The sequence below is a fragment of the Phyllobacterium sp. SB3 genome, from assembly GCF_040009165.1.
GTDB lineage: Bacteria > Pseudomonadota > Alphaproteobacteria > Rhizobiales > Rhizobiaceae > Phyllobacterium.
The window spans coordinates 1-57,671 of the sequence record NZ_JBDYKI010000014.1; the positions used below are offsets into that span (position 1 = coordinate 1).

The 57,671-nt window shown below is 52.7% G+C and carries 46 protein-coding genes (1 of these 46 running past the window's edge); 10 read left to right on the forward strand and 36 right to left on the reverse strand.

Annotation, left to right across the window (positions count from 1 at the left end):
- Positions 1 to 714 precede the first annotated feature (714 nt).
- Positions 715 to 3,048 (forward strand): AAA family ATPase, encoded by a 2,334-nt coding sequence (locus tag ABKW30_RS28195; protein ID WP_348602285.1) that lies wholly within the window; start codon positions 715 to 717, stop codon positions 3,046 to 3,048.
- Positions 3,049 to 3,387: 339 nt separating this feature from the next.
- Here ABKW30_RS28195 and ABKW30_RS28200 read toward each other — a convergent pair whose 3' ends face one another.
- From ABKW30_RS28200 to ABKW30_RS28210, 3 genes are read right to left on the reverse strand one after another with little or no spacing between them, the layout of a single operon-like run.
- Positions 3,388 to 3,789 carry a DUF6527 family protein gene (locus ABKW30_RS28200; RefSeq protein ID WP_348602286.1) on the reverse strand — a complete coding sequence of 134 codons (402 nt, stop codon included), beginning with the start codon at positions 3,787 to 3,789 and terminating at the stop codon, positions 3,388 to 3,390.
- A 3-nt stretch (positions 3,790 to 3,792) separates the two neighbouring features.
- Complete coding sequence (locus ABKW30_RS28205) at positions 3,793 to 4,980, reverse strand: ThiF family adenylyltransferase (RefSeq protein WP_348602287.1); 1,188 nt, start codon at positions 4,978 to 4,980, stop codon at positions 3,793 to 3,795.
- Positions 4,955 to 5,614 carry a multiubiquitin domain-containing protein gene (locus tag ABKW30_RS28210; protein WP_348602288.1) on the reverse strand — a complete coding sequence of 220 codons (660 nt, stop codon included), beginning with the start codon at positions 5,612 to 5,614 and terminating at the stop codon, positions 4,955 to 4,957. The genes ABKW30_RS28205 and ABKW30_RS28210 overlap by 26 nt, the downstream gene beginning before the upstream one ends.
- Before the next feature lie 142 nt (positions 5,615 to 5,756).
- Between ABKW30_RS28210 and ABKW30_RS28215 the strand changes: the two genes are divergently transcribed.
- Positions 5,757 to 6,146, forward strand: a complete 390-nt coding sequence (locus ABKW30_RS28215) for an MbcA/ParS/Xre antitoxin family protein (protein WP_348602289.1) — start codon at positions 5,757 to 5,759, stop codon at positions 6,144 to 6,146.
- The gene (locus tag ABKW30_RS28220; RefSeq protein ID WP_348602290.1) at positions 6,109 to 6,846 is read left to right on the forward strand and encodes an RES family NAD+ phosphorylase; all 738 of its coding nucleotides are present in this window, start codon (positions 6,109 to 6,111) and stop codon (positions 6,844 to 6,846) included. The genes ABKW30_RS28215 and ABKW30_RS28220 overlap by 38 nt, the downstream gene beginning before the upstream one ends.
- Before the next feature lie 103 nt (positions 6,847 to 6,949).
- Here the strand turns inward: ABKW30_RS28220 and ABKW30_RS28225 are convergent, their stop codons facing one another.
- The 4 genes from ABKW30_RS28225 to ABKW30_RS28240 form a co-directional block, all read right to left on the reverse strand.
- Positions 6,950 to 7,984 (reverse strand): macro domain-containing protein, encoded by a 1,035-nt coding sequence (locus tag ABKW30_RS28225; protein ID WP_348602291.1) that lies wholly within the window; start codon positions 7,982 to 7,984, stop codon positions 6,950 to 6,952.
- A complete protein-coding gene (locus ABKW30_RS28230) occupies positions 7,984 to 8,751 on the reverse strand; it encodes a DarT ssDNA thymidine ADP-ribosyltransferase family protein (protein WP_348602292.1) in 768 nt (255 codons plus the stop codon). Before ABKW30_RS28230 ends, ABKW30_RS28225 begins: the two co-directional genes overlap by 1 nt.
- Before the next feature lie 255 nt (positions 8,752 to 9,006).
- On the reverse strand, positions 9,007 to 12,411 hold the full coding sequence (locus ABKW30_RS28235; RefSeq protein ID WP_348602293.1) for an AAA family ATPase: 3,405 nt from the start codon (positions 12,409 to 12,411) through the stop codon (positions 9,007 to 9,009).
- Positions 12,408 to 13,586 carry a DNA repair exonuclease gene (locus tag ABKW30_RS28240; protein ID WP_348602294.1) on the reverse strand — a complete coding sequence of 393 codons (1,179 nt, stop codon included), beginning with the start codon at positions 13,584 to 13,586 and terminating at the stop codon, positions 12,408 to 12,410. Before ABKW30_RS28240 ends, ABKW30_RS28235 begins: the two co-directional genes overlap by 4 nt.
- A gap of 398 nt (positions 13,587 to 13,984) precedes the next feature.
- On the opposite strand from ABKW30_RS28240, the gene ABKW30_RS28245 reads away from it, so the two are divergent.
- From ABKW30_RS28245 to ABKW30_RS28260, 4 genes are all read left to right on the forward strand, one after another.
- The gene (locus ABKW30_RS28245) at positions 13,985 to 14,347 is read left to right on the forward strand and encodes a hypothetical protein (RefSeq protein WP_348602295.1); all 363 of its coding nucleotides are present in this window, start codon (positions 13,985 to 13,987) and stop codon (positions 14,345 to 14,347) included.
- Between the two features lie 254 nt (positions 14,348 to 14,601).
- A complete protein-coding gene (locus ABKW30_RS28250) occupies positions 14,602 to 15,678 on the forward strand; it encodes a nucleoside 2-deoxyribosyltransferase (RefSeq protein WP_348602296.1) in 1,077 nt (358 codons plus the stop codon).
- Positions 15,675 to 16,316, forward strand: coding sequence for a 7-cyano-7-deazaguanine synthase (locus ABKW30_RS28255; RefSeq protein WP_348602297.1), 642 nt, complete (start codon positions 15,675 to 15,677; stop codon positions 16,314 to 16,316). Before ABKW30_RS28250 ends, ABKW30_RS28255 begins: the two co-directional genes overlap by 4 nt.
- A gap of 1 nt (position 16,317) precedes the next feature.
- Positions 16,318 to 16,968, forward strand: a complete 651-nt coding sequence (locus ABKW30_RS28260; protein ID WP_348602298.1) for a hypothetical protein — start codon at positions 16,318 to 16,320, stop codon at positions 16,966 to 16,968.
- Positions 16,969 to 17,101: 133 nt separating this feature from the next.
- On the opposite strand, the gene ABKW30_RS28265 is transcribed toward ABKW30_RS28260, so the two are convergent.
- The 3 genes from ABKW30_RS28265 to ABKW30_RS28275 form a co-directional block, all read right to left on the reverse strand.
- Positions 17,102 to 18,511, reverse strand: a complete 1,410-nt coding sequence (locus tag ABKW30_RS28265; protein ID WP_348602299.1) for an anti-phage deoxyguanosine triphosphatase — start codon at positions 18,509 to 18,511, stop codon at positions 17,102 to 17,104.
- An 11-nt stretch (positions 18,512 to 18,522) separates the two neighbouring features.
- A complete protein-coding gene (locus ABKW30_RS28270) occupies positions 18,523 to 18,681 on the reverse strand; it encodes a hypothetical protein (protein ID WP_348602300.1) in 159 nt (52 codons plus the stop codon).
- Between the two features lie 82 nt (positions 18,682 to 18,763).
- Positions 18,764 to 20,161, reverse strand: coding sequence for a hypothetical protein (locus tag ABKW30_RS28275; RefSeq protein WP_348602301.1), 1,398 nt, complete (start codon positions 20,159 to 20,161; stop codon positions 18,764 to 18,766).
- 954 nt (positions 20,162 to 21,115) lie between these two features.
- Here ABKW30_RS28275 and ABKW30_RS28280 point away from each other — a divergent pair.
- The 3 genes from ABKW30_RS28280 to ABKW30_RS28290 all read left to right on the forward strand — a co-directional run bounded on the left by ABKW30_RS28280 (position 21,116) and on the right by ABKW30_RS28290 (position 23,527).
- Entirely contained in the window at positions 21,116 to 22,222 is a 1,107-nt protein-coding gene (locus tag ABKW30_RS28280) for a Fic family protein (RefSeq protein ID WP_348602302.1), read from the forward strand.
- Positions 22,219 to 23,121, forward strand: a complete 903-nt coding sequence (locus ABKW30_RS28285) for a recombinase family protein (protein ID WP_348602303.1) — start codon at positions 22,219 to 22,221, stop codon at positions 23,119 to 23,121. Before ABKW30_RS28280 ends, ABKW30_RS28285 begins: the two co-directional genes overlap by 4 nt.
- 79 nt (positions 23,122 to 23,200) lie before the next feature.
- Positions 23,201 to 23,527 carry a hypothetical protein gene (locus ABKW30_RS28290; RefSeq protein ID WP_348602304.1) on the forward strand — a complete coding sequence of 109 codons (327 nt, stop codon included), beginning with the start codon at positions 23,201 to 23,203 and terminating at the stop codon, positions 23,525 to 23,527.
- 24 nt (positions 23,528 to 23,551) lie between these two features.
- On the opposite strand, the gene ligD is transcribed toward ABKW30_RS28290, so the two are convergent.
- The 26 genes from ligD to ABKW30_RS28420 all read right to left on the reverse strand — a co-directional run.
- The gene (ligD, locus tag ABKW30_RS28295) at positions 23,552 to 24,595 is read right to left on the reverse strand and encodes a non-homologous end-joining DNA ligase (protein WP_348602305.1); all 1,044 of its coding nucleotides are present in this window, start codon (positions 24,593 to 24,595) and stop codon (positions 23,552 to 23,554) included.
- 64 nt (positions 24,596 to 24,659) lie between these two features.
- A complete protein-coding gene (gene repC, locus ABKW30_RS28300) occupies positions 24,660 to 25,880 on the reverse strand; it encodes a plasmid replication protein RepC (protein WP_348602306.1) in 1,221 nt (406 codons plus the stop codon).
- A 153-nt stretch (positions 25,881 to 26,033) separates the two neighbouring features.
- Positions 26,034 to 26,999 (reverse strand): plasmid partitioning protein RepB, encoded by a 966-nt coding sequence (gene repB / locus ABKW30_RS28305; RefSeq protein ID WP_348602307.1) that lies wholly within the window; start codon positions 26,997 to 26,999, stop codon positions 26,034 to 26,036.
- Positions 27,000 to 27,072: 73 nt separating this feature from the next.
- The gene (gene repA, locus ABKW30_RS28310) at positions 27,073 to 28,272 is read right to left on the reverse strand and encodes a plasmid partitioning protein RepA (protein ID WP_348602308.1); all 1,200 of its coding nucleotides are present in this window, start codon (positions 28,270 to 28,272) and stop codon (positions 27,073 to 27,075) included.
- 243 nt (positions 28,273 to 28,515) lie between these two features.
- Positions 28,516 to 28,641 carry a cytochrome bd-I oxidase subunit CydX gene (gene cydX / locus ABKW30_RS28315; protein WP_348602309.1) on the reverse strand — a complete coding sequence of 42 codons (126 nt, stop codon included), beginning with the start codon at positions 28,639 to 28,641 and terminating at the stop codon, positions 28,516 to 28,518.
- 15 nt (positions 28,642 to 28,656) lie between these two features.
- Entirely contained in the window at positions 28,657 to 29,811 is a 1,155-nt protein-coding gene (gene cydB / locus ABKW30_RS28320; RefSeq protein WP_348602310.1) for a cytochrome d ubiquinol oxidase subunit II, read from the reverse strand.
- 6 nt (positions 29,812 to 29,817) lie between these two features.
- The gene (locus ABKW30_RS28325) at positions 29,818 to 31,395 is read right to left on the reverse strand and encodes a cytochrome ubiquinol oxidase subunit I (RefSeq protein WP_348602311.1); all 1,578 of its coding nucleotides are present in this window, start codon (positions 31,393 to 31,395) and stop codon (positions 29,818 to 29,820) included.
- Positions 31,396 to 31,461: 66 nt separating this feature from the next.
- Positions 31,462 to 33,150 (reverse strand): amino acid ABC transporter ATP-binding/permease protein, encoded by a 1,689-nt coding sequence (locus ABKW30_RS28330; protein WP_348602312.1) that lies wholly within the window; start codon positions 33,148 to 33,150, stop codon positions 31,462 to 31,464.
- A complete protein-coding gene (gene cydD / locus ABKW30_RS28335) occupies positions 33,147 to 34,904 on the reverse strand; it encodes a thiol reductant ABC exporter subunit CydD (RefSeq protein ID WP_348602313.1) in 1,758 nt (585 codons plus the stop codon). The genes ABKW30_RS28330 and cydD overlap by 4 nt, the downstream gene beginning before the upstream one ends.
- 4 nt (positions 34,905 to 34,908) lie before the next feature.
- Positions 34,909 to 35,481: a GbsR/MarR family transcriptional regulator gene (locus ABKW30_RS28340; RefSeq protein WP_348602314.1), complete on the reverse strand. Its 573-nt coding sequence runs from the start codon at positions 35,479 to 35,481 to the stop codon at positions 34,909 to 34,911.
- 179 nt (positions 35,482 to 35,660) lie between these two features.
- Complete coding sequence (gene efeO / locus ABKW30_RS28345) at positions 35,661 to 36,488, reverse strand: iron uptake system protein EfeO (RefSeq protein ID WP_348602315.1); 828 nt, start codon at positions 36,486 to 36,488, stop codon at positions 35,661 to 35,663.
- A 13-nt stretch (positions 36,489 to 36,501) separates the two neighbouring features.
- Positions 36,502 to 37,797, reverse strand: a complete 1,296-nt coding sequence (gene efeB, locus ABKW30_RS28350) for an iron uptake transporter deferrochelatase/peroxidase subunit (RefSeq protein ID WP_348602316.1) — start codon at positions 37,795 to 37,797, stop codon at positions 36,502 to 36,504.
- Positions 37,798 to 37,801: 4 nt separating this feature from the next.
- Positions 37,802 to 38,989: an iron uptake system protein EfeO gene (efeO, locus tag ABKW30_RS28355; protein WP_348602318.1), complete on the reverse strand. Its 1,188-nt coding sequence runs from the start codon at positions 38,987 to 38,989 to the stop codon at positions 37,802 to 37,804.
- 16 nt (positions 38,990 to 39,005) lie between these two features.
- Entirely contained in the window at positions 39,006 to 39,845 is an 840-nt protein-coding gene (gene efeU / locus ABKW30_RS28360) for an iron uptake transporter permease EfeU (RefSeq protein WP_348602319.1), read from the reverse strand.
- A 755-nt stretch (positions 39,846 to 40,600) separates the two neighbouring features.
- Positions 40,601 to 42,355, reverse strand: coding sequence for a tetratricopeptide repeat protein (locus ABKW30_RS28365; protein WP_348602320.1), 1,755 nt, complete (start codon positions 42,353 to 42,355; stop codon positions 40,601 to 40,603).
- The gene (locus ABKW30_RS28370) at positions 42,352 to 43,191 is read right to left on the reverse strand and encodes a glycoside hydrolase family 16 protein (protein WP_348602321.1); all 840 of its coding nucleotides are present in this window, start codon (positions 43,189 to 43,191) and stop codon (positions 42,352 to 42,354) included. Before ABKW30_RS28370 ends, ABKW30_RS28365 begins: the two co-directional genes overlap by 4 nt.
- Positions 43,188 to 44,534 carry a polysaccharide pyruvyl transferase family protein gene (locus ABKW30_RS28375; RefSeq protein WP_348602323.1) on the reverse strand — a complete coding sequence of 449 codons (1,347 nt, stop codon included), beginning with the start codon at positions 44,532 to 44,534 and terminating at the stop codon, positions 43,188 to 43,190. The genes ABKW30_RS28370 and ABKW30_RS28375 overlap by 4 nt, the downstream gene beginning before the upstream one ends.
- A 2-nt stretch (positions 44,535 to 44,536) precedes the next feature.
- A complete protein-coding gene (locus tag ABKW30_RS28380) occupies positions 44,537 to 47,401 on the reverse strand; it encodes a glycosyltransferase (RefSeq protein WP_348602324.1) in 2,865 nt (954 codons plus the stop codon).
- Between the two features lie 5 nt (positions 47,402 to 47,406).
- Entirely contained in the window at positions 47,407 to 48,933 is a 1,527-nt protein-coding gene (locus ABKW30_RS28385; RefSeq protein WP_348602325.1) for a DUF6212 domain-containing protein, read from the reverse strand.
- Between the two features lie 285 nt (positions 48,934 to 49,218).
- A complete protein-coding gene (gene galE / locus ABKW30_RS28390; RefSeq protein ID WP_348602326.1) occupies positions 49,219 to 50,232 on the reverse strand; it encodes a UDP-glucose 4-epimerase GalE in 1,014 nt (337 codons plus the stop codon).
- A 70-nt stretch (positions 50,233 to 50,302) separates the two neighbouring features.
- Positions 50,303 to 51,490: a polysaccharide pyruvyl transferase family protein gene (locus ABKW30_RS28395; RefSeq protein WP_348602327.1), complete on the reverse strand. Its 1,188-nt coding sequence runs from the start codon at positions 51,488 to 51,490 to the stop codon at positions 50,303 to 50,305.
- Positions 51,491 to 51,520: 30 nt separating this feature from the next.
- A complete protein-coding gene (locus ABKW30_RS28400) occupies positions 51,521 to 52,849 on the reverse strand; it encodes a glycosyltransferase family 4 protein (protein ID WP_348602328.1) in 1,329 nt (442 codons plus the stop codon).
- Positions 52,846 to 55,086, reverse strand: coding sequence for a hypothetical protein (locus ABKW30_RS28405; RefSeq protein WP_348602329.1), 2,241 nt, complete (start codon positions 55,084 to 55,086; stop codon positions 52,846 to 52,848). The genes ABKW30_RS28400 and ABKW30_RS28405 overlap by 4 nt, the downstream gene beginning before the upstream one ends.
- A gap of 18 nt (positions 55,087 to 55,104) precedes the next feature.
- Positions 55,105 to 55,878 carry a hypothetical protein gene (locus ABKW30_RS28410; protein WP_348602330.1) on the reverse strand — a complete coding sequence of 258 codons (774 nt, stop codon included), beginning with the start codon at positions 55,876 to 55,878 and terminating at the stop codon, positions 55,105 to 55,107.
- Between the two features lie 10 nt (positions 55,879 to 55,888).
- Positions 55,889 to 57,142 (reverse strand): glycosyltransferase family 4 protein, encoded by a 1,254-nt coding sequence (locus ABKW30_RS28415; protein WP_348602331.1) that lies wholly within the window; start codon positions 57,140 to 57,142, stop codon positions 55,889 to 55,891.
- On the reverse strand, positions 57,139 to 57,671 hold the 3' portion of the coding sequence (locus ABKW30_RS28420) for a class I SAM-dependent methyltransferase (protein WP_348602332.1). Its footprint extends 313 nt past the window's final position; 533 of the gene's 846 nt are visible here — the last part of the coding sequence; its start codon lies beyond the right edge, outside the window; the stop codon is at positions 57,139 to 57,141. The genes ABKW30_RS28415 and ABKW30_RS28420 overlap by 4 nt, the downstream gene beginning before the upstream one ends.

A 57,671-nucleotide genomic window follows, 5' to 3' on the forward strand; every position in this document is an offset into this window, starting at 1 on the left:
GGCAGGCCCGATGTCGGCGAATTCGCATTGGCGCATGCGCGACCGTCGCGCGAGCAGCGCGACATATGGAAGTCGTCTCCCTATTGCACGTGCGGGTAGAGAACTCATTTCCAGATCGCTCCCGTCTTTATAGATTCGTCCTGTTCGGAGGGAACGTTCAATATAAGTCAGCCCAGGGATCGTTTCCACGATCGAAAAGATAACCTTGCCGACCCTAGCTCAGGATTTGGCATTTGTTCAATTGCAGAACCTGACAGGTTAACCTTCCTTTGAAAATGCCGATAATAGGCGATTTTCAGTCATTTTTAATTGTAGCCTAGGTATCTACAATCCCGATTAAGAGCCTGTTTTCTCAGGCCTATTCAAAATAGTACGTCTCGAACAGAGTGTAGACAGCAGACTCGTTAGCTATTCCCTCTCGTTCCGAATGAATACTTGATTTGGCAAAAACAGGAATGAAAGCGGCTTACGGACAACGACTGCTTCGCCCGCATTACGGCCGTTCGAACCACACCAGAGTGCGCCCGAAAGCAGAAATAAGGTTTGAGGAGCACGTGCGTCCGACTCCGGGATGGAAAGCCGTCGGTCGAACGGCCAGCCGACCACGAACCGATTAATCTTGAAACTCGGATCAGGGATGAGGGAATACCCAAAGTGCGGCCCCTTATACTTACCCCACTCTGATGCTAGTGTGGCCATCAGGGGGAACGCATCATGTCTACACTACCGAAGCCGCCTTTACAGTTGAAGGCGAATTGCCTTGGGCCAGTCGCAAAGCTCGATGCGCCGCTAAGCAAAAATGCTCGCAATATGATTTATGCGCGGAACGGGACAGGGAAATCGTTCATTACGCGGGCCCTGCGTTATCTAGACATGCACGGGCAACAATCAGATATTTCGGATGCTGCCTTCAGCCTCGTGTCTGAAGAGTCGGTAGATGGGCGAGGTAGTTTCTCCCTGACTCAAGGGACAACAGCCCTTGGGTCCTTGGCTCTCGACAATGGCAATTCAAGCGTCACGGCCACATGCACCGACCGGATTTTCCATGTCTTTTCAGATGACTTTGTTCATGCAGAGCTACGGCAAAACGACTATGATATGAACGGAAATATCGAAAGTGAGATCACCCTTGATCAGGATAATATCGACACTAAGGACGTAGAGAAGCAGCTCGAAACTAAGCAAAAGGATTCTGCTAAATCTCGCTTGCAACTCCAAAGCTTACTTGAGACGCAGAAGTTCGAAGAGTTGGTCGGTAAGGCGTCGATTAACCGCCAGCTTCGAGAATTCCGTGACGTTGGCGTTGATCGTCTCATCGCACTGGGCGAGCAACCATCCTTTCCAGAGCGTTCATTCAAGATGGTTTTAAGTGACATGGACGCCCTCAAGGCTATTCCTGCTGAGCCGCAGTACCCGTCAGAGCAGAGCGAAATAGCTGTCGATCCCGACAGCTTGCGTACGGTTGATGCCCTGTTGTCTCAAATCACATCTCCTTCGACTGTGTCTGAGCACATTAAGACGCTCCTAGAAAGTAACCCTAAATTTTTCGAGGCCGGACTGGACATGCTAGATCATGGTGGCGATGACAATTGTCCCTTCTGCAAACAGTCGGTCGCCCACCCCCCCGCGAAAGATCGCATAGAGCTTTATCTCGCGTACTTCGCTGACGCTGAGGGAAAGCATAAGGCGCAGCTGCGTGCCGCGTGGAGCAGCGTAAAAGCGCTAAGATCAACGGTAAGTGAGCGCGTCGCTTCGGTCACGAAGGAAGCTTTGAAATTTGAAGCACTCCGCAAGCTAGTGCCGTCGCAGAGGTCTGTTGTTCTCCCAGACATTAGCGGTCCTGCCAACTCCGTTGATGGATCGTTCGGAAGTTACCTCCAAGCCATTCAAACGAAAGGTACGTCCCCATCTTCAGATGTACCCCCTCCGGAACATGACATCTTCTCGCTTTTGGACCAGTTGAACCTTCACATTGTTGCGTACAATGTTGCCTTCGGAAAATTGTCGGCAGCCATACGGCAATCTGACGATGAGAGGAAAAGCCTTCACCGCGAAGCTTGCCTTACGTTTTCGGTGGAGTTTTCTCACTCAAATTGGGCAGATATCGCGGCTATACATCTGCTGGATCATGAAGTTGCGGCCGCAGAGGCCGAGCTAAAAGCTCTCAAAAAGTCTCAAGTCTCGACGAGTGTAAAGGAGCGAGTGGCACAGACTTTTGAGCTTCTCGTCTCCAGCTTCTTCGGCACGAAGTACTCCTTCGATCGCACCGCTTTCGTATTGAGAAGAGGAAACAAGAAAATGTCACGCGGCGCGAGCCGCACGTTGAGTGATGGTGAAAAGACCGCCATTGCATTCTGCTATTTCCTTGCATGTGCACACAAGAAAGTTAAGCAGACTTCGGATTATGCGAAGTTGTTCTTTGTTTTCGACGATCCGATCACGTCAATGTCTTATGACTTTGTGTTTTCAATCGCCCAGACGCTTAAAAATATGAGCATTAGCAACGCCGGAGTTTTTTCAATCAATCCCGCTGATATCGGCAGCGCACGAAGGCCAGAGCTGCTCGTCCTCACTCACAGTAGCTATTTTTACAATATCTGCATCACCAATCGCATCATCGAAAAAGAGGCGGCCTTCTTCCTGTATAAGGCCGGGAACGAGCACAAGCTTGCCAACCGTGCAAAATACGTTGCTCCTTTCGAGGAACACCTGAATGAAATCGTAGAAGTTCATGGGGGCCGCGAGGCGAACCACACAACTGGCAACGCCGTTCGCTGTGTCCTAGAAGCTATCGGGCGCTTTTGTCATCCGGACAAGTCGGAGTCTTTATCAGACTTCATCAAGTTCCTAGCAGGTGAGGAGAACTTCACCATCAAGAGCGTACTCATCAACAACTTGTCGCATGGCACTTACTACGACGAGACACCAAGTCCTGAGGAATTGCAGGAGGCGTGCAGTGAAGCGATCCTTATTGTTGAGCGTTATGCGCGGGGCCAATTGGAACTGGTACGCCTGATGTCCTCCGCGAATGCTAATATGGCCGCTTAGCGTAGTCGGCTAAGGGCCATGCTTGAGCAAAGAAGTTCGCCCTCGTGGGCTAGAGATTGCACGCGTTATCAATTTGTCGATTTCATGATGCCAATAGCTGACTGTCCGCTACTGCCCCAAAGCAGACGTTATGACCGCTTCGATGGGAAGCGAACTCATGTCCACTGCATTTGCAATACTAATCCTCTTAATGTTTTTGATAATTTCGCTTCCGTATAAGGACGACCACATTCAATATTTTTTTATAGCCCTCAGTGCCGTCATTGCGTTAGCGGCCTGGCTTTGTTAATCGCGCTAGCTCGGACCGAGCCGAATATTTCCGATCGGCCCAAAGGATGTTTAACCAGTGAACTTGATCCACAGGCGTTTGAACCATGCGATCACAGCCTTGATGCCCTTCGGCGGAACGCCACGCTTGAGCAAGCGATCATGCGCACGGCCGGCTTCGATCTGCGCACGAGACATCTTTCCGGCCCAACGAATGCGGCCACGTTCGATGATGTAATGTGAACCACAAGTAAAGTCGTGGTTGCCAATCGAGGGCCAGATTGAGGCACCCTCATCCTCCATAACGAGGGTATATTCTGTTGGAACGAGTGGCGATGACACCTCCTCTCCGCACCCGCAAGCACAATTATGAAGCGCAACATGACATTCGCGTGACACATAAAGAAAGCCGTCTTCCAGATGTTCCGGAATGTCGTCAACGAAAACGGTTATAAGACGATCCACCCGAGTCATCAATTATATCCTGCGGTTCGTGATGTTATTGCCCTCGATCATGAATGTCGCATTCCTTTCGTTGCGCTCGTCACGATAGAATGTCAGCCAACGCTTCCAACGCATAACCGCCATAATCGCATTAAGCGAATTGAGCTCCGCGACTTGAATGTCCGTTCCGTAGACATTGGCCTCTTCATCATCATCACCGAACGAGAGATGTGTCGTTACGTCCTTCCATGGTGTGCCAGGAGCAACGAACGTCGCGCGTGCACAACCATCGAGTATGTTCTCGTTAACCCCTAGACCAATCCCGGTGTCAATGAATGGAATGCCGAGGCGAACTAGACCTTCGGCAATTACACGCCGCGACGAGCCTTTGTCCACGCAGACAAATACGAAATCATAATCTGCAAATTCATCAATATTGTCATCCGTTACCCTCTTAGGGTGTGGCTTCACGCCATAATGCATGCGTGCGTAGAGCGTGGCGTAATAATCCACTTTGCGAGGAAAATCCTTTGCCAACTCCAGTTCGGGAGCACCAGGAGAACGAAAAAGATTGTGGTTTAGAAGTTGATCATCATCGTAGATATGAATCTCAGCCACCCGGGTCTTGGTTGCGAGATCGAGCAGGTAGGCGCCGGTGCCACCGAGGCCGATGATCGCAATGCAGCCGCTGAGCTTGCGATTGGCGGTGACAATTCCGTAGCGGGATGAAGCAGAATCGGGGATAGCGAAGGGGCTATCATCTTCCGTGCTGGCCAACATGATACCTGTACGGGCGTTCGCTGTCTTATCGTACGAGCGTGCGGCAGAGCCGAGGTGAGACTCGTAGGTGACTACTTTGTCGTAAATGTTGGCGTACTGTCCGGTACCTTCCGGTTTCGATGAGAAATAATGGCGGACCTTGATATCCGACCCAACGGTCGCTTCCGCGCTGTGATTGATGATATTGGTCATCGGCGAACCATCGCGATGGCAAGGCATCTCTCCCGTGAACCACATCGTGTGATCGGTTTGCGGTGTTGACGTCAGGCCCTCTGTATCCAGTGAGAGAGTGCAAACGAGCGTCCCCCGGCCGAGTAACATGTCGCCCGTAACATAGGGCACACTGTGGATGAGTAGAATGAGCTCGCGAATTTCGAGCTCAAACCCTTCTTCCTGCAACCGCTTCAGATACGGATCACGACTTATCAGATCGGCGGACATTGAAGACCATCCCTTTTTTGACTTCGATCTTCTCGCCTTCTACCAGATCACCTTCAGCACCATGAACACCTTTCAGGTACGTGATTGTGTACTTGAAGTTCTCGAAGTCGGCATCCGGGTATGCGAGTAGTGCGATCTCGCGATAGCTGTGCTTCCTCTTCGGCACCGTACGTGATCGGCCGTTTACCTTGATAATCACCGTCTTCGCCTCGCGGCTGCGAATGCGCTCGACGCCTTCATCACTAAGTTTCACCTCACCGTGAGCGGGAATAACCAGATCGCCGGCGCTGTCCAAAATTAACTCGAGGTCTTCGTCGATAGCGGCGTAGCGGTAGATGTCGTCAGCGGAGATCGTCGCTGCACCCCACTCCCAGCCGCGTTCGTTGACAGTAAAGGTGTAGATGCGGTCGCCCTGAGACGAGAGAAAAACGGCCTTCTCCTTGGGGTCGAAGGTCACTTCGTCTTCCAGCCCAATCGAATGGCCAGTGCCATCAATGATCTGGATAAGAATGAAGTCGCTCGCCGGCAGTAGGCCCGCAGCCTCGCGGATCTGGCTACCGTCCATGATCTTATCGATGGCCCCATAGGGAAGACCGTCGATAGCGAACTCAAATTTGCTGTGACCTTGGTCCATAAAAGCGCTCCATTTCTCAAGCGACTCTTGATCCCTCGCCCATCGTGGACTAAGGTGACAAGTGAGTCTCGATATAGACTTGTCTACATCAAGACCATGTGGCTATGCAAGTCTATTTTTGGACTATAGGGGAGAAGTGAGCGTGGCAAATAATGAACCTATCGCTCAGCCGGGCGACGGGCGATCTGCGATTCCACCAGTTATGGAAGCTTTCCAAGGACTGGCAGAATTGTGGCAGTTGTCCACTGAGGACCAATTACTGCTGCTCGGATCGCCTGGTCGATCGACGTTCTTTAAGTGGAAGAAGGAGGGCGGATCAATACCGAGAGATACCGTGGAACGAGTTTCCCACCTGCTGGCAATTCACAAAGCGTTGGAAATACTGCTGCCTGACACTCACGCAGCGGATGGTTGGGTGCGTCGGCCCAACAACTTCTTCAACGACCAGAGCGCACTTGACGTGATGCGCGGGGGCCAAGTCGTGGATATCTACCGTGTCCGTCAATATGTGGACGCCCAGCGTGGCGGTTAATGATTACACTTGGGTGGACGTTGACCAGACGTTCTATACATTAATTCCATCGCGGTTTCCCACGGTTGATGTGTTTGCGCGCGTCGCGAACGACCGCAGCAGCGAGCTGGCTGAGATCGAATCGCTCACCAACCCGCGACTGAAGGAGCGGGAGAGGTTGATGAATGGAACCCAAATCACCGATGGCAACGGGCCGCTTCTGCAAAACTGGAACCATGCTCCATTCACTTATATGAACCCCGAGGGTACTCGGTTTTTCGACGCGGACCGCCCTGCACTCGAGCTTTCGGCGGACATGCAGACTGCCCTAGTCATCTCGGTCAGGAAACGCGAGACGTTTCTCGTCAGGACAGCAGAGGCCCCGATCGGTTTGGAGATGCGCGAACTGTCTCGTCAGGTGAAAGGCCGATTCGCAAGCGTCCTAGATTGGGATCCCGGACTGGATCTTGTTGAGCGTCGCCGCCTCGGCCGTGAAATAGCCGAGGCCGGCTTCGACGGATTACTTTTTAGACCAGCGGAACGGCCATCGGGAATGTGTGTCAGTGTTCTCAAGGGTGAAGTGCTGCAGCGAGCAGTCCAGCGAAATCATTTCAAGTTCGTGTGGGACGGAAGTCGGGTCCGCGTGGTTTATTCATTTAGCTCGGGCGCTGAGTACTATCCAGAAGATCTAAGAGGGATGAAGCAAATTTTGGCGGCCTAACATCTGCAATGCCCGCTGTGCGTGCGTTCCTCAGCCTTCGTATCAAACGTCGGAAATCTTCGCGATCGACAAATCGATCTCCATCACGCCACCCGGTGGATGGTCAACCAATGAGACGGTCTTCCTTAAGTCGATTGTATGCGATCGCGATTGCTTCGGAGCTGAACTTCTCGCCCTTTTCAGGACTCCAAGTGCTAATCGCGTTTTCTATAGCGACGCTATCAGAGAGCTTTTCCCGCTGCGCCAAGAAGTGAACAGAAGAAAGTAGCTCCATCCCATAAGGGCTCTCATAACCCTCAATGAGCAGACTGGCACGCTTTATCACGGCTTCCGCGCGCGACCTGTCAACGCCGCCAAGGAAGCGTTCTGCTTCTTTGTAGGCGTCCCAAACTACGGTAGTTTCACGTTCTTCTGACGAGAAACCTGCAATTACGTGTCTGCGTTCCATTGACGCAAATACAGACTTCAGGTCCTCAGAATAAGGACCGAAATGGTTACGTTCGAACGACATACGATAATCAACGCCCATTTCCTGAAGGAAGTATACGATCTTTTGCATAACAATCCTGGTCAAGCCACCACCAAAGTAGTCGGACATATCACCGAATGCTTTAACTAGAACTGCGCGCTCGTAAGTCATTTCCATCTTATCATTCCGGCTCGTGTTCTCATCGCTTGGTGGGGCAAAGACGATGAAGTCAACGTCGTCTACAGGTGAAAGCTTCTCGATTAAGATTGGTTTCACCATATTCCAATCAAGCCCCCCATTTCCACAGCCTAAAGGGGGCAAAACCACGCTATTGATTGGCAGCTGTTTGATTTGTATGACAAAGTCATCTAGCCCATCTTCTATGTATGAGAGCTTCGATTTTTGCCGCCAATGATCTTTCGTTGGGAAATTCACAAGGAACCTCCACTCGTCTCGGCGCAAGATGCTATCGTTATTGTAAACAAATACCATGCCTGGTCGAAGAGACTTTGAGGCACAAAGGTTTTTGTATTTTTCATAGTTGCCTGGCCAGCGGTTTTTAAACTCGAGCGCGACACCTTTTCCCATCACACCTACGCAATTTACGGTGTTGACAATCGCATCTGCTCGCTCCGCGAACATATCACCTTGTTTGAAGATCACTGACATTAGAAATAGCACCCGCTTTTCACATAAACTGGCAATGAAATTTCCGTCGGAGCCATCATGCGTTCAACTTCGGATTTAATCCAGTCATTTTTCACAATGATACAATCGAACATGGTCAAAGGTATGGCGTCCCTCACTAAGAATTCGGCCATCCGTTTCCGGCTCCGGTTGGCATAACGCGGCGGGTCATCGCGGTCTGCGAAATACCGCGTAACCCCCTGATATCCGATCTCCGGAATATGTGCGCTGTAAGCGCCATCGTCAAACAAGCTCCATTCCAGGTGCTGTTCAATCTTAGTCACATCTGATCCAAAGACCGGCGGTGGGGCTAAGGAATTACAAGCGATATCGCTAAACCAAATGGGCATTGGCGCGGTCGTGAACCTTTCGATATTGCAAACAAAAAATACACGATCGTCCATCGTGGCTGTTCCCAGCGGCTGACCATCAGGAGCAACTAATGGGACATTTCCCTTGTGAATGGTGAAAGCCATTGCTGTTAACGGTGAGAAATAAAAGGCAACGTGATCGTTTATGGGACGGCCGCAAGGGGTCGTGATTTGCGTCCCGCGGCGACTAACAATCCCCGGGTACGACGTCTGATGACAAGGCTGCTCACCAGCGTGATTTTTGGACCTCAATTCACCATCCAAAAAAAACCGAGCACAATCAAGATAGTATGTCATTCGAAATATAAAACGCGGGGTCGGCATTGTTTGGCACTTCCACGATAAAACGGAAGATGAGGCGTTATCTGTAATATCCATGAAATACAAGGGCGATGAACACTTTGGCAGACCCACTACCCGTAAGTGCACTACTTAAGCTTGATTGACGTGAGCCAAAAAGCAGCCGTTCATAACGATATCATGCTGGTGAGATGGTCCGGTTTGGCAACGATAATCCTCCACTAAAGCGAGCGACTGGACATATTTTTCCGATCAGCCTTGGCTTTCATCTAAACCACCAATCGGCACGAGCATCAAAAACCGGAAATGAACTTGTAAACAATTTGATCCAGATCAGTCCGGCATTTCCACTACGGAGACACCTGGGATGCGCTCTTGGGCCAAGGCGACCAAATGCGCGTGATGCGTGAAGATAATTGCCTGCCCACTGCGCCCGATTTCGGCACATAGATTCAAGGCAGCAGCAGCGCGGGTGTCATCGAAGCTCTCCATGATGTCGTCGAGGATCATGGGTAGCGGGCCAGGATCGCGAGCAAAACTGCGATAGCCGGCAAGACGTAGCGCAAAATAAAGCTGACCCATGGTTCCGGTCGACATATTCTCAACTAGTACAGGTTTGCCTCCTGACTTGATGCCAACCAACTTTTCACCTTCCGATTGGCTCCAGACCTCAACTCTTTCCCATGCCCGCGAAGTCATGGTGACAAAAGCCTTCTCCACATCCAGGAGCATTGTACTACGTCGTTCCGCGGCCAGACGTCTCAATGCGCCCTGCGCCGCCAACACCCCTAGCCGAGCAACGACCGCTTGGCGGGCACCACTTCTCAGCTCTTCGAGGATCGTGGCGTGTTCTGTGACAAGATCGCTGTTGTCAGCGGCGTTGTAGGCCTCACTATAGAGGCGGTCCCTTTCAACGGATGCATCGCGAGATCGATCGCGTGCCTCTTGCGCATCATCAAGCTCCTGCAGCAACTCCGCAGCTCGCGTCGTGTCTGGCAAACGTGCCAACTCTTCGTCAAAGAGCGCTTTGTCCACCCCATCACGTATATCGTTTCGAAGCCCATCCGCATTGCTGCGCTCGGCACGCAATTCGTCACGTTCGACCAGAAGATCAGCGCGCTCTGTTGGCGCCAAATCAGCACCACCTTGCTCCTCAAACAGCTTGTTTAACTTAATCTGCGCGTCATCCAGGGTCTCCATGGCCCGCTTCCGACTTTGGATCTCTTCCTCAAGGCGTTGTTCTTCACTTCTTCTCAGACGGTCCGCTTCTGCCGCGTTTGAAGCACACCTTCTGGCACGATCGATAATGAGAAGAGGATTGTCTTCTGAAATGGCGGATGTCTTGAGAATATCAGCCAAACGTGTCGCGCATTGGGCTAGGGTTTCCAATGCGCGTTCGAGTGCTTCGACGCGTGCAGTCAGACTTTTACGCTCGACGTGAAGCTGTTGCAGTGTGCGCAGGTGCGGCAATGCCGCTTTGATACCGGATGCCGTGCGATCAGGGAGGGGCAGCGCGACGGTTGACACTTCCAGCTTGGCTATAGCAGCGTTCTTTTCCGCTTCGGCTTTTGAAACGGTCTTTTCGTGGTCTGATATGATTTGCTCATCTCCACGCCATTTCTCCCAGATTTGGCGCACAGTGTTCTGAAGGGCGAGAGCCTTGCCGACCAGTGCCGGGATATCCGCCTCTTCACCTTCGATATCTACCAGTCCTGCGGCAGCTGACAGACCGTCGAATGCCGCCTGGCGACATTTTGAGAGCTCTACTAGTGCCTTCTCGGAGTTCGCAACCTCAGCCGTGATCTCAGCTGCCGTCAAAAGGGTGGTAAGTCTCCCGGCAAACGACGCTGGGCCGGTATCGAGGGGGAAGCCCAGAACCCTAGCGATTGCGGCAATCCGCTTGGACAACATCTCGCGCTTCTTGGTTAGCTCTTCGAGTTTGGCCTTTGCGATATCACGTTTGGCTCCCGCAGTGTTTTCCTGCCTGCGGGAGTTAGCCAGTTGCTGCCTTGCCTCCGCACCCATCAGAAAATTCGTGCGAGCTCCATCGTCGGCGTACATGTCTTTCTCGAAACGGTAAGCCGTTTCGTCTGACAAAGTGGCGCGATGCAACACCCAAGCCGCATCTCTCTGGCGACGCGTCTCTTCGGTCGCAGTAACATCAAGCGAAGCGGGCTCGCCTTCGTCAGCCTCCCGCATTGCGCGAGCAGTTTTGTATTCTCCTTCGCGGATCTCCATATCCGCTGCGGCAGAGGCAATGTTCGAAGTAACGGTGTTCCATTCCTGCAATACATCCTCGAGCGATTCGCGCGCAGGAAGACCGATTTCGAGAAGCGTCGGCCAATTCGCGGGAAGACCGGAAACCACTTTCGCAAGTCGCGCGCGTTCCGTTTCAAGGATGTATTCGGACGTGGAAATATCTGGGACTTTCTGCCAGGCATCATACTTCACCTGCAGCTGTGACAAATCCTGCGGCTCGGGCGGAGCATCTCCGAGCTGATCGCGCGCAGTTTTGAGAATATTATTAGCTGCCCTTACCTCTCCTTCGGTAGTCAGACAGGCTTGAGCAACGTTTGCCAGGTTCTCAAGTTCTTCGCGTTCCAAAACCAATGATGCCGGTGGCGCATCAGGTAGCTGTAGCGCTTTCTGGATCTGGTATATCTGGCGAACCACCTCATCTCGCTCCCCAGTTCGCTTTTCGAGGTCAGATTCGGCCGTAGCTGCGCGCGCTGTCAGGGGAGCGCCGTCAATTTTCTCCTGGTCCAGCTTCGCGAGTTCAGCAGCGAGATCCGGAGCAGCAAGATCGGATTCATTTGCAGTGATAACCTCTTCGTGACGTGCTATTTTCCCGTCGGCTTCCTCTATGCGCTCAGTCTTTTGCGATATCGTTGCAACAAGGGTAGCTATTTGTTCAATGGCACCTTTCCTCAAACCCGGTCCATCGGGATACTGACTTAGCCCTTCGTCCATTCTGCGAATTTCTTCGGTCCGATCATGCCAGATCTGAGCAGCTTTACCTGCCGCCTGCCGTTTTCTCGCCCGGGCAAGTTCGGCGTCCGCTTCATTGAACGTCTTCTGCGATGTCTCCCTGTCTTTTCGTAGTGCGCGCTCTCGGTCCGGCGTCAGACGTTCAGTGCGCAGCGCGCGTCCGATCTCCGTCAACCGGTCCTTGCCGGTCTTGAGATCGGTAGTTCGTCCGCTCTTTTTGTGAAACTGTTCGGCGCGCGCAGTCATTTCTTCCAGGACGCCGGATATACCCGTCAATCCCGATACTCCTGCGTGTAGTAGCTGCCCCAGATCTCCCTTTGCATCCGCAATGCGTTCGCCGCCTCTGCGGAGTCCTTCGTCATTCAGTGAAAATCGTTCGACGTAGTTGTCCCACCCAAGTCCATGGAGCGCACTCGAGAGGACGGCTTCTTCAACCGGGCGGTCTTGGTGATCCAGCAGGGATTGAGTGCGTTTACCGTTGCGGCGCAGGACAATCGGTCCACGCCCCGGTATATCCAGCTCCGCACCCACAAGAAGGTCGCTACGTTCGAATTGGAAAGCGTAGGGATGGGTTCCCGACTTCATACCGAAGAGAAGTTCCAGAAATCCGTTGAATGCCGTGGATTTTCCCGATTCATTCGGGCCGTAGATCACGGTGACGTCGGGTGTGCCATCTGTGCGGCCGGGAAACACGATATTTTCGCCGCCAAAACGACCGTAGCGGATGAGATCAAGCCTGTTAAGTCTCATTGCGTGGTCCCCGCATGAAGGGACAGTGTGACCTCGTTGATGGCTTCCTCCAAGAGATCATTCAAGGCCACCTCAGCTAATTCATCGGCGATTTCGCGCGGCAGTACCGTCCGGAGTTCTTCGAGTATCTGTTTGCTAGCAAACTGGAAACTAGGTTCGCGCAGCTCCTCCTGCATCAAACGCAATAGATCATCCGCCCTCGAGTCGGCGTGCTGCCCTGGAACAACCACCTTTATTTTGTCCAGAAAGACGCGGTCTATGTTTTCCAGGACCTCGTTCGTAAAGGATGTCAGCACATCGGTCGTATGGTGACCTGTAATCAGTTGCAGACGTACCGCAGTGATATCTTCGGGATGCTGCATACCCTGAAGTCCCGTTCGAAGGGCGCTCAGCACTTCCTGAACGTTGGAACACTCGCTCAAGTCCAGTGAGCATTGCTTGAATGTTAGCTGCCCGACTTCGTGCCTCTCGATGGCAGGTGTGCCGTTTCCAAGTTCGACAATCACGATAGTGCCTCCAGCCCGTTCCCCGAAATGACGTGGCTGCGGTATGCCTGGCATAACAGCGCGCACCAGATCTGACGTGCGCTCGAAGGGCGTGTGGATATGTCCGAGGCACCAGAGATCATAGCCGTGAGCCATCAGCTCCTGTTCGGAGCAGGGTGCGTAAGGGTCGTGTTGGGGTGATCCATCCAGAGATGTGTGCATCAACCCGACGTTTTTCCGCCCCGGTACAGGCGCGGGATAATCAGGCAAGAAGCTTTTTGAAACGTGGCTCACATCGAATGACAAACCATGGAACCAGACACCTTCTATCTCAACACTTGGCGCTCCCTTGTGCAACAGATGGATCGTGGGGCCAAGATCTCCATGGGCACGATGATCTAGGAGAGCATCGTGGTTTCCGCGGATCAGCACTGTGGGAATATTGGCCTCCGCGGCCCGCGCCAGCTGGGCGACAAGAAAAGCACGGGACTTCAAGTCTGGCTGGTCATTGTCAAAAATGTCTCCAGCGAGAACCAGTACATCAATGTTTTTTGATATGGCCAGGTCGACAATGCGGACAAAAGCGTCGCGGCTTGCCTGCTTCAGCCTGTCGCCCAATTCAGGGTTACGCATCGCGGCAGAGCGGATAGGTGATCCGAGATGAATGTCAGCTGAAACAAGAAGGCGCATGGATTTCCAGTATTTTCCCGAATCTGACGTTCAGGTCACTGACCCCACATTAAAACGATAGGCTGTGGATTCAGTTTTGTCCAAACCAAAGTTTCTGCGTTAGAAATGGATACAGACGATCCATCAAATTATGCACAGCCGCTCGATTCAAACTATGCAGTTTCAAAAGGAGCACAGGGCTGTGTCAAGTGGCCGCTTTCTTAAACCGCTCCCCGAAACTGATCGTCGCCTCCCGGCCCCTCCGTCGCGGCCTTGATCGCTCTGGATCTCCGATTGCTGTCAAAGTGGCGAGCCGGATGTTATTCTCACAATTTTGCACACGAGCGCGGATTGCGTAGCAGCAAGAATCATCTCAGATTGCAATCAAAAGCACTTATAATTCATCCGGGGGTCACCAAATGGGAAGTACGAGATCAGGTCGTTTCACAGACTACTCAGGCTCGCGCAGCAATGACGGGACTGGCGGCGCCAGCGGCATTGACCGGTGCCGTCAAGCCTTCTCGTGTGCTCTTGAAGAAGTCGAGCTATGCGACTACTTCGTTAGACACTCCACCGTGCCTCCTGTGGGGACGGAATTGGTCATAGCCCATCGAGGACGTCTCTTTGCGGCAACAACGCAGGGCTTGAAGGTCGGCGCCCTGCCAACCAGCTACAATTATATCGCGGCGTGCATGAAAGACGAAATCAGTTATGTCGGTGTTGTAACAGCTTCGGGTTTGTTGCCTGTACCCTACGTGTCCGCAGACTTCACCGCGCAATGAGGGCTCAATATGGCTCGCTATTGCTTGTAGGCGAAATTATCGTCGACTTCACGATCGCGCGGCCCGCCGTCGAATGTAAGTTACGACTGGGCGGGATCGTTCATGCGGCTCGTGGACTGTGGGCTAGCGGAATCCCTTATGCTGTAGCTGCTGTTTGCCCACGTTATGTCGTGGAACAGACGAAGCGGTATCTGTGCGCCCACGGTTGCCGGGAGTTTATATGGCTTGGCGAAGTCTCGGGGTCTCCAAACGTAATGGTGATTGGAGACCCTACGGAGGTCGCTGATCAAGGCTATGAGGATCTACTTCGCGAAGAGAAGGAGGTCGCTATCCATAACGTTGGGGATGCGCTAGCCACGTATCATGAAGTCCTCGTTTTTCCGGGCAGCTTTGATCTCTCTCAGGTCAAAGGTTTGTTTTCCGAACAAGCGCGCTTCAGCTTTGATATCGCTTACGATGCGGAAGATTTTTCCGTACTGGAAGTATTCTTGGGCCGTGTGAGAGCGGTCATAATTTCCACATCGTCCCCGCTTTTCATGCGCTTAGGGTCTGACAACGTTGACGCCGTTCTGAGGATAGCAGCCAATCTGGGTGCGGAAGTTTTCCTGCTCAAGGAGAATCGTGGCGGAAGTCGGCTCTTCGATATTTTGAAGGGTACTGTCGAAATTATCCCCGCGCTGTTGTCGGCCACGGTCAACTCCGTCGGGGTCGGCGACGTGTATTCCGCGGTCATGGCCGGCCGCTCGGATTTAGGATGGGAAGAGGCCGCATGGAGGGGAGCGAGGGCAGCCACTTCCTATTCTCAAACCACCTATCCCGACGATTTTAGACGGGATGTTGAACGTGAACTAAAACTTTCACTAGGAGAGCTCCGCGACTTGGGCGGCACGATCCTGCCGTGGCACGAAAGGCCGTTTTTCTCGATCTATTTAGCAGCCCCAGACTTTTCCTATACAGACAAGCCAGAAATTGATCACGCGGTAGAGGCTCTACGCTATCATAACTTCAACGTCCGACGACCTATCCAGGAAAACGGCGAGCTTCCCCTTGCAAGCTCCACTTCCGTTTTACGAGAGACGTTTGCGCGCGATTTAGCTCTGCTGGAGAAATGCGAGGTCGTGTTTGCCGTACCTCTGGACCGCGATCCAGGAACGCTGATTGAGATGGGCTTCGCCATGGCGCGACAGAAGCCCGTCATTACATTCGACCCCCGTAGGGAAAACAACAACACTATGGTAGTCGGCGGAAGTACGAGCTACTCCGATAATCTGGATCTGTGCCTGAACGGCCTCTTCAATGCCGTTTCGAAACTGTGGGTTGCTCAATCATGAAAAGCGCAGTTTTACTGGCCTCAGGCGGCCTGGACTCTACTACCGTCGCTTATGAACTTGCTGAAGACGGCGTGGACGTATTTCCCCTTTTCTTCGACTACGGCCAGCACTGTGTGGAAACGGAATGGAACCGGGTGAACGAAGTCCTCCCGCGGAGTATACGACAACCAGAGCGGTGCGACATCTCGGATATCTTTCGAGGCTCTTCCTCCCGGCTAATAAAGGAGGCGGACCTCTGGCAAGAAGACGTCGCCGACGCTGAACTATACGTCCCCTACCGAACGATGTTGTTTTTCGCTGCGGCAGCGGCCCGGGCGCAAACCTTGGGCATTCTCGATGTTTACACAGGGTTTATTAACAGCAACCACGCAAAGGAAATCGACTGTACAGCGGAGTTCATGAACGGAATCGACGGTTTGATAGACAACATTGGTCCGGTCCGGTTCACCTCGCCCTTCCGCTTCTCGTCGAAAACAGATGTCGTTCAGGTCGCCATACGTCGGGGTGTTCCAATCGGCCAAACGTTCTCTTGTCAAGCAGCAAGCGCTTTTCCGTGCGGAGCATGTCCCAATTGCGTTGAGCGCCTTCACGCGCTAGAGGATGCTGGTCTCGTAAAATCTCAAGCCAAGGTCGATTGAAATGCAGCCCTCGACGATACAGATGCTAGTCGCCGCTCGTCGTGTCGCGGACTACGCCATGGAGATGGGAGCCGCTATCAACCGAGAGACTGTCCGTGCATCCTATGACCATATGGGGGCTGTTCTTGCGGACTCCGTCTTGCAAGCGGGCCTGAACTACAGATCCGTAGTTCTCCCTCGCGTGGCCGCTATCTTGGATCGTTTTCCCAATCATGATTGTACTTCCAAGCTCGTCGAACTGATTGAGGGCGGAGAAACCTCAAGTTTCCTCAACTGGCAGCACCCCGAGAAGATTGGACGGTTCGAGGCGCTGGTTCGCTTCCTTAGTCGCCAATCGGTCGAGAATGTCGTTGTTTTGAAACACCGCCTGCAAGACGGTTCGTTTATTCTGCCCCTCAGGGAAGTCCGAGGTATCGGCCCAAAGACTGTGGACTATATGCAGTGTCTCGTCGGTATAGATTCGATCGCAGTTGATCGTCACGTACGGACGTTCGCCAAACGGGTTGGGGTCATCGAAGATGACTACGACTTTCTGAGATCGGTGTTTTGCAATGCTGCCGATCTCCTATCGGTTTCCCGACGTGATTTCGATGCCTGGGTGTGGCGACGAGAGTCGACTCTGTCGACCAAGCAGCTAGGATTTGCGTTTTAACTGAAAATTCCGGATGCGGATGGCTACATCAGCCAAGCCTACTTCCCTTTTACAGTTTCACAGTACGCTTTTGTTACACGATGGCGGTTCGGTGGAGCAAACTTATTCGCTCCCCCGCACGCACGCGTTCAGTTTAGATGGGTTTAAAAATGCTTTCTGCGGAATCCGATCTAAGTCGGGCCCAGAACTCTATCGCGTATCTATCTGTCATGCCCGCTACGAAGTCGCATATATGACGGGCCTTCAATGCTTTATCTTCGCCGGCATCCTGCACCTGCTTGCGTACGTCGTCTGGCATCAGCAGATGACCGTTATCCTTCTCAAGCGCCTTGAAGATATCTTGAACAAGCTCGGTGCCGCGGTACTCGCCCAGCTTCACCCTGTTCGAATAAATCGTCGACAGATACGTGTACTGCTTGAGGATTTCGACCTTAATGCGCGTTTCCTTGACTAAGTTCACCCTAGATAGCGCGGGGAACTCTTCATTGATCGTTAGTTCGACATCGTTGATAAATTCGTGGACCAGTTCCGACGACAGCTCCACTCTCTTACCCGCGTCCATATTGAGATCACGCGAAGCTCTCATCGCCTTGATGAAGTTTATAATATCGTCCTGCTGCCGCTCTTCCCCTGCATCAGGGGTCTTTGGTTCTTCTGAGGTAAAGATATCGCTGAAGATAGCTACAAACGTGGCTTGGACTTTGGACATGCTAACCGTTTCGCCGATCTCGTCCTTAAGCTGTTCAGTCACCACTTCGGCGACCCGCTTCAGCAGCTCGTCGTCGGTTGCCAATATCGAAGCCGGCGTCAGGAAACCGGCCTTGAGGCTGTCTTCCAGATCGTAAACCGAGTAGGCAATGTCATCAGCGATATCCATGATCGCACATTCGACAGTCTTGAACTTTGTTCCATCTGGAAGCGGCTTGCCAGCTAATACTTTATATTTGATATCCGCTACGATCGTTGCCTCCGAACTATAGTAACCTTTTTGAGGTTTCTTGGCTTCGGATCGCTCAATCGGTATTTCGGTGTCATATTTCAAAATAGCAGCGAGCGTGCGGAAGCACAGATTCAGTCCGGCACGCCGATCGCCATCTACGGGCTCGTCGTATCTCGCTTTTTTTTCAAGGCGGCTTAGAATTCTGAGCGTCTGAGCATTGCCCTCGAATCCGCCGTATTCCCTCATCTTCACATCGAGCGCGCGTTCACCGTTGTGACCGAATGGAGGATGTCCGATATCATGAACCAGTCCGGCCGCGGCGCACAGCCGGCTGTCGATTTTCTCATTGCTAAGATCTTTGGCGTACACTTCATTAAGACGGTCCGCGATACCTTCAGCTATCTGTGCTACTTCAAGCGAATGCGTCAGCCGATTGCGAAAGAAGTCAGACTCGTGACCTGGAAAAACCTGTGTTTTACCCTGAAGCCGTCTGAAACTGGCGCTGTGGATAATCCTGCCGAAATCCCTTACGAAGGGAGGCCTCCAGGGGTCCGACTTGTCGCTCTCGCCGTTCTGGCGCTGACGATCGTCGTCACTGTACATCTTCCAGTGCACTAGCGGCGAGCCTGTGTCTGTACGCGAACTTGCTCTTTAGCAGCCTTCTTCGCTTCCGTCTCACGTTTGAGCTGCAGGCCCAATCGCACTGCTTCCCGGACCTTATCCTGGTTCATTTCCGCTGCCTTCCGGGCTTCAACTACTGCTGTGTATGCCATTTTCTTCCTCCTGTTGAGCGCTGCCGACGAGGTATAATCAGCATGCGACTAATTCGTTTACGTACGGTTTCGACTACCGGCCTTACCGCGCGGTTACCCGTGCCGGAATACCGGCCTTCCGCAAAACGTCTGCGAGATGGCTGGTTAAGCCGATTCTGCGGTCGAGGGTAATTCCCGTATCTGGTGCCAGGCTGGTGGCCAGCAACCTAAGCGCCTCTAGCCCCTTGGACACTTCGAACTCGACCCACGCCTCCGCGTCTCCCGGCACTATCGTATCACCTTCCGAAACACTCGCACCACTGTGCAATTGTACAATCCAAAGTTCCTGGCCGTCAAAGACCCATTCGAACCTGGTAGCTCCAAGAATTTCACGCAAGCGATCGTGAAACTCGCGCACCCTTGCCAGCACTCGGTCAGGAACCGGTTCGGGATCTGCAAGCCCGACCATGAGACGGTCACCCGTTCCCTTGACGCCTTCTACCACTAGGCCACCACTCTGTGTCTCGATGGCTGCGCCGGACCAGTGAGCCGCAACGCTCATCTGTGATAGGACCGAAGAAATCGCCGTGCCTTCGGGGTCCTCGTTTTGCAGCAGGGCAAACGGATCTTGCCAGCCCCGCGCCGTTGTGAACTTTCCTGGCACTTGCTCCTTGGGACTGGTCCTAATCCAGACTTCGTAGAGACCCGTAGCCCGGCCAAACGAGAAAGGGGCAACGCGTCTACCTATCACCGTGGTCCTCGGAACCGGGAAGTCGTTTATATCCGCGATTAGGAGTCCATATGTCTTGTCGCCGATCATGCGGCTGAAGTCATTGGGCCACTCGGCCTTAATAGTTATCGGTGGGATAATTTCATGAGAATGCTCCCAAAAAACCACGTTATTCTGCTTCCAGCCCCGCGGTCGCGGATGCAGACTGAATTCGAGGCGCCCTCTCCGGCCAGCCGTGAAATCGACATCCACTCCGTAGACTGTTTGGAAAAGCCTGACAGCCCAATCTGTTGGAAGCCGTGCGAAGCCTGGCTTCTCGACGCCGCGGGGGGTCATGTCGGGTCGGAATTCGACCACGTCGCCCATCACAACTCCCGAAACGCCACCATCCGAAACATCAACGGTCTCATTGACGATCGTGAACGCCCCCTCGCTACCCATGCGTTCAACGGCCTCTACGGCGAGAGTAACGTTATCGATACCGTAGATAAATTCGCGGCTTTGCGTTTGATGGACACTGAAGCTGCGAACATTCACCGTGCCCTCAGAACTGCGTTCGAAAAGGGCCTGGATCGCTTCGGTAACCGAACTGAACCGATGGTTAGCCCTAAAGCCTGCGATCCGGCAGAACTGCTGCAGAAGGCCCTCCGATGCCGGAGCGAAGCTTACGAATTGAGCAACATTGAATGTTTGCGCGAGCTGATCCAACGTTTCGTCTTTTCTGAAGACCGCCACGTCAGGTTGACTAGATTTGTTCAGGGGACCGCCCAACGTCACTTCCTTATACTACAATGCCTAGGGATTAACCCGTCGTGAAATGTATCCTATCTGGTACTTTCACAATGGCCAAATGACGTTCGCTTACGCCTTCGCGATCTCCCCAGCTTTGATGGCGAATTTGAACATACGTCAAATCGACAGAGCTGACGGACTCGGCGCTCCCAGCTGCCCGAAGCACCTAGGAGAGCAGTGCATTTCTAGCATGCCACTAGTCTGGAACAAATAGAGAACAAAAGGATGTTTGTCAACTATGCAAAGTCAACTGCAATCCGAATTGTCGGAGTCGATAAACAACACCTTCTTGGCGCAGTGGCTTGGGCTTGATTGCCCCCGATGATGATGGAATCGATCTCGATACAAGCAGCCGCGTCTCCACTCACCGCCGAGTCATTCAGCACAAACAGGCGATCATAGTGGTAGCCGTAAATGCATTCCTACCCAGGAGAGCCATTTTCGGTGAACATGTCAAATTGCGGTCCTGATGTAAAAAAGTGGTTGATTTTACCTTACGACTGCAAATTGCACTTCTTAAGTAAAAAGCCACAGCAGTTTTGCTCCGGCGTTCTCAGTTAATGCATTGTTTAGGTTAACGTTTTTTATATAACAGCAGCTATATGCAATTTAACTTCTGCTTTTCACTATAAACCGAACAGTGTGACGCGGGAGCCTCCCTTGGAACGGCTATCGATATGTAAAATATACCTCTGGTCATCCAAAGGCCCCGTTTACCTTGTATTTCGGGCGTTTTGTCGCTCGTAGAGATGCCCTCTCGCCAATTATCGGCATTTTCAAACGACCATTTTCTAATCACTTCCGATATTGTACAAAGGCCTTGTAAAGCGAAATATATGTCGATATAACTCGATTCCATCGACATGTTTTGTAGATATGTCGATCCTATCGACATGTTCTGATGACGTGTCGACCAATCTCGGGAACATCGACATGCCGTTTCAAGCGCAACGCCCGTATAACGACCTTCCTCTTCTGCCACCACAACAGGATGTAGAAACAAAAGTAGTCTTGAAAGCATGCATTGAAGCACGAGCAGCGTTGGCGGAGCTTCGAGTTTCGGGCCAGCTTATTCCAAACCAGGCAGTTCTTATCAACTCGATTCCACTCCTGGAGGCTCAGGCAAGTTCTGAAATCGAGAACATCGTGACGACAACAGACCAGCTCTTCCGCTTCGTTAACGACACCGGAAATCATGCGGATGCTACGACCAAGGAAGCTCTGCGTTATCGCACAGCTCTCCATCAAGGTTTCCTTATGCTGGAACAGAGACCAGTTTCCACCTCCGTCGCAATTGAAGTTTGCCGGACGATCAAAGGCATTGATCTTGATGTTCGGGCGACTCCCGGAACAGCACTCATGAATGATGCAACGGGTGCTGTGATCTATACTCCGCCCGAAGGCAAAGCGCTGTTGCTGGAGAAACTGGCAAACTGGGAGCGTTATATACATGAGGCCGAAGAAATTGACCCTCTGATCCGCCTGGCAGTCATGCATTACCAGTTTGAGGCAATCCATCCCTTTACCGATGGCAACGGCAGAACCGGACGTGTGCTCAACCTCCTCTATCTCGTTGACAAAGGACTGTTGGAAATTCCCGTTCTCTATCTCAGCCGTTACATCATCCGCAACAAACCTGCCTATTATCAGCGGCTCCTGTCCGTAACGACCGATGGAGAGTGGGAGGGATGGATTCTCTTCATGTTGGAAGCTGTGCGGGACACAGCACATTGGTCGACCGAAAAAATTCGCTCCATTCGTAATTTGCTGGATGAAACGGCTTTGCGCATCCGCAATGAATTGCCAAAGATTTATTCCCGAGAGCTCGCGGAGATTATTTTCATCAATCCTTACTGCCGTATAGCTGATCTTGTGGGTGCTGGAATTGCCAAGAGGCAAGCTGCTGCCACCTATTTAAAGATGATTTCCGAAATAGGTGTTCTTGAAGAAATAAAATCTGGCCGGGAAAATCTATACATCAATCCCAAGCTGCTTCGGCTTCTGTCGGAGCGGAATGAGCTGAAAATTGCAGCGAAATGAAGCTCGTCCAATCCAAGCCACGTCTCATCGGATATGCCCGTGTTTCCACGGAAGATCAGTTGAGCGATCCTCAACTGATTGAGCTGCAGGCCGCCGGCTGTCACACGGTTTTTGAAGAGCGGGGCTCTGGCGCTTCCCGCGCGCGGCCAGTCCTGGCAAAGCTGATACGTGAGATGAATGCAGGAGAAGTTCTGGTTGTGGTTCGTCTGGACCGGCTGGCGCGTTCTGTCAGCCATCTGCTGCAGGTGATCGAACAACTGGAAGACAAGGGTGCACATTTTCGCTCGCTGAACGATCCGATCGATACCTCGACACCGCAAGGCATGTTTTCGCTGCAGGTTCTCGGCGCCGTTGCGCAGCTGGAGCGGGCATTGATCTCCGAACGCACCAAAGCAGGTATCAAGGCCGCCAAGGCCCGTGGCAAGCTTCCCGGCAATCCTGGTCTGCGCGCGCGGACACCTGAAGCCATTGCCAAGACATCACGGGCAAGAAAACGCGACCATCTGGCAGATCTGACTGCAACGATGCCTTCCTGGCTGCCGATCGTGCAGCGCATGCGTCCGGACCATCCTTGGGAAGATGTGACCCGAAGCCTCAACCGGGAAAGCGGGCAGAAATGGTCTGTCGATCGACTGCGTCGCTCGGTAAACCGTCTCGTGCATGAAGGCTTGGCCGATCCCGGATTGATCCGCCCCGCCCGCCGCCGCTTGCCGGAGGACCGGCTGATGTCTCTGATCACCGGCATTGCCAACGCCAATCCGGACCTCACCTTGCGTGACATTGCAGCCCAGCTTGAAGCGATGTACGAGCGTACACCGCGGGGATCGGCAACCTGGACGGCTTCTTCGGTCAAGCACCTGCTCGATCGATCCAGAAAGCTTGGCCTCATTACACAATAGTTTCGCCATCTGCTGATATCACTTCCGGAGTGCCCTTGTTACGTGTGAAACATTTTGGCTCGAACGGAGTTTGAGAACCATGAATGACATCGTTTGGCAGAAGACTGGTGTGGGAATGCAAGAGCCATCGCATGAATTTACAGCGATTGCGCCTAACGGCATTGATATCGGTCGTATCTATCGCATCGAAGGAGGCCCGTTCAACGGGCGCTGGCGCTGGATATTCCTGCTTGGCCATTCGCAATTTCGCCAAGGTATAATGAGCGGTCACCAGGCGTCAAAGCAACGAGCCAAAGAGCGGGTACAAAAGACCTACCAACTCTACCTTGAAACGCCGGGCAGTGACGGTGGCGGCCAAAGTCGAATACCGCTCAAAAAGCCCTCGGATCAAGCCCAGGCTATTTGAAGCCTGGTCGGCCATGAATAATGGCTATGCTACCTTGTAGACGGCTGCATTGTCCTGTAGTTCGCGCAGACCTTTGTAGGACGCATGCCTGAGGTTGCCATCATGGCTCCAGGCCCGGAATTTAATTTCCGCGATCAACGTTGGCAGGACGAATTGCACACCCTTTTCCTGGATCGGAACCGGTGGCTTGCCGGTCTTCAGCTTCTCCAGGTTCTTGCGAAGGGCTGTTGCCGTGCGTTGGCTAAACCCGGTGCCAACGCTGCCAACATAAACGAGATCATGGTCTTTCCAGGCCGCGAGCAGGAGACGCCCAATCCTGCCCCGGGCAAGGCTTGAAGGCTCCCAACCGATAATGAAGAAACTTTCGCTTTGCGTGCATTTGATCTTCAGCCAGTCGCCGCCCCGGCCACTGCTGTAAGAACTGTCTCTCCGCTTGGCGATGATGCCTTCAAGGCCGTGCCTGCAAGCCTCGGCGAGCAGAGTGGTGCCATCGCCTTCTATCGTTTCGGAATACTCGATGGTGCCATCGGCCTTTCCGATCAGATCTTCAAGCAGATGCCGGCGCGACGCCAGTTCCATGCTTCTCAGGTCATGCCCGTCCAAATAAAGCAGGTCGAAGGCATAAAACGAGGCTTCTTGCGATGTGCGCTTGCCACCTCGACCGCCGAGCGATTGCTGCAACAGGCCAAAGTCCGGCAGTCCATCGTCATCAAGGACGACGGCTTCGCCGTCGACAATAGCGGTCGCCACACCAAGGTTCCTTGCTGCTTCGGCAATTGCCGGAAAACGGTGGGTCCAGTCGTGCCCTCCCCTTGTGAGAATACGGATACCTTTGGGTTCGATATGAATGGCAAGCCGGTAACCGTCCCATTTGACCTCAAACAGCCAGTCCGGTCCTGTCGGTGGCCTTGTTTTGAGTAAAGCCAGACAGGGCTCCACACGCTCCGGCATGGGATCAAGTGACAGTTGCGGCTGCGCCGGATCACGACGCTTGAGCGGCCTGCTCTGCAAAGGACGCTCTGTTTGACGAAGCAGCGGTTGAGAGGACTGACGAGGAGTTTTTGCCATAACAATATTTCACGCAGAGATTGGCTAAAGAGTCGAGTCCTCGCGCATTCCGCCCCGAACCGGATTACTTCGGTACCATCTGCAGATGCGCTCCTGTTGCCCGGAGGGCCGCCATCAGCATGGGACCGACAGAGAACTCCCCTGCCCTCGCCTTTTCGGTCAGTACACGCAGATATCCGCCGGCCGAGTTGATGGTCTCGGTGCGCTGCAGCATGCAGGCAATGACAATGGCCGTATTTTCCTGCCCCAGAACATCAAGCGCCTCCTCGTAGGCCGAGGGCGAAATGCCGAGATAGCCCCGTACCTGCGCCGCGGTCATCAGCAGCTCACGCCAGCTGCCAATACCGCTGACGGCATAATCAGCGATTTCGGGGCAGGCTTTCATGACCAAGCCGAACGGATAGGTCTTTGCACCATTCTCATCTCCCTCGCCTTTCCGGGTTGGCTCAGGTTTTGGTCCTTGGTCTTTTCTAAAGCCAGGTTCAAATTCAATTATAGAGTTGGGTTTTGAATTCTGTTGCTGCGTCTCATAACGGGACTCATTGCCGCTCATATTTTCAGTATTTACATGCTGTTCCAGCAAGTTAGCCACTTCTTCATACAATGCAGCCAAATCGCCAAGGATCGGTTCCAGCACGGCAAGGCTCGCTTTGCGCGGCAGGGCGTCGACAAGAGTACGGAACTGACTCCAGATGGATCCCCAGTTACCCGGAACATCCTCGGCGACCGCAACCTCGATCAGTTTGGCAATATCGCGCCTGTGGAGCGTTATTCTCTCTCTCACCAGCCTCAGAGCCATGGAGGCAGCCCGAACGCTCTCTGCGGCCTGCTGCAGCTCTTCTGCGCGTGCCAGCAATGGCGCGAGGGAGAAGCCGAAGGCATCCGTGATCTCCCCTTCCCTGTCCTTGCGGGAATAACGCTTGCCGTTGGGACTGTCCTTGCGCGTGATCAAGCCACATTCGAGCAACGCCCCAAGGTGCCGGCGCAGTGTTGCCGGCGCCATACCGTGAGCGCGTAACGACAGCTGGGCATTGGATGGAAAGACAATCAATCCGTTTTCTTCCGAAAGCTCATTGTCCGGCAGAAACGACAGCAAGGCATTGAGGACGGCCAATGACCGGTCACCGACTCCTATGACTTCCTTGCCTTCACACAGCCAGCGATACACCTGCCACTTGTCGGCAATCTTTCCTTCTTCGATTTCCTGCGCCTGCGCCTGCGTTTTCAGTTGGCCAAGCGACATCGCCCGCCGCCCAAAGGGCGTCGTTATATGATGTCCAAGCATCTCCGTTCACCTTTCAAAAGGCAAAAGATTTCCGCTCGCCAAAACGACGTCAAAGACTCTTGACTATGATTCGAGGAAATGCGATTCTCTAGTTGCTAGACATGAGAAGGGCTTCCGCGACGGTAACGTTCGGGAGCTTTTTTCTTTTGCGGGTTAATCTCCTGTTTTTGCTACAGTTTCCGATTCCTTGAAGGCCCGGTAGAGCTCTTCAAGATTATCGGCAAGATATGCACCGAAGCGTGAGGCATCCTTGGCTTTAAGTGCCAACGTGAATGCTTTCCCACTATTCGTAATATTTGCTTTGAGCGCCTTGTCCGTCGATTGCCACATGCGCGCCATTGGCGGCTTTGCCTTGGCAGTTGGGTGGTTCGATTTGCTCAGCACATCGAAAAGTAGGCCGAAGCGCTCATCTGCATCGACAGCCGCCACGTCAACGGTCGAAAGGAACTTTTGGGCTTTCTCAATGCTTCCCGGTAGCTGCAGCAACTTCGAAAGCTGCCACCAGCGATCCCTGCCCGTTGCCTTCGCCGCACCAATTGCCAGGATTATATCTTCAGGAACAGAGCTGGACACAGTCTGCATCTTGGAGAAAGTCGTCGCATCAAGCGCGAGTGCAGATTTGATCACCGTCTGGTCATAGCCAAGATCGGCAAGTCGCTTGGCAAACAAGGTCCGCTCAATGAAGGATAGATTCGAACGTGCCGCGTTTTCCTGCCCTTGCGCAATGACGTGATCCTGATCTGCCAACGGCTTGACCACAGCACGGACCGATCGCCCAAGCACGCGAGCGGCTTTGACGCGGCGATGGCCAAAAACGATCTGATAACGGCCGGAAGCTGTCGGATGCGGACGCACCAAAATTGGCGTATCCTGCCCTCTCTCGCGTATGGCGGTTACGAGTTCCTGAAACGCCTCGTCGTCACCGTCAATGCGATCGGAAACAAACGATCCATCGACAATCTCAGGGTCAAGATCGACAACACTACCCTTCGCCAGCTCTTCAAACGAGCTTTTGATAGAACGGGACGCGCCGCTGACAACGTAAGACAGCGCATCGTTCCGGTCGCTATTTGCCGGTGCCGGGTTCATAACGCTGCTGAAAATGTCTTTACGAGCCATCTATCTGTCCTCGCCTGCAACCGATTGATTTGCTCGTAACAGCTCGATTTTTACCGCAGTAAATATCATCATCTCAACGCCCCCACGCACGGTGCACAAGAGTAGCGATTTCCGAATTCACAGCATCAAGCGATTCAATTGCCCGCTCATAGGTTGAGCGCGTGAAGCTTGTCTTTTCAACCTCGTACAGAGTCTGTTTCGTCAGGCCGGCATCCGAAACGGCCGTTGACTTCAGCATGGGATTGGCAAGGATTTCCTCCGCAAGCATTGACTGCATGAAGCCCACCATTTGAGCCTGCGGGATATCCGTCGGCTCATAGCGCGTGATGAGATAGCGGAACCAGTCGAGTTCGACTTTCGCGCCTGCCTGTTTAACCGTCTTGAGAATTCCGCCGAGCATAAGCAGGAATTGCGACATCGACATCAGATCAAGCATCTGCGGATGCACCGTGATCAAAACCGCTGTTGCTGCAGACATGGCAGTCAGTGTCAAATAACCGAGTTGCGGCGGGCAATCGACAACGACGACATCGTAATCGCTGTCGACTTCTTCCAGAGCTGCTGCAATGCGAGTGAAGAACTGACGGCCCTCGCGGGAAGATTTATCCTGCATAGCGAGCGGCGTGTCATATTCATATTCCTGCAATTCGAGGTTCGCAGGAATAATATCGAGCCCGGGGAAATTGGTGGGCAGGATAACGTCTGAGATGGGCTTACGCTCGTCGTCATACCGAATGGCTTCATAAAGCGACAGATTGCGGTCCAGCTCAGGCTGAAAGCCGTGCAATGCGGAAAGTGATGCCTGTGGATCAAGATCCACTGCAAGAACACGATGGCCCGTCAGCGCCAGATATTGCGACAGGTGAGCCGCCGTCGTTGTCTTGCCTGAACCGCCCTTGAAATTCACGACAGCGATAACCTGAAGCTTGTCACCAGCCTTGCGATGCGGAACGTACTTCTTAACTTCGGTGCGGCCATTACGATCAAGATAGTGACGCAGTTCAAGCATCTGCTCTGCCGTATAGGAACGGCGGCCAGATGATATCTGCGCAGGCACCGGTCCCTTGCCTTCAAGATGAAGCCGCTTAAGATTGTTCTGTGTCACACCAAGGTAATGGGCTACTTCCGCCATAGAAAATTGGCGCAGGGTCTTCTTGGCGTTCGGTGGAAATTTTTCCATCCGAAGCTGGTTTAACCGGCGTGAAATCTCCGCACCCTGATCAAGTATCTTTTCATCGAACTCGAACTTTGGCAGAGGCACTGCGATATTCATCGAAATCGAAACCTCTAATAGCGCTTTTTGAAAGCAATCGTCTTAACAACCGCTATTAAGCTCCGATTCGCAAATTACAGCAAGAAATTTAAGGGAAGGGGCATAGTCGTCTCATCCCTACTAACAACTAATACATCTAACAACTAATACATTTTGAAGAGCTTCAATAGGCATTAAGCGGACACAAAAAGCCCGGTAATTTACTGCAGTAAATTACCGGGCTATAACCACAGCGACAAGCTTTCAAGGGTCAGGATTCTCAACCTTTTTTCGGGACGTGTCGTCATCGACAAGCTCGTACCACATCGCATTCAACACCGCGAATGCTGCTGCAAAGGGTAATCCCAAAAGCCAAGCAAAATACCACATTTCATTCGCTCCTGATTAATATGCGTGACCGCTTTTGTCGCTGACTGTGGCATCATTCACCTTGCCCCACAAAACCTTGTAAACCCAGCTTGTGTAAGCAACGATCAGCGGAATGAAGATCGCTGACACCACCAGCATAATAAATAACGTCAGGTGGCTTGATGAGGCATCCCAAACCGTGAGGCTCGACTTTGGATCAAGCGATGATGGCAGAATGATCGGAAACATCGATACTCCAACTGTCGCTATGATGGAGGCAACCGAGAGGGCGCTCAACAGTATGGTGGAACCCTCGCGCCGCACCTTCAACCCAAAGAATGCAGCGATTGCACCCATGAAAGCCAGAACTGGCACGGCCAGCAGCCATGGTTGAGCGCTGTAATTGGCAAACCAGATCCCTTGCTCCATCACAACCGTCTTCATCAGCGGATTAGAGGGGGCTGCCTTGTCGATAAGACTGGTTATCCGGTATCCATCGATACCCATCCAGAGGAACAGTCCTGCCACGGCGAAGATTGCGATGGTCACAGATGCGGCGACCATTCCATAGCGCCTCGCCCTGTCTGCCACAGCCCCGGATGTCTTTATCATCAGCCACGCGCTGCCATGCATGACGAGCATTGCGACTGATAACAACCCGCACAGAAGGGCGAATGGGTTGAGCAGGTCGAAGAACGATCCCTCGTAGAAAATACGCAGCTCATTGTTGAAACGGAACGGCACACCCTGAAGCACATTACCTACGGCAACGCCGAAGATGAGCGCCGGCACAAAACCACCTACAAAAAGTGCCCAATCCCATGCGGAGCGCCAGCCAGCACTCTCGCGCTTGGAACGATATTTGAAGGCCACGGGGCGTAGGATCAGCGATGCCAATATTACGAACATGGCAAGGTAAAAGCCCGAGAACGACACGGCATAGAGTGGCGGCCACGCTGCGAATATCACACCACCGCCCACGATCAGCCACACCTGATTACCTTCCCAGATGGGACCTATCGTATTGATGACGACCCGGCGCTCCATATCATTCTTGGCGACAAAGGGCAGCAGGGCTCCAATCCCGAGGTCAAAACCATCGGTTACAGCGAATCCGATGAGGAGAGTTCCAAGCAGTATCCACCAGATTAGCCGAAGCGTTTCATAGTCGAGGAATTGATGCAGGATCATGATCGTCTACTCCGCCGGGACAATATGCGTGGAAATGAGTGCTGCTTCCGGCTCATGGTCTGGCTCAGGCCCTTTCCGGATCGCTTTCAGCATCAAGCCCATCTCGATGATGAAAAGCGTCGTGTAAATGACCACGAAACCGGCAATGGTGATGAGCAGGGATTTTGCACCCAAGTTGGAAACGGCAGCAGCGGTAGGCAGCACACCCTCGATGATCCAAGGTTGACGTCCGAACTCGGCAACAATCCATCCGAGTTCCGCTGCAATCCAGGGCAGGGGGATGGTGAAGACCGCAATACGCAGCAGGAAGGGATACGCATCAATCTTCCGGCGCACCGAGAGTATGAAGAACGTGAAAGTCAGCAGGATGAAAAACATTCCAAGTCCGACCATTATGCGGAATGACCAAAACAGTGTTGGCACATGAGGCACAGTATCCCATGCTGCCTTTGCGACCTGCTCATCGGAGGCTTGGCGCGGGTCATCTACATAACGCTTCAGAAGCAGGGCGTAGCCAAGATCAGCACCATTCGCTTCGAAAGCCTCACGAACGTCGGCACCAAGCTTTGTGGTGCTGCCTACCTCGCGAATTTTCTGAAGCGCATCATAGGCAACCAGACCTTTGCGAATTCTTGTTTCTGCATGCTCGACAAGATCTTCGATACCGGGAATGACTGTCGTTAGTGATCGTGTGCCTATCAGGCCCATGACCCACGGAATATGAACAGCATAATGCGTCTCACGTGCTTCCTGATCCGGAAACCCGAATGCCGTAAATGCGGCAGGGGCGGGTTCAGTTTTCCACATGGCTTCAATTGAAGCCAGCTTCATCTTCTGATGTTCCGTCGAGAGATAACCGCTTTCATCGCCAAGAACGACAACGGAGAGAGCGGACGCCAGGCCGAACGATGCGGCAATCGTCATTGACCGTTTGGCAATCTCAATATGCCTGCCTTTCAGCGCATACCATGCGGATACACCCAACACGAAGATCGAAGCAGTTACATAGCCTGCCGAAACCGTATGAACAAACTTTGCCTGCGCAACAGGGTTGAACAAAACCTCAAAGAAATCAGTGACTTCCATGCGCATTGTTTGCGGATTGAAGGCAGAGCCAACAGGGTTTTGCATCCATCCATTGGCAATCAAAATCCACAATGCAGAGAAGTTCGAGCCCGCCGCAACGGCCCAGGTGGCTGCGAGGTGGCCGACCTTGGAAAGCTTGTCCCAACCAAAGAAGAACAGCCCCACAAAAGTGGCTTCCAGAAAGAAAGCCATCAATCCCTCAATCGCCAGCGGCGCTCCGAATATGTCACCCACATAATGGCTGTAATAGCTCCAGTTCATGCCAAACTGGAATTCCATGACTATGCCTGTCGCGACACCGAGGGCAAAATTGATGCCAAACAAGGTGCCCCAGAATTTGGTCATCTGCCGCCAAATTACCCGGCCGGTCATAACATAAACCGTCTCCATGATAGCCAGTAGGACGGAAAGTCCCAGCGTCAGTGGCACGAACAGAAAATGGTAAAGAGCTGTGATCGCGAATTGCAGGCGTGAAAGCGCTACGATGTCGAGTTCCATTGCTTTGCGTCGGACTATCCGACCCCCTGTTGAACGGCCCGCGTCTCGCGGTCCGTTTGAATAAGTCTAATCAGGCCGCAGGCCATCAAGTACCCGCTGGTACTCCGGCTGACCTTTGCTAAAAGTCGATTTGATGCGACCATGCTCAAGCACCAGCAATCGGTCGACCAGCATAGCCTCGCGCCTGATATGCGTTGCAATAATAACTGTGCGTTGCGTCATCTGACTGGCCAGCCGATCCAACACATCGCGGGCAGTTGCGCCATCAACGCCCTCGGAAGGCTCATCAAGTAGCCACAACGGCATATCGCGCAGTAAGAGGCGGGCCAATGCGAAGCGTCGTGCCTGCCCTCCCGACAATCCCGTTCCGCCTTCGCCAAGCGGCGTATCCAAACCTTTGGGCAGCGTATCGACGAACTCGGACAAGCCAGCAATCGTCAAGACTTCCAGCAGCCGACGGTCAGTCGCTCCGGGGGCAGCCAAAAGCAAATTATCCCGCAAACTATCCTGAAAAAGCTCGGTTCTCTGGGTAAGTAGTGCGTTAGGCAGACATTTTACCAAACCTCTTGCCGCTTTTATTTCACCTGCAAGAAGCGCCAGCAAAGTCGTTTTGCCGGAACCGCTTGCTCCAATGAGCGCTACGCGCTCGCCGCACTGAACGGTAATTGATACATTCTGCAAAGAGGGGAGGGGAAACGCGTCGTAGATGACCGAGGCGTCCTGGAGTTCTACCGCGTGATTTTCTGCCGGGGTTCGCGAGGGGAGGGGAGGGGAGGAGGCTTGAAGGTCGGGCCCAAGCCGCCGTGCCGCAAGAATCGTTCTGCCAAGTTCAATAGAGCCGCGCCGCAGTCCTGCGAAAGATTCCAATGCCGCCAGTGCGATCAGAATTCCCAGAACGGCTACTGGGCCATTGATGACACCCATACTGACCAGATGCGCAACGCCATAAAGAACACCGCCAAGCAATATTGCGGAGGCAATACCGAAACCCGCAACTACTTTGGTTTCGATAAGGTTCAAAGCGTCATCGGAGGTGGCAAGTCGTGCATCCGCCGCAAGAGCCGATTGCCTATAAGTCTGCAATTGCCCCGCCATTGCCAATTCTGTCTGCCCAGCCACAACATCTATGGTACGCGAGCGAAGTGCTTCCAGACTATGCGCCCGGCGGCGGGCTGGTTGAGCGCTCCAGCGCGCTGCGAGAAGAGGGATTCCAAATCCCGGAACCAGCAGCCAGGCAGTCGCGGCCAAACCAAACAGGGGATGCATTGCTCCGAACACGGCCGCTACAGCCAATGTCGTGCAGAGTGCGACTGCAGCGGGAACCAATATCCGAAGATAGAGAGAATCGAGCGCATCAATATCGGCAGTCAATCGGAACAACGTGCGGGAAGGTTGAAAAGACAACCTATTTGCTGTTCCGGGTTGTACTGCGCTCCTGAAAATACGCTCGCGTAATCCAGCAAGCATGCTCAACGTCGCCTCATGTGTTGTCAGGCGTTCACCATAGCGGGTCGCAGTTCTCGCAAGTGACAAGAACCTTATGGCAGCGCTGGGCGCGAACACGTCGAAAACAAGGGCTGTTGCCGTTGAAGCACCGGCAATGGCTGTAGCAGTAATAAACCAGCCGGAAACTCCCAAAAGGGCAATGCCCGCAAGAACAGTCACGGCGGCAAGCAAAACGCCTGCCAGCAGCGTTGCGCGCCTTTCGGCAAGGAAGAGGCTGATAATGGGACGGAACACGTTCCAGAGCCTCATAATGCCTCCCCCAGGCGGAATTCATCCCCAATGGTGACGACTCTATCCATGCGCTGCGCCAAAACCGGATCGTGTGTAGCAACAATCAAAGTCTTACCGGCCGCCATGGCCTGCAGGCGGTCCACGATGTCATAAGCCGTTATCCGGTCGAGATGTGCCGTCGGCTCATCTGCAAGGATAATGTCTGCATCGCGGTTGATTGCTGCCCGGGCAAGCGCCAGACGCCGGATTTCGCCACCCGAAAGACCTGAACCACCTTCGCCCAGATAGTTGTGTCGCTTCGCATTAGCCACATTCTGCAACGACGCAATACGCAACGCTGCTTCGATATCTCCATTATCCAGATCAATGCGGTGCAGGCAGATATTGTCTGACACTGTGCCCGCGAAAATATGTGGCTTTTGTCCGATCCAAGCCATACGCTTGCGTAGTGTTTCGCTGCTGTTTCCATCAAGCAGTGTATTGCCGATCCGGATTGTTCCTGCCGTGCAGGGCGCCAGACCCGCAATCAATGACAGCAAAGTGGATTTACCGGAGCCACTCGTCCCCAACAGCGCGATATGCTCTCCCATACGCACATCAAGATTAAATCTGCCAAATAGCGGCCGCTCAGATCCTGCATGGCTGAATGTGAGTTCTTTGATCTCAACGCTTGCTGTACCCGCGGAACACTGGCCCGGATGCGTTCCTATCAAGCCGCCCGGCATATCGACACCAGGAACCGACAAACGGTCCAATGCTTCAATTGCAGCTTCTCCCGATGCACGATCGTGCCAGACTGCCGAGAGTTCGCGCAAGGGCTCGAAGAATGCCGGCGCGAGCAAAAGGATGAACAGTCCTTCTAAAAGACTGAGGCGCTGCCCCCAAGCTCCGAACTCCAACTGCCCGAGGAGATGAAAGCCAATATAGACAGCAACCATGGCAACGCCGAGGGCAGCAAAAAGCTCAAGTACGGCGGATGACAAGAAGGCAATACGCAGCACAGCCATTGTCCGTATTCTGAGCTCTTCCGCATTGGCTCGCAGCCGTCGCGCAGTGAAATCGACAGCACCAAGCGAACGTATCGTTGCGAGACCGCGCAAGCGATCCAGCAAAAATGCATTCAAATCGCCCATTTCAGCCAGATGCCGCTCACTGGCGGCTTTGGCGCGCCAGCCAATCAGCGCCATGAAAAGCGGAATCAAAGGTGCCGAAATCATCAGGACAAGTCCCGCAACCCACGACAATGGAAAGACGCAGACCAGAATACCGATGGGGATGATCGTTGCCTTCATTCGCGCTGGTTTAAAGCGCGCGAGATAAGGCAAAATGGCCTCCGCCTGCTCTGCAATTACGCTGGCTGCCAAACCGGATGCCGGTTTTTCAGTATCGAGAGGAGAGCGCCGCGAAAGCGCAAGGATGACTTGTGTTCTCTTGGTGGATAAAATCTCACGGGCGTTACGAAAGGCCAACCTCGTACCGAGGGCGTCCAATAATGCCCGTAAAACGCCTATGGCAATTACCGCGGCAACGATCCACTTGGTATCTGCCATGCTGCCGGCAATCAATGCACCGGCGCCCTTAGCCAGCAAAGCAGCCTGCGGCAACCACAGAAGAGATGCCAGCACCTGTACCCATGGAGCCGCATTGCCATTTGATACGGGGTTGCGTTGTAAGGACGGCTCCGTGACAATATCCGTCGCCCCAAGTCGGGGTGCATCATTCTCCGCCGACCTCTCTCTGTGGAGCGTTATCGTCGATTGGACGGAGCTCATCGTATCAGTCCTTTTCGCTCATGCGTTTAGAGCGGCCAAGAGAAACTATCTTGTCTTTGGCTTCCAATAATTTCGTGACCTTTGCACCAAGCGTCAGCAATGTCGCGAGGCGATCGGTCTCAAGCTGTTTGACGTCTTCGTACCAAGTGGTGAGCCGCTCAATCAGGCTATGCATTTCTCCCATGCGGACCTGTGCATGTCGCTCTGCGTCACTTGCGGGTTTCTGCATGAGTATTTCGCGCAGAACCGACAATGTTGGATCGACTTCACGCTTTTTCCGCTCCTCGGCAAGTGTCCGCAATATTTGCCAGACGTCATCAGGTGTCGTGAAAAAGTCGCGTCTGTCATCCGGAAGATGCTTCAGCAGGACGAGATTCCAGGCCTGCAGTTCACGCAGGCTCATCGAAACATTGGAACGGGAAATACCAAGAGATTCAACGATTTGGTCAGCATTGAGCGGTTCGGGAGAGACGTAGAGAAGAGCATAGATTTGCCCCACAGTACGGTTGATACCCCAGCGGCTGCCCATTTCACCAAAATGAAGCACAAAGGATTGGATAAGAGGCGGCAGATTCATCTGAGTTTCCCGTTAAAACAGTTATTTCAGTAATTACTGAAATAACGATACTCTCAGAAACCTCTCTGTTCAATACGAAGCGACAGGGTGCGACGATTGGGCCTCTGCCGGGCCTCATGCACAAAAAACCCGGCTGGATCAGATGATCCAACCGGGCTTTCAAATTGCTCAAAAAGTATTTAGTTCAAACCAAGCTTACCGCGCAGTGTAGACAAGTCTTCGGCAAGTGTGTTGACAGCTGCCGCAAGCACAGCGCGATCGTCTTCCGTCAGCTTGTCATAAAGCTCGTAGCCATCCCCCTTTTTGTACTTTGACAGGGTAACGTCCACCTTGTCGAAGTTACCTGAAACCTTGGTGATGAACTCACCATCGGTCTTCTCGATCAGAGGACGAACCAGATCGAAAATCTTGCGCGAACCGTCAAAGTTTGCCTTGAAGTCCCAAAGGTCGGTATGGCTGTAACGGTCTTCTTCACCGGAAATCTTGGTAGCTGCAACTTCTTCCATCAAGGCAGCAGCGCCGCCAACAACCTTCTCCGGTGGGAGCGTCAGTTCAGTGATGCGTTTGTTCAGCTCAGTCACATCTGCCATCAGTTTGTCGGCAAATGGTGCGAGATCCTTTGTGCTGTTCTCAGCAAACAAACCATATTCAATACGGTGGAAGCCAGTGAATTCCGGATCCTTCTCGGCCTTTTCGTGGTCATCGGCGCGGGAATCGATCGAACCATCAAGGTCGCTGAAAAGTTCAGCAATCGGTTCGATTGCTTCGTAGCTCATGCGGGTTGAACCAAAGAGTGACTTGGCCTTGTCCACATCGCCAGCTTTGACCGCATCGGTAAAGACTTTTGTGTCAGCCACGAGCTTTTCGAGATTTTCGGATACGTAGATCTTGTAGTCGGCAATCGGGCCAACCAGATCGAGCGGAGCGACTTCCGCCGCAGCGACACGCGGCAGGAGTGCCGCCGTGATGGCAAAAAGGCTTGCAGAGAGCGTTACTTTCAATTTCATCGTTCAGTCCCCTCTAGGGTTTGATGCGGGTTATCTGATAACCCGACGCTTCAAGAAGTGTCCTGCCTACGAAGTCGTCCTCGTTCGCTGGGCCGGGCAGTGTAAAAAAGAAGCCGCCACCAATCGGCTTGATATACTCTTCAAGTGGTTCGCCATCGAGCTGCCGCTGGACGGTGATAAAGCCCTTTTCAAGATCAGCCTGATAGCAGATGAAAAGCAGTCCCTGTTCAAGCTGACCTGATTTGCTGACACCGTTCGAGTAGTTGAACGGGCGGCGAAGTATGAGATTTTCATCAGATGTTTTCGTACGCTTGTTCGCCATTCGAATATGCGCATCCAAGGCTGTAACTTTGCCTTCCAGATCATTTGAGTAGTCCGGAATATCGAACTCGGCAGTACCGCCAAAGGGCGCACCGCTGGCTTTTTTACGTCCGATAATTGCTTCCTGTTCGGCCAGTGGCGTCCGGTCCCAGCGCTCGACAAAATTGCGTATGATTCGCACAGCCTGGTATGTACCTGCATGAGCCCATGTGGGCTCATCGCTTTGATGCACCCAGACGAGTTTGTCCATCAGCGGTAAATCATTGCCGTCGGGATTTGCGGTACCGTCTCGAAATCCCAGAAAGTTTCGCGCCGTTTCATGACTGCCATCGGGTTTCGCAGGAAGAACAGGAACCGTCCCTTCCTGCTTCCATCGGAGCACCATAAGATCCGGCAAATTCTTCAGAATATCGCGCAGCGCGTGAATGTTGGTGTCCGGCGTATTGGCGCAAATCTGCAAGCTTAGATCGCCGTGACACAAATCAGCATCAAGCGCATCGTTGCGAGAGGCTTTCATGCGCGAAAGTCTCACGGGCTTGTGCGCCGTGAGCCAATCACGTTGTTCGAAAAATGAGGAGCCCAGCGACACGGTGATCGTCAGGTTGTCCGGGGGAATTTCCGGCCCAAGAATACCGGAGTCCGCTGGAGGAAGTTTGTCGTCCAACACCGGAGGAGTACCACCCTTCATCAGAAAAGCGATGCGTTGCGATAATGCCCTGAAAAGGCGTTCAACCTCTTCTGGCGTCTTCGCAAGTATATGGAAGGAGGCAATCATGCCTGCTGCAGGGCGCGGCGTGACGATCCCGGCTTGATGCAGCCCATAAAATGATTGCCGCTCCTGCGTTTTGTCGCTGACGGGCGCATCTGTAACCTGCTCGCCCTGCTTTTCAGCGGCACCTGCGCCGGTAAGCCCGGCAACCATGGCCGTGCCCGCACCAAAAAGCACGTTGCGGCGGGTGGTGTTGAGTTTTCTGATGTCACTTTCCATCAAACTACTCCAATCCCACCGCTGCATTCAGCTTGCCAATGGCATCGGCCAAGGCTTTCATTTTCTGCGCCAGCGTGGCACGGCTTTCCTTCGACACCTTATCGTAAGCCGGGTAACCTTCCTGCCCCTTGAGTGAAGTCAATACAGTGCTCGCATCATTCAATCGCATCTCGATATCCGAGACGACCGCAGGCGCTGCCCGAACAGCAACTGGTTTCAAAAGCGTCATCATGCGCGATGTCCCGACAAGATTTGCTTCGAAGTCAACCAGATCGGTTTTGGAATAGTGGTCTTCGCCATTAACTATCTTTGTATCGGCAATAGAACCAATAAGTCGCGCGGCGCCCTTGGCTATTTGCTCTGGCGGTATACGCAGGCCACGTATGCGGTCCTTGAGCGCCGTTACATCGGCCACCAGTTTCGCTGAAACCTGTGCAAGCCCGTCAACGCTTTTGGACGCATACAGTCCATATTCAATACGATGGAAGCCGGTGAATGCAGGATCCTGTTCGCGTTTTTCGAGATAATCTGCAATAGGATCAATCGCATTGTGCAGATCAGCAAACATATCGGCCATAGGCTCAATCTGCTTATAAGGGACACGCGCTTTCTGATAAAGCTCACGCGCCTTTTCGAGATCACCCACCTGTATAGCCGCATCAAGTGCGGCTGTTGTCTTCACCAGACTGGTGGCTTGAGTGACAAGAAACACTTGGAATTCCGCAAGTGCCCCGATAAAAGAAACGAGGGGAGGGCGGGCTGCTTCCGCTTCGGATTCCGCCGAAGGCGTCACACGCAACGTTCCGCGCGGACTGCTTAGAAGGCCGCAGGTGATTTCATAATCACCAGCCTTCAACTTCGCCTGCATTGTTTGTGTAAAGCCCGGCAGAATGTTTTCACGTTCCTCCAGAACCATAACGCCATCAAGAATTTCCCATTCAAGCGCTCGGTCAGAATTATTGACGATCTTGAAGGTCGAGCGCCCTGCGGGAACGGTGATTGCATTGGGATCGCATGTGCCATCTTTAATTGTTACGACAACAGCATTGTCCGTCGCACCGGACTTCATATTCTTCGATGCGAAATAAAAAGCGCCGGCTCCTGCAACGGCAAGTATTGCCGCGCCAGCAACAGCGAGTTTCATCAGCTTCTGCGAAGGGGGAGGGGAAGCTGGTCCTGTTTTGCTTGTCATTCGGCAGCTCTCTCGATCAACGGAAAGGTCTCGGCGACGCTGCTGGTGCCGGGACACTCGCAGGACGCAGGAAAAAGAAAAGACTGAGTGCCAGGAACACCACATAGACAATCACTTCACCGAGTGTCGGCGTATCCTGATAGCCGAATATGCCTGACAGCAAAGTGCCGAGCGGACTGCCAATCGGCAGGATGTTGCTCATGTCGATCACAACAGTCTGGAGACTGTTCCAGATCCCGGCTTCGTGAAAATGGCGTAGTGATCCAGACAAGATACCGGCGGCAACAATCAGAATGAAAATTCCGGTCCAATAGAAAAACCGTCGAAGGTTGAGACGAACGCCACCGGCATATATCCCGTAACCTATTATAATGGATAGAATAATGCCGAAAAACGCGCCAAGCAGAGCATCGTTGTTTGTGCTCTGCTGGAATATTGCGAGCAGGAAAAAGACCGATTCCAGACCTTCACGCGCCACGGCGAAAAACACCATTGCAATTAAAGCGGATGCCTGACCCGACGAATGCGCCAGCGCACTGTCGATGGATGCATGCAACTCGGATTTGATCGATCGTGCGGCCTTGCGCATCCAGAATACCATTGAGAGCAATACGGCAGCGGCGATAACGCCCACAACGGCCTCAAAAAACTCTTGGGCTCTCTGGGGAAACTCCGTACTCAACGCTTGCAGACCCGCACCGACAAAGAGCGAAAGCGCCACGGCCAGCAATATACCGACCCAAACAGCAGGCATCCAGGCACCGCGACCGGTCTGTTTCAGGTAGCTCGCAACGATACCCACGATTAAAGCCGCTTCGATACCTTCGCGTAGCATTATCAGGAATGGAACGAGCATTAGTTAACCTCAGCACCTGCCGGAGTCATCTCTTTGAGGTGACAAACAAAGTCGCCGGAGTCATAGACCGCCTCGAAAAACGAAGCAATAACAATATATTAGAAGAATTCTAATAATATAGAAATCAGAAATTATCCAATTATTTCCATATGTTGACTGGATTTATCACGATTAAATTATCTTTCTATCGATCAAAGCAACAGCATTTTCGGTGGAAAATGGCGATTGCGGTAACCCTTTGTGCGTGGTTCGCCCTTTCCGAGCCTCGGGAGAGACAGAAAATACTGTTCGCCAGCCTCCCAAAAAAATAATCTTGAAAAACTTATCCAATAGCTCCAGCGCTGATTTATTCTTTGCGTGCCCTTTCACGGAGAGCTGCTTCCGGAGCCGTTCGAAAGTGGGGAAGGATGGCGTGTTGGTATGCGGGCAACGACCCGTATGCTGGCCGATCGTCAGTACGCTGCGGCAAGTCTGCGCAAATGCAGAAACTGTGCAGTTAGTTGATGCCTATGTCAATTGTGCGGATAAGGTCTCGACGGCATGGTGAAACCCGGACTCCAAGCGTTTCATCCTCTGCCCGCGAGAGCCAAGGGGGGCCGGCAGGGGGAAACGTTAACGGGCGGTCTTCGGATTGCATACTTTACCACAAAAGACGCGCTCCGACGACCGCCCGCCTCTCCAAACCCTCAATAGCCAGACGCAAAAAACGGGCGTGGCAAAGAACAACCACGCTTGGGCTCTTTGAAAAATGAAAACTATAAGCGGGCAGCTACCTTCTGCATGCTTAGGCGATCCAACGTTTTGACGGCCCAATCCCAATCCGGTGCCAGTTCTGTGCCTCGGGTGGCCGCTTCCGTCGCTTTAGATCTGTCTCCGTTGACCTCGTGCAATTGCGACCGCAGCATATAAATTTCCGCACGCTGCCGGGAATGAAAAAGCGTTTCAAGCAAACGATCCGTTGCAACAAGGCCTTGCTCGGGGTTGGTTTTTGTATGAACCCGCAGATTGGCAAGCTTGAGCAAAGGCCAGGTCCATTCCGGCTTCGCGTCAGATGCACGGACGAAGGCCTCGGCGGCTTCTTCAATATTATCGAGCGCTTCCTGACATCGGCCGAGCAACTGCCATGCATCGGCAGAATCGGGTCTACGAGAGAGATAATCCCTCATGGTATCCACGCATTCGGCATGTTTGTGCTGCCGGAACAAAACCTGTGCAAGCTGATAATTCCACCAGTCAACGCTTCCATCCAGCTCGATGGCTTTGCGAAGGTGTTCTTCAGCTTCTTCTGATTGTTCAAGCCGCATCAATGTGAGGGCCAGTTGATGACGTGCGCGCGCATTCCATGGTTCGGCGGCAACTGACCGTTCCGCATAGACCTTGGCGTCGTCAAGCCGCTCACCAAGCCGGGAGAGTTCTGTGGAGATCAGGTGATGCGCCTCCGGATTATCCGGATGATGCTTCTTCAAGTCTCCTATCAGCTCGGGACTAATTGACTTGCCGCCATGGGTTAAAATCAGAGCTTCATAGATCGGTCGGACAGGTAGAATGTCCGGCGAAACCTGCATTGTTTGTTTCGTCGCTTCCGCAAGATCATCCCGCGACAGAAGTTTCAGCTTGGAACGAACAACCGATACATAGCTGAAATGCGGTGTATCCACAGGAGGATCAATAAGAAAGCGCTCGACAAATTCCGACAGGACTACATCTGGCTTATAGGCTTCAATCATTTCCCGGTCGAAGGATTTGCCATAGATATAGACCAGCGTGCTGAAGCTTTCTTTCAGGAATGGCAGGAGGTTTCCGCCAAAGGAATCACCGAACATGACGCAACGCGGCAGCGTGGTATCATTGTTCGTGAACACCCTGATGCGTCCCCGGTTCGGAATACGATTGTCGAAGCTGAGTTTGCCACCGGCTTTCTCTATTCGCGCAGAAAGGGTAGGGGCCGAAACTGGCGGCTCAAACTTGATGCCAAGATCGCCGACGTAAGGAACTTCTTCAAAGGCAACCCGAGACGGATCGATTTGCAGCGGTTCGATACCATTTTGCGAGAGGCCTTTGCAAAACTCTTTATAGCCAATATAAGCGCCAAAACCGCTCCAATGAGTATCCGTCTTGGGATAGGTGAGGCCCTTTGACTTGCCCGCACGAATTGCTTCTAACGGATAGACGATCTTCGAAGCGCGGCGTGATCCGAGCGCAGTCATGATCTGGTGGAGCGGTCTTGTGTCGGCAATCTCAACCCAGTCCGGCAGTTGCTCTGAATAGACAAGCTCCTTGTTCGGCGCGACGAAGACCAGATGCTGTGCACCAAGCGATGAGACATAAGCATCCCGCTCAACGATCAATTTACGCCAGGCTTCGATGCCCTTCTGATCCAGAATGTGACGTCCGGTAATCTGATCGATGACGCGGTTGGAATCATGATCGAGAAATATCCAGCCATCCTTGCCCAATAGATATTTCTTGCTTTTGTCGGCACGCGACGTTGACGTAAAATCGTCGGTCATGAACATCTCCTGACTTGCAATTCCTGCCATTCGGTATTCTGAAAGACACGGATATTCTTAATTGAGGTCGCAGCCCCATCGACATCACCGTCGTCTTTCCCTGCGAAAGAGGCGACTGCATTACTGAACAGCAGTTGCGCGGGCGTGTGCGCAAAATCATTCTCGGCCTCAAAGATCTTCTTCCCGTCGAAGTAGAACTTGAAGCTCTCCTCACTCCATAACATCCCGTAACGGTGAAACCCGTTCGCCAGCTTCAAGCGCGGGCGGTAGCTCTTGGAGAGCACCTTTTTTTCCGGCAACCACTGGCGCGCTGTGACATGTACGAGATTTGGAAACTTCGCCTCAACCACGTCGAGTTCGAAACGTTTATCACCCTCGCTTTCCGGCACTGAAGTCAGCCAGAAAGCATTGTTGACGCCCGCCTCGTTGGCAATTTTCATCTCGCATTCGAAATATCCGTAGCGCTGGCGAAAATCTTTTGTCCGGACGTAACCACCAACAAATGGCCGGTCACCGCGACGATTGTCGGTATTGCGTCCGAGTTTCAGCGACAACCCTGCACCAGATATGGTGACATTCTCCGGGCGCCGAACGGATTTGGTCTCACCACCGCTATCGGTCACCTTCACCCATCCCTGATCAAAATCGGTATTATCCGTGAAATCATCAGTGAATGACAATTGCCAGTCGCCGGACGCCCGCCGAAGCATGGCGGGCAGATCCGGGCAAAGTGCGCGGGCAAGAGATGGCCGCGCAAGCAACCCAACCGACGCAATTCCAAAACCCGCAAGAGTCAGGAAAGAACGACGGCTGAACTGAGCGCGGCCTTCACTCATTCAGCAGCCACCTTTGCCGCTGGAGCTTCCTTGAGACTGCGTAGGCTTGTTTCAAGATTCCAGGCCCGGTTGCGCAGTACTTCCACTTCGCCGGTCATGAAATCGATCTCGCTGCGGAACCATGAAACCGCTTCATGAATATTATGCGGCACCTGAACCAGATTAGGCACAGACTGCGGCTTGTCCGCTGGGGCTGCGACCGGCTTCGGCAAGACGTGGTTCAGCTTGTTCTCAGTCAGGAAGCGGTGATATTCAGCGAAGTTCTGACGGTAGATGTGCTGAACCTTGGTAAAATCAGCCTTTTCGAGCAGCTTCTCCAGATTGATTGGTAGATAGTCCTCAATCTCGATCGACGGAATGGCGAACAGCGAGGACAATTCGCGAATGCGCGAGTCATAGGTAAAGAAGATTGCCGGAATGCCCTGATGCAAGGCAATGACATTACCGTGCAGACGGAAGCCGACCATGACATCGACATTTGCCGCCGCATCTGCTGCCCATTCGTCGATATCGAAGAATGCGCTCATGCGGTTGTTGAGCATTTCCTCGGCTTCAGCATGTCCAATCAGGCCGAATTTGGTCAGAATAGCCTTGACGTTATCCTGCTTTTCCTTGCCGGAGGAGAAGATCGCAAGGGTCTCTTCGCGCTCGCCCTGCGAGTAAAGTTTGCTGGACGGGCGCTTTGCAACTGCATCGATCAGAGCCCGCTGCATGCGATTGGTCTTTGTGGCATTGCTGGCATAATCGGCAGAGAGATACTTGTTTAGCGTCAGGCCGATCCGCGCTTTTTCGGGATCGATTGACTTAATCGTAATCGATGGACGCAGCGAACGGTAAAAGCTGGGGCAACCAATAACGCGCACGTTCTTGATACCCAGATCATTGAAAATCTCCGCACTGTAGAAACCTCGGACGCCGATGGTCTCGCACTTGTCGGCGATGATTTTCCAGGCTTCTACAGTTCCTTTCGGAACATTGAGCTTCTTGTATTTGCCAGCCTGAGCACCCACACCAATGGCAACAACCGGCCCTTTGAGCTTCTTCAGCAAAGGTACAACATGGCCAAGATCAACGGTTTCAGTCAGATAGTTTGAGCCACGGACAACGGTAGCTTCGTAGCTGTCATCCTGGGGCCACAGTTTTTCATTTCCCGCATGGGAAAACTGCACGTTCCTGATTTCGTCATAAGCTAGCGCCTTGAGCGTGGCGTCATAGACGAGAACGTCGCCTGTATTGATGCCGCCCTTGTTGAAGGCCGCGAGCGGATCTTCAAACTTGAGGTAAGCCGCCTTGTTGCCAGGCTTAACCGCAGCACCACCATTCAGAACGAAAAGTTTCTTCATCGCTAGTTCCTCAAATTATTCATATTGGCTGACCCGGCAGCAGCGATTTGCAACGGCCTGATTTCGGTAATTTCATTATGGTCTTCATGATCTTCATCTGCTTCGACTTCATTGGATCGAAAGCGTTCAGAGGAGATCGTCACGACTGTCTGGTCGACAGATTTCAGATTTGGTTCGCCGTTTTGAGGCAACCGGTCGGGGAACCATGCCTTTAATTGCTTCACCAATGGGATCGCACTTTCCTCCCATGCGAGCGAACCACCCCGGATTGATGCTGCATCCGAAAGACGGCGTAGAGCGTCCGGATCAGCAGCCAATGCCGAGATTGCTTCCGTCAATTCGCGAGTAATAACCGTATCGTCTTCGGAGCGGATTAAAAGTCCGTCAACCGCGTGATCGATCAACTCATCAACCGCGCCAACTGCTGTGGCAATAGGCACACAGCCGAGACGTTGCGCTTCGATGATAGTCAATGGCGCACCTTCCCAGCGAGATGGCAAGACAACGACATCGGCCCAGGCGAATGCTTTATTGAGGTGGCGGCTTGAAAATACCGGGGGTTCAACGTGAACGCCAATTTCGGCAAACCGGTCTTTCCATGATCCACCTGCGCCTACGTCCATGACATCGCTGCCGATGATCTTCCAGTCAACGGGTTCTCCACGCTCGCGCAGATCCCGCACGGAAGCAAACAGGCGCTCGATACCCTTTTGGGCATCCAACCGACCAAGGAACAGCACGTTAAGCTTATCCTTTTGCGATTTGGAACGGCGCGCCGCCAACATTGTTTCGCGCTCTTTTGCTGCCATCGCATAACTCGCGGCATTCTGGATATGCATGAGTTTTGCCACCGGCACACCCATGCCATGCAACCACTCAACCATGTCATTCGAGCAGGTCAGAATGGAGTCGTAAACGTGCTCAAATGCGAGGGTTAGATAAGGGTGACCGGCGTCGCGGCCCATTCTGGATTTATCCAGCACATGAACATAATTCAGAACCTTCACACCGCGTCGGCGTAGATCACCAAGCAGAGCGTTAACCGGAGCAACCTGATTATTGATGACGACATCAAGTCCGGCAAGAAAGCCCATGATCTGTTCAGCCTTGGCAGCTTCGTCATGCCCCATCATCAGGTCATGACCGGCAAATTTGTTTGGCCCACCCCAAAGCGGGTAATCGTCAGAGAGGAAATTGACGGTTTTAAAAACGCCATCATTTTCCGGGATGCGATTGTAGATGGCCTTGCCGAACAAAAAGAGATGTACTTCGCAACCAGCATTTTTCAGGGCCTGTGCTACTGCATAGGCAACTTTCTCAACCCCTCCAAAGCTTGCGATTGGTAATAGAAAACCGACCCGCAACGCATTTGTCGCCTGCGGCAAGCGCGGCATTACGGGGCGCGCACTTACTGCATGCCGCAGCAATTCGAAGTAACGGCTTCGGTTCGGGAAGTAGACCGACCGCCAAAGCCAGCGATCTCTGGTCTTCGAACGATAGCCTGAGTCACGCAGTGCACCGAGTGTGGCCAAAAGAGCGTTGGTCGATGACAGCGCAGTGCTTTGCATCTCCCGCGACGTAAACGGACCACTGATAACGATTTCAACGACATTGGGTGAAGGCACATTCTTATGCAAAGAACGTATCCAGTCGTCGGAAGCATCTTCTGCACAGGTCGAGAAGATGTCGAACGTACACATCCATCCGAAGGGCTTGTCAGTCAGTGGCTCAGCATCGCTTATGTTGCGAATGTCGATCCCCATTCTGGCATTGTTGCGTTCAAAGCGGATCGCCACAAAATGATGTTTCTCGGCAATGCGTTCACCAAGCCAAAGCAAATTATGAATAAGTCCAAGACGGGTGAGCGCCTCGCGGTGCGCCGCAGTCATCCATAGCATGAACGGCGGAACACCGAACGTTTCAGGTTCGGTTTTCGCAGCCCAGAAGCGGGTTACAAAATCTTCGAGACTGCATTTCGCATGATCAACCGTTGGATCGGTAAACATATCGACTGCATATGCGCCCATACCGATAGCCGCATATCTGGGTGCTTCCTGATGCTCCCACGTCAACAATGTTTCGGTGGCAAAAAGCTTTTTATGTTTCTGACGGATATAAGTGAGAATGCCTTCGCGAGTTCTGTTGGAGTCCCGAAGCATGCTTTCAGCACGTTGACGATATTCGAAACCAAAGAACGGATAATTGGCACCGAGAAAACCTCTGCCAATCGCCTGCAGCCAAAAGTCCCAGTCTTCGAAACCGGATGTCATGCTTTCATCAAAGCGAATTCCAGCATCCAGCATTCGCCGGGAAACGAGGCTCCCGGCTTCGCAGATATTATCGAAAGTCAGATGTAGAAGACGCGAGTACTGAGTAGTGTAGTTTCCATTCCACTCAATACCAAACTTGTCGATATTTGGATAAATCCAATCAACCTTGTCATCAGCTTTCATGAAAGCAAGAATGTCACGGAGAGCGGTCGTCGTAATCCGGTTATCTGCGTCAAGAAAATAGACCGCTTCGAGTTCTTCGAAATTGCGCAGCGCAAACTCGATTCCGTAATTACGCGCTGAACTCAACCCACCATTGGCCTTGCGCAGATAGAACACGTTCGAATGTGCTAAAGCGTACGTCCGGCCTATTTCGCCAGTCTCGGGAAACGGGCAGCCATCGTCAACAACCAGCACCGCAATATCAAACGGCGCTTCCTGTGCCAGCGCGGATTCAATTGCTTCCGCCAGCAGCACCGAGTGTTTGTATGCAGGGATAATAACAGCGACTTTTGGCGTAAAATGCGGCTCCGGTTCTTCAGCGGAAGGCAACTGCGCTACCATTTCATCGCGTAATCGATATATCTGGTCCAGCATGAGCACTACCCGTTGACCATAAGACTAACGTTACGGAACTTCGCCCAAGCAAAGCTGTTGTCGCCGGGCGTTTTCATCCGCGTTGCAAAGTATATGTTCTGCCAGACGCCGATTTGATCATTGATGAATGCACTGAGCCGGTTGTCGTCACCCGGCGCAATGCTAACCCAACCGGAAAAACCTTCACCCGGCTCGACCGTGCGTTCTTCGGCAAAAAGTTGCCGTGCATTGTCCAGGCTTGCTGCAATGACGATCGAGAAATCGACTTCCTGCGATTCTTCATTATCGACGACAACATCCGAGGAAATCCGCAATATCCTGGGCGGACATGCCGCTGGAATCTGACCAATTGTCATTCCTACGGCAGGCGGATGACATCCCACTGCCTTCTCTTCAGGCAACGGCAGGATGGCAGCAAATTCAAAGGAAATCTCGTCTGTATTTGCAAGTGTTGCAAGGTCAAGAATTCCTGAAGCTATCGCCATTTCCCTGAAACCGCCCTCCCGGGATTTTTCAGATTGAGCCGGCAAATAATTGGCCCAGCTTGGCAAGATTACCCCTGGCATGCCGCACCAAACCTGCATAGCAAGGCTATTTTTCAGCAGAGGCACGTCATTTCCGGCATCACGAACCTGAAACATTTCCAAAGGCTGAAGCCCACCAAGCGACAGTAACGGCAGTTCATCATCCGCACCTTCAACCTGCAATCGCAGATTCAAAGTACGCCGCAATCCTGCAAGCGTTCTAGATAAGCCAAGATAATTCCAGCCATGCTTGAGTTTTGAAAGCGGAATAGCCCAGCTTTCAACAATCGACATGTCTTCCATCGTTACGAGCTGCGCGTTCAACGTCGCATCCTCGCGATGCGACAGACGGTCAAAATGGATCGCAATCGCACTAACTCCTGCACTCGCTACCGGAAGAACCTGCGAGATGCCGTCAAAGGAGGCGTCTGCCAACACATTGGAACGGGACGAACTTTTGACAGGCTCATTTGAGAATGCGAGCTCAAACGGCTGCATTCCTTTGCGATCAATAAAACTCTCAACAGTTGCAAAACGATTTTGCAGATTGTCATTAAGTGTTCTGAGGGCGAGAAGCTCACGATTGGACTTGACTATCCGGCGTGCATCAGACACCAACATGGCAGCAAGTTTCTTGATAAGAACACCTGCGGTCTCGACTTCTTTACCAGAGCGCCATTCCACAATGATTGGCTCCTCGACAAGACCGCGGTCTTTAAGCCAATCCAGCAACCTTTTCTCGCGGCCTCTGTGGGCTGGGTTCAAAAGGACAGCTAAAATGCACAGCGGCGCCTCGAAAGCCTCTGCCTTGATCCCACTGCCGTCTGAAAAGACCGCTGCATCGTCTTTGACGCCCTCAAAACCGAGAACCTTTACGGCACTTGAGAGGCCGGCCGGCACATCATCATGCTCGATACCCAAGCGTAGAAGAATCGGTTCTTTCAACAGATCAATATTTTTAGAAGATTTCGTAGCTGGCGAAAGCTTGTACGAAGTCTGAACCGTCATATTCTGGACCCTTGATCGATTGGTGCGATGGAATTTGTATTTCTATACATATAAAATGGCAACTTCGTGAAGATTGTCACAGATTTCTATTGCAGTGCAACAATAAAATTATTTCAACTGTTTGCCGTTATTCTATTATCAATTCGGTATTATTCTCAAAACAACTTACCGTTATTATAATATGACTTTATTTCAAAATTTGAACTATCTTGTGCTAAATGCAACGACGCTGATCCGGCAGAATCTGCCGGGCCAGCTTACCGCCAACATTTTATTACTATTGACTTAGACGGCGACGCGATCTTGCTGTTCGCGTCGGATTACCTGCAATTGTCGCTCCCAAGCCAGAGCATCCCCCACAATCGAATCCAGATCAGCGCGCTTGGGTGTGAACCCGAATTCATCACGGACACGCTCATTACCAGCCACTAGAATGGCCGGATCGCCCGCACGGCGAGGGGCCATCTTAACGGTGAAATCCACACCCGAAACACGCTTCACCGCACCGATGATTTCAAGCACCGAATACCCATAGCCATAGCCGCAATTTGCCGCCGTACTCTTTCCGCCAGCTTCAAGATAGTTCAGCGCGCAAAGATGGGCTTCGGCCAGATCGCTGACGTGAATATAATCGCGGATGCATGTTCCGTCAGCCGTCGGATAATCAGTGCCATAAACCTCAATATGAGAACGATCGCCTGTTGCTGCCTGACTGGCAATCTTGATCAGATGCGTTGCACGGGGAAATGATTGACCGGAACGCAGCTTTGGATCCGCACCCGCCACATTGAAATAACGCAAAGCAACATAGTTAAAATCGGGGTGAGCAACCGCCGCATCCCGCAACATCCACTCCGTCATCAGCTTGGACGTCCCATAAGGTGAAATAGGCTGGTGAGGCATGCTTTCGGTGATTGGTGTGCGCTCAGGCTCACCATAAATAGCTGCAGTAGAGGAGAAAATGAAATGCTTAATGCCCTCGGCAATGGCAGTTTCCATCAGCGCTCGTGATTGAACTGTATTGTTGCGGTAGTAGAACAGAGGATCGCTTACGGAATCCGGCACAACAATCGAGCCTGCGAAATGCAGGATTGCAGTGACCCGATGCGTGCGGATGGTCTCTGCAACCAAGGCCTGATCGCCTACATCGCCGTGAACAAAGGGAACACCTTCAGGTACCAGCCATTCAAAGCCACAACTGAGATCGTCGAGGACGACGACATCTCTGCCGGCATCCTTCAGTGCCAAAACCATGTGACTGCCAATATAGCCTGCACCACCTGTAACGAGAACGGTCATCGGTAACTCCTGGGAGATTGTTTGCTAGCTTTGTTTAAGATTAGGGATTTTGCCAATTAATGAATTCTGATTAGGCAACGCGCCGAACTGAATCCAATAAGCTTTCCTTGGTTTCGAGCATTTTGTGGTCGACTTCGTTTTCGTCGAGGAACCGGCGCATCTCGCCATAAGTCCGATACCAAGCGTCATTGTATTTATCGAACAGCAATTGATCCCAATAATCTTCCAACTGGAATTTTCCACCTTCAAAAACATCAAAGCGGGGAATTTGATAAGTCTCCGCGAACTCGACGGTACGGCTGTCATAAGTGAAATAAATTGAGGGGACGCCATTTGCCAAAGCCATGAGATTGCCGTGCAAGCGATACCCCAGAACGAGGTCCTTGGTCTGCACCAAATTTTCATAATCAGCCACTACGTCGGAGTAAAAAAGACGTTCGCGATAGAGTTCCTCGATCGACGCGTCGAGATACCAATCTGAAGCCCAACGATTGGCCTTCAATGCCGCCAGGGCATCTTCCTTCTGCTCGTTCGTCCCGAACACAAGCTTCTTTTCTTCGATCTCACCCTGCGCCATCAATGTCACGTCGAAGCGACCAGCCATGTCCTTGATAAGATCACGATGGAACGTCAGATAGCGTTCAATGTTACGGGCATAGGCCGGTGATACCTCGCGGCGTACAGTAAGACCGACATTGCGAACTTCCTCGAGTGGCGGCAATGTTATTTTCAGGTTCGGGTCATTACGCCTGAACGCTGTCGGGCAACCGACGATGCGCACATTTTCAATTCCGATATCCCTGAGGACCTCCGCGGAATAAGCACCACGCACGCCAATGGACGCTGTGGAATCCGCAATGATCTTCAGAAGCGTTTTGAGGTCTTCAGGGAGCTGGATCTGCCCTTCAACAGGAGCCTGCGCTCCTATACCCCAAGCAATGACCGGCAAACCAAGGCGTTTCAAAACCGCAATCGCATGTGGCCAGCCCATATGTTGATGAATGTAATTGGAGCCGCGCAGGATCACATAATCGTACTCTTCCCTGAGCTTATCGATCTGATCGAAGTTCGGTTCACCCAAAGGCAATTCGCGCAGCTTTTCAAAGTTCATCAGCTTGAGTGACGAGTCGAAGACAAACGCATCACCAATGTTATGGTAGTGATCAATATACCTCTGAATATCGTTGTACTGGTACCAGCGAACATTATCGTGGTCGTAAACTTCGCCTGATGGGCTCATTACGAGTACACGTGCCATGGGGTATTCCTTCTTGTAACTTCGAATCAATCAGCTGGCTTGCGAAAGCGCGACCTCGGTCGTTGCGGTTGTATTGGGTGAGTTTTGGTGAGCAGACCGAAGCAATTTTGCATAGAGGGCGACATGCTCCTCTGCGCTATCAATGTAACTGGTCGGCTGACGAATGGAGTGATGTAGTCGATCCCAAATCGAGGAATCGCTCAAGACTTCAGTGAACCGGTCCGCCAGATCCTCCGCACTACGGACACGAAAATGGAGGCCGTCCTCACCATCGCGAACTTTCTCCGCCATGCCACCGATGTTTGAACAGATGATCGGCCTACGGTGCTGCAAAGCTTCCTGAATAACAATCGGTGAGTTCTCCCACCAGATCGACGGCATTACGACCCAGTCTACAGATTGCATCAGGCGCGGCATTTCAGAGTTCTGATAAGCGCCGTGAAAACGAACCCGAGAGCCGGCATCATGGATCAGCTTCTCCATACGCTCCCGAAATGCTAACGGCTGCTTTTCGAGGTTGCCGCCAAATATCATCAGCCGCGTATCCTCTCCCCAAATTACCTCAGGGACACGCGAAACCGCATCAACCAGCACATCAATACCCTTGAAGGGAGTGATCTGCCCAAAATAGGCTAACCGATTGCGACGTGGCTTAGGTCCGGTGAGTTCGCGGGGGGGCGTAACGCTATTGATCGACACGCCATTTTCAATGACATGCAGCTTGTCAGGATCAAGGCCCCATTCTGCATATTTGCCAGCCAGGAAGTTGCTTGGAGAAATGTATGCATCCGCCAGTTCAAGCATGCCACGAACAAATCTCTCACGCTTCAGGAAACGCGCTGGAGGAATATCGGGGAAACAGGCGTGGCAATCAATGGGCGAAGCTTCGTTGCAGAGCTTTGATGTGCCCGCCTTCACCATCTGACCGTCATTATTGCAGATCGAAAGATACTCATGAAACGTCATCAATATTGCGGCCTTCGGCAGTGCTTCCCGAATAGCATAGAGCGTCTCCAACCCGAGACCGAGCACATGATGGAAGTGCACGACATGCGGATTGAGATCACCGACAAAGCGTAACAAATCGCGGCGGATTTCATCCGTATTGTTGTTGGAAAGATAGAAATGGTCATACTCGTCAGAGTGATACAGTATTTCGTCGCTGCTGCGTCTCAGGCTCATTAGAGCTGTCGAGCCATGACGGGGAATGGGATGGCTGGCCCGCGCGAGATAAACAGATTGAACGCGTGGCAGAGAATTAAGGCCCTTGTGCAAATTATAGGATGCAATTTCACCGCCACCTAGCGAAATGCTGGGATGCGCATGTGAAATCACCAGAACCCGGAGTTGTTCGGTCATGCCGGCGTCTCCGTCTTGAGATCGTGCGCTTTTCCAAAACTCTTAGCCCATCGACCGTCGAATATCTGCCGGTCAATCCGCTCGATCAGCGCAACAGTGGATGCTTTTTCGGAAACTGCAATGTCATCCGAACCCAGCATCTGTGCCGATGGCAGCCAATAGGACTTGAGACCTGACCGTTTCAGCTTCAGTCCAAGATCCAAGCCTTTTTCGTGCGTTCCAAGATAACTTCGTGTGAAACCATCAACCGAGAACAGTGCCTCGCGCGGCATCACACAGCATTCGAATGTTGCTGTTGCAACCTCCGTCGTGGACATGCCTGTTACGGCATCGATCGGATAGCCCGCATAGCGGCTGACCAATGCTCGATCGGCTTGGGCACCAGCAACCCATGTTCCCGCCCAACGTATGGAGTCATCTTCATAGGCAAGAGTGGGTGACAGAACAGAGTTTTTGCGGGTTTCATAAGCGGCCAGCAATTTATTGAACCAGCCTTTGTTCCGCGGAAGCAGCGATGCGGCCAGAAATACAACTGTCTCGCAAGATACAGCACGGGCTCCTACTTCGAGCGCATCATAAAGGTCTTCCGATCCGCTTGCCGAAACGAGACGAACGTTCAACTTATAAAACTGCGTTAGTCTGCGGACCCGGACACCGATACGGTCGATAATATCGGCAGCACCAGCGATAACGATGGGTGCCTGCTGCGTTTCCTTGTCCAAGGCGAGAAGCGCGAGGAGCGGCCCAATCTCCTCAACCCTTTCATCAACACCAATGATCAGAGCTGGACTTGCCGTATCGTCGAACGAACCAAGATCAGCCACGCCAAAAATTTCAGGGGCCGGTCGGCTAACACTGCGCAGGAGTGGCACGAGCTGCTGATCGACAATATGCCGTAGTGCCCATGCATTTGGATCAATCGCCCGTAGCTGCCGGACCACTGCTTCTCTCGATGTTACGCGTATCGGTGTGAGGGGCATGAAGGCACGCCGTTCGTCACTTAGAAGCAGTTCGAGGTAAAAAGGGGCTGTGCTGTCGCCGTCCAGTTCGGGCGCAAATGCAACAAATCCATGCGCGTGCCGGTTTGGATCGAGACCGGCATTGAAGGGGGCGCGATTGTCAAATTCTGCTGTAACGTCCGGCCTGTCTACGCGGGTCCAATTATCGTCAAGTTGTCTTTCGCCGCGATGACGGCGCAGCTTCACACTTTCCACATGACTATCAGGATCAAGCAGCCAACCTGAGACAAGGAGCCCGCTACCTCCAACACGAAGTACAGTGTCAATACCCGCACGAACAGGGAAAGGCAAACTGGAAACAGTCTCGTTGCCGTCGAAGCGATTAGCCGCCGAGCGCATCCGTAACAATATTTCCGCCGAGCCTCTAACGCGCGGCAAGATGGCACGTACGTGACTTGGAGTTTCCCGCGAACCAACAATCAGACGCCGATCATAGACTTCGGTAAAGCGCCAGCCACCCCGTCCACGAAATAGCAGGCGTTCAATATCACCGGGTTCCACGGCCTCATTAGCCAGCAGCAATCCGGCAAAACCGGTAGACTGTTCGGTGATATCCGGCCGGGCAAATACTGATATGCTACATTCAGCAAGTGACGAAGCACGTCCGCTTATGAACAGACGTGTTACAGATGATGTTAAATCCTGCGCCCAGCCTTGGACAAAGATTTCGCCTTCGTCGCTGCCGCCTATCAATTCGACACAGCCATCCGATCGTGCGCCGGCCTGAAGCAATACTGTAATTGCGGCGAGTTTCTTTCGTCCAATTGGTCCAGAAATCAAAGCCTCGACGAGGCCATCAATAACTGACGGCAGGTTTGTCCCTGCTAGATCGGCTATGATTGCAATCAGATCGCCAGTGGAAGCTGCACGACTTGCGAAAGTATATCGCGTGACCTTTGCTCTATTCTGGAACATAATGGTCTTGAGCGATGCACGTCGCAATATGCCTGTTGGAACAGCTGCGACAAAGCCATGTGTTCCAGCCGGTGATGCATTCTTGAGAGGCCAGCACACCAGCGTTGCTTTGAGGCTAAGTGCCGGATCGCCATTCAGAAAAACTGCTATCTGTTCTGCATTCAAACTGCCAATACCCATGACAAGCACGAGCGTGTCGTCGACAGGACAGCCGACAACCATCTCACCTTCCATGACGATGGAATGGCTGCCGGAAGGTTTTGCCGCATTGGTAATCGGCAGTATGTTGCTATCATCTCGCAAGAGCCATACTCCTTCAGTTCAGCGGAGTATCCATAAGGAAATAAGAGCGCCAGCAGCGAACCCGACCAGAACGAAGAGTAACAGGAAAAGCGGCTTTACCTCTCCGTTGGTTCTTTTTTGAAGCGATTCAATCCGCTTCTCCAGACCTCCGACCACGCCATCAAGACGCATGAGGTGCACATCAAGTTCAGTCAGCCGGTTGTTCACATCGCCGCGCATCGCCTCGATTGAACTGCTTATGTCCAGTCCTTCGACAGAGGACGCGCCATTATTGCCATCAAGCATTGGCGCTGGCCGCTGCAGCGACCTTTGATTAACTTGCAGCTGGCGTTGCGCTGCCATCAACATATCGAGCTTATCCAATATGCGGGTCATCGGTGCTGCGATAAGTGCTTCCGCCGCCTGTTCGGCCGGCTTGGGGACGCGTAGCGCCTGCTCAACACCCTCCGCATTGATTGCAACCACGACCAGTTCGGCCGCCCGTATCGATGCAAATTGCGGCAGCATGACATTGAACGCATGTGCGCCATCACCGATACCGCTCCGCTTCAAATCAGGGCGGTCCTGATCTGCAGCGGCTTCAGCAATTGGCTTGCCATCAAGCAGTACCCGAATTGTCAGTCGTTTGGTCGGTGTAGATGGATCGAAAGCCCAACCGTAAAGGCGACCATCATCGATCGCGTCAACCCGGCCTTTCATAGGCTCTACCTTCGGTGAACGTGCATTATCCTGCCCGGGTGCGGCAGTCGGCTGTGGTGAAGCCTGTGACGGGACTTGTGTCGCTATAGACATAATCTTCCTTTCAGGCTGCTGCGACACGATGCGAACGAAGCGTCTCTATCAAATCGAGATACTTCGTCGCTGTCGTGGCAATGGTATCAGGGTGGCGAGCCCCATTTGAAAGACGCTGACGCAGTTCAACATCTTCGGCGATACGTCTGATGGCAGCAGCAAGCGCCATCGGGTCATTGGGTGTAACGGTAAGCCCGTTTACTCCGTCTTCGATTGTCTCAGCCATGCCACCAATATTGCTGGTGATAACTGGACAATTCTGCCCCTGTGCTTCCTGAATGACGAGTGGTGCATTCTCCCACCAGATCGAAGGCATTATGGCACAATCGACGGTGGAGATAAGTTTGGCAATATCTTCCCGCCGGTATCCCCCACGCCGCTGAACGTATGGAGACGTCTCTGCAAAGAGACTATCTATTTCGGCAACGAAGCTCTCGCTTTGAAATGGCGCGGCTCCGTGGACCCGCAGCTCAAAATCCAGTCCTTCGGAGATAAGCTGTTTTGCCGCTTCGAGCAGGATTGTTGTCCCCTTCCATGGATTAAGATTACCAAAATAGCCGAAGACGGGCTTAGAGCGGACAATCTCTGAACGTTCGATTGCTTCACGTTCCGGTTGCCCGTTCGGGATCACATTAATCAGATGTTCGGAGAGACCCCAGTCAACATAGCGCTGCTTGAGAAATTTGCTTGGTGAGACAAAACCATCGACAGTGCTCAACAATGACTTCAGGTGCCGCTCACGCAACACAAACTTGTCGAGTGCAATCTCCTTGAAGCAGCTGTGGCAACGGTCCGGACTTGCTCCGTAACAAAGCTCCTTGTTCGTTGTCCGCACCATCAACCCGTCATGATGACAAATGGGATAGTAGTCGTGCAGCGTCATAACGATGCGGCAATCTGGCAGGACGCGTCGGACGATATGTGGAAATTCTGCGCCAAGCAGCAAAAGATGATGCAGATGAACGACATCGGGGCGGAAATCACGAAGCAACTCAACGATATCCGGCACGATTCCATAAAGATCGACCTGACTCATGAAAAAGCGGTCGAAATGACCGGACCATAGAAGAATTTCGTCTCCGTTGGTGCCGATACTCTGGAAACTGGTGCCAGGACGGGCTTCACGGTGGACATGATTGGTGGCGCCAAGAAACAGCGCATCGCAGCCAGCTCGCTGATACGCACGAAACAGATCGTGCGCAAAAATCTCTGTCCCGCCAGGATGCAAGGCTGGATGGTTGTGGGCGGCAACGAGAACCTTCATCTGTTGATCCCGTCTTTCTGTGCGACGAACAAATCCTGGTAGTGATCGGATGAGATGCCGCGCCAGTGGCCGAACGATCTTATAATGGTGTTCAGACCTGCGCCGGTGATTGCCCGATCCAGAAAGCCATCATCAAATCCCACGGCAGCAAGCGGTGGAAGTTCTGGCACGAACCAACAAGGGCCTTCGTCGTAACGCTGGAACCCGAGCCGCGCATCGCGTTTTTTGGCAACATTCTCTTGAGCAACCTTGTCCACGACAAATGCCGTCATGAAAAGCCGACCACCGGGAGCAAGCAGACGCTCGACTTCACGCAAGTACGCACTGACTTCTTCATCCGGCAAATGCGTGACAACGGAAGTCATGATGATGAAATCGAACTGATTGCCATCATAGGGTAGAACAAGCTCCAGGCCATCAATTGCGCCTTTCGGATTGTACAGATTGTGCGCAATATCCACGTGGCGGAACTCAAAGTTCGAGTAGATCGGGCTGAGCTTCTGATTGCACCAGTCGATACCACCAACAA

Excerpts from the sequence above, each read along its gene's own strand:
- ABKW30_RS28230 (WP_348602292.1), bottom strand. The coding sequence starts at position 8,751 with ATGGATATTACAGATAACGCCTCATCTTCCGTTTTATCGTGGAAGTGC.
- repA (WP_348602308.1), bottom strand. The coding sequence starts at position 28,272 with ATGAATATCGCAGTGCCTCTGCCAAAGTTCGAGTTCGATGAAAAGATA.
- cydD (WP_348602313.1), bottom strand. The coding sequence starts at position 34,904 with ATGAGCTCCGTCCAATCGACGATAACGCTCCACAGAGAGAGGTCGGCG.
- ABKW30_RS28325 (WP_348602311.1), bottom strand. The coding sequence starts at position 31,395 with ATGGAACTCGACATCGTAGCGCTTTCACGCCTGCAATTCGCGATCACA.
- ABKW30_RS28410 (WP_348602330.1), bottom strand. The coding sequence starts at position 55,878 with ATGTCTATAGCGACACAAGTCCCGTCACAGGCTTCACCACAGCCGACT.
- repC (WP_348602306.1), bottom strand. The coding sequence starts at position 25,880 with ATGCTTGGACATCATATAACGACGCCCTTTGGGCGGCGGGCGATGTCG.
- ABKW30_RS28380 (WP_348602324.1), bottom strand. The coding sequence starts at position 47,401 with ATGCTGGACCAGATATATCGATTACGCGATGAAATGGTAGCGCAGTTG.
- efeU (WP_348602319.1), bottom strand. The coding sequence starts at position 39,845 with ATGCTCGTTCCATTCCTGATAATGCTACGCGAAGGTATCGAAGCGGCT.
- ABKW30_RS28370 (WP_348602321.1), bottom strand. The coding sequence starts at position 43,191 with ATGAGTGAAGGCCGCGCTCAGTTCAGCCGTCGTTCTTTCCTGACTCTT.
- ABKW30_RS28200 (WP_348602286.1), bottom strand. The coding sequence starts at position 3,789 with ATGACTCGGGTGGATCGTCTTATAACCGTTTTCGTTGACGACATTCCG.
- efeO (WP_348602315.1), bottom strand. The coding sequence starts at position 36,488 with ATGAAATTGAAAGTAACGCTCTCTGCAAGCCTTTTTGCCATCACGGCG.
- efeO (WP_348602318.1), bottom strand. The coding sequence starts at position 38,989 with ATGACAAGCAAAACAGGACCAGCTTCCCCTCCCCCTTCGCAGAAGCTG.
- ABKW30_RS28255 (WP_348602297.1), top strand. The coding sequence starts at position 15,675 with ATGAAAAGCGCAGTTTTACTGGCCTCAGGCGGCCTGGACTCTACTACC.
- cydX (WP_348602309.1), bottom strand. The coding sequence starts at position 28,641 with ATGTGGTATTTTGCTTGGCTTTTGGGATTACCCTTTGCAGCAGCATTC.
- ABKW30_RS28285 (WP_348602303.1), top strand. The coding sequence starts at position 22,219 with ATGAAGCTCGTCCAATCCAAGCCACGTCTCATCGGATATGCCCGTGTT.
- ABKW30_RS28375 (WP_348602323.1), bottom strand. The coding sequence starts at position 44,534 with ATGAAGAAACTTTTCGTTCTGAATGGTGGTGCTGCGGTTAAGCCTGGC.
- ABKW30_RS28225 (WP_348602291.1), bottom strand. The coding sequence starts at position 7,984 with ATGTCAGTGATCTTCAAACAAGGTGATATGTTCGCGGAGCGAGCAGAT.
- efeB (WP_348602316.1), bottom strand. The coding sequence starts at position 37,797 with ATGGAAAGTGACATCAGAAAACTCAACACCACCCGCCGCAACGTGCTT.
- ABKW30_RS28250 (WP_348602296.1), top strand. The coding sequence starts at position 14,602 with ATGGTGATTGGAGACCCTACGGAGGTCGCTGATCAAGGCTATGAGGAT.
- ABKW30_RS28240 (WP_348602294.1), bottom strand. The coding sequence starts at position 13,586 with ATGCGCCTTCTTGTTTCAGCTGACATTCATCTCGGATCACCTATCCGC.
- ABKW30_RS28245 (WP_348602295.1), top strand. The coding sequence starts at position 13,985 with ATGGGAAGTACGAGATCAGGTCGTTTCACAGACTACTCAGGCTCGCGC.
- ABKW30_RS28395 (WP_348602327.1), bottom strand. The coding sequence starts at position 51,490 with ATGGCACGTGTACTCGTAATGAGCCCATCAGGCGAAGTTTACGACCAC.
- ABKW30_RS28400 (WP_348602328.1), bottom strand. The coding sequence starts at position 52,849 with ATGACCGAACAACTCCGGGTTCTGGTGATTTCACATGCGCATCCCAGC.
- galE (WP_348602326.1), bottom strand. The coding sequence starts at position 50,232 with ATGACCGTTCTCGTTACAGGTGGTGCAGGCTATATTGGCAGTCACATG.
- ABKW30_RS28330 (WP_348602312.1), bottom strand. The coding sequence starts at position 33,150 with ATGAGGCTCTGGAACGTGTTCCGTCCCATTATCAGCCTCTTCCTTGCC.
- ABKW30_RS28260 (WP_348602298.1), top strand. The coding sequence starts at position 16,318 with ATGCAGCCCTCGACGATACAGATGCTAGTCGCCGCTCGTCGTGTCGCG.
- ABKW30_RS28280 (WP_348602302.1), top strand. The coding sequence starts at position 21,116 with ATGCCGTTTCAAGCGCAACGCCCGTATAACGACCTTCCTCTTCTGCCA.
- ABKW30_RS28385 (WP_348602325.1), bottom strand. The coding sequence starts at position 48,933 with ATGACGGTTCAGACTTCGTACAAGCTTTCGCCAGCTACGAAATCTTCT.
- ligD (WP_348602305.1), bottom strand. The coding sequence starts at position 24,595 with ATGGCAAAAACTCCTCGTCAGTCCTCTCAACCGCTGCTTCGTCAAACA.
- ABKW30_RS28365 (WP_348602320.1), bottom strand. The coding sequence starts at position 42,355 with ATGACCGACGATTTTACGTCAACGTCGCGTGCCGACAAAAGCAAGAAA.
- ABKW30_RS28210 (WP_348602288.1), bottom strand. The coding sequence starts at position 5,614 with ATGGACCAAGGTCACAGCAAATTTGAGTTCGCTATCGACGGTCTTCCC.
- ABKW30_RS28415 (WP_348602331.1), bottom strand. The coding sequence starts at position 57,142 with ATGAAGGTTCTCGTTGCCGCCCACAACCATCCAGCCTTGCATCCTGGC.
- ABKW30_RS28290 (WP_348602304.1), top strand. The coding sequence starts at position 23,201 with ATGAATGACATCGTTTGGCAGAAGACTGGTGTGGGAATGCAAGAGCCA.
- repB (WP_348602307.1), bottom strand. The coding sequence starts at position 26,999 with ATGGCTCGTAAAGACATTTTCAGCAGCGTTATGAACCCGGCACCGGCA.
- ABKW30_RS28235 (WP_348602293.1), bottom strand. The coding sequence starts at position 12,411 with ATGAGACTTAACAGGCTTGATCTCATCCGCTACGGTCGTTTTGGCGGC.
- ABKW30_RS28205 (WP_348602287.1), bottom strand. The coding sequence starts at position 4,980 with ATGTCCGCCGATCTGATAAGTCGTGATCCGTATCTGAAGCGGTTGCAG.
- ABKW30_RS28340 (WP_348602314.1), bottom strand. The coding sequence starts at position 35,481 with ATGAATCTGCCGCCTCTTATCCAATCCTTTGTGCTTCATTTTGGTGAA.
- ABKW30_RS28265 (WP_348602299.1), bottom strand. The coding sequence starts at position 18,511 with ATGTACAGTGACGACGATCGTCAGCGCCAGAACGGCGAGAGCGACAAG.
- cydB (WP_348602310.1), bottom strand. The coding sequence starts at position 29,811 with ATGATCCTGCATCAATTCCTCGACTATGAAACGCTTCGGCTAATCTGG.
- ABKW30_RS28195 (WP_348602285.1), top strand. The coding sequence starts at position 715 with ATGTCTACACTACCGAAGCCGCCTTTACAGTTGAAGGCGAATTGCCTT.
- ABKW30_RS28270 (WP_348602300.1), bottom strand. The coding sequence starts at position 18,681 with ATGGCATACACAGCAGTAGTTGAAGCCCGGAAGGCAGCGGAAATGAAC.